The organism is Phocaeicola plebeius (assembly GCF_003437535.1).
In the GTDB taxonomy this organism is placed as follows: domain Bacteria; phylum Bacteroidota; class Bacteroidia; order Bacteroidales; family Bacteroidaceae; genus Phocaeicola; species Phocaeicola plebeius_A.
In genome coordinates this window covers 1-57,671 of sequence record NZ_QSQT01000001.1, presented here as the reverse complement: position 1 = coordinate 57,671, position 57,671 = coordinate 1, and the positions used below count along the sequence as shown (strand labels likewise).

Below are 57,671 nucleotides of genomic sequence, written 5' to 3'. Positions count from 1 at the left end.
ACGGAACGGAAGTTTTCAACAAACATCCTTTATGTAAGAATTACATCGATCTTTGGAACTATACAGAGCCCAATGGAGCAAATGAAAAAGTAAGTGAAGTAGTTTTGGCTGCGCAGTTCTCTAACGATGAATCCACATGGGGACGTTTTGGCAATCAGATGCACCTGTATTATCCATCTGTATATCAAGATATGGCTGGTACCAAAAGAGATATATCTGGAGGTCGCGAATTTTCCTATGTCAGTGCAACAGAATATACCATGCAAGTTTTTGACCGTATCAATGACTCCCGTTTCTGGAAATCGTTCATTACGTGCTATGGCGCAAATGATACTAATGGAGCTCCAGTATGGACAGCAAAAGATATTGCTAGCGGAAAAGCACCCGCAGGAGCCCAAAAAGATGGCAAACGCTTTAAAGCAGGCGATGTCGGAATTCGATATATTGTAAACAATCCCGGTGATACTCGTTTCAGCAATTATGAAGAAATAAATGAAGAAACAGGTGAACCCGTTACAGTTGAAGGTAAAGTATTAAAAAATGGACAGCTTTGCAACACTCATACTTTTGTTAGATACTTTGCAGGCGAAAGTCAAAACTGGAACACAGGAACCACACATACTGGTAACTATTATTCCATTATTCCTCACAAACGCTCTGTAGCACTATCAAAATTCCGTGACGGTTATCGTAATTCAATCGCTTCACAATTTGGAACCAGAGACGCAATTCTGGCTCGTTCAGCAGATGACGTATTAATGGTTGCAGAAGCTTATATTCGTAAGGGAGAAAGCCATTATGCCGATGCAATTGCCTGGATTAATATACTGCGTGATCGTGCAGCTTACAAAGTAAATGAGAATCGTGGAGTACATATCGATGGTGGACAAGCTTATAAAACCAATACTTACTGCGCTGGAAAAGGAGGAGGTTACTCTGCTGACGGAGCCATCTATTCTGAACAGAACACTTATTATGAATCTAATAACCTGGAAGGACAGGAAAGTGTTTACAATGCACAGTCATCTCTTTCAGGCATGCACCTGAACAGCGTAAACGATGTATATAATTCTCAAACAGATGCACCTATCTATCACGCTCTGAATTGCACTAGCAATGCAGAAAAAATGATGTGCTTCTTGTTGAACGAACGTACACGTGAACTTTGTGGCGAAGGATATAGATGGGAAGACCTAGCACGCACAAAAACTCTTGATGCACGTTGGCATGCATTTAACGATGGTGTAAGCCGTGGAATTGGAGAATTTGACCCTGCAATACATTATTATCGCCCAATACCTCAATCTTATCTGGATGGTGTTACCAATAATAGTGGAGCAGCTCTGACCAATGAAGAAAAACGAGCTTTGCAAAACCCTGGATATTAATTGTATTATCCATTAAATATCAAGAGGTGTTTCTCTCCAAAGAGGAACACCTCTTTTTTTGTACAAATTTACAGCAACATGTACAATCTTCCATCCCTGAAAAGAGCAGCTTTCCCGTACTTTGTAAAATAAATATTTTTCCAATAAGACTATGAAGAAACTGTGGTTAATAGGACTCTTGATATGTAGTCCTTTTACAATGAATGCACAATCCGGAACAACATCCGGACTGGACAAAAGCCATTTCAGCAAATACTGGAAGGTAGAATCCGAATCTCCTGACTATAAAGTTTCCTTTTCAGGAGATACCTGTGAAATTTTATCTCCTAAAGGACTGACTTTATGGAGAAAAGAAAAAATGTCGGGCAACGTAACCATTGAATACGATGCCTGTGTGGCAGTAGAAGGGAAACCAGGTGACAGACTAAGCGACTTAAACTGCTTCTGGATGGCTTCCGACCCGAAAGCTTCTGACATCTGGAAACGCATGAACTGGCGAAACGGAGTTTTCGTAAACTGCTACAGCCTTCAGCTGTATTATCTGGGATATGGAGGTAACTACAATTCTACCACTCGTTTCCGCCGTTATGACGGCAATGAAGCCGCGGTAACAGATGAAAAGGTACGTCCTGCCATTTTGAAAGAATATAAAGACCAAGATAATCTGTTGACAGCAAATAAATGGTATCACATTAAGATTCAAAATACAGACAACAGAGTACGCTATTACATCGATGGGAAATTACTTGTCGACTTTTATGACCCGTCACCGTTGACTTCCGGCTGGTTCGGTTTCCGTACCACATTGTCCCGAACCCGTATTACTAATTTCAAATACTCCATTGAAAAAGAAAAAGCTACTGAAGCTCCTTTACACTGGATTGGAAAGGTTCCAGAACAAGCACGCCCCATCAGTTTTGGAGTTCCGTTCAAACAAGGTAAAGTAAAATCAGGTACCCCCTTGTGTGTACAAACTGAAAACGGAGAATTAGTGGAGGCCGACACATGGACCACAGCATACTGGCCCGATGGATCTGTAAAATGGGCCGGTATGGCTGCTGTTATTCCGGGTAATACCCGCTCGGTAAAAATAATACCTTCTTCTAAAAAGAAAAAAACAACCCATACAGAAGAAATTCATGTTACAGAATCCGAAGACCAACTGACTATAGCCACTGGAAAAATTACTGCTTTTATTCCTAAATCTGGAACTTGTATTCTCGACAGTCTTCTGTATGGAAATGTGAAAGTGGGTGGAAAGGCGGATTTGATTGCCAGCACACAAGATTCTCCATCACGAGAAGATGCCACTGAGATTCATTATCAGTCATTCAATAGCCACATCAAAAAAGCCGTAATTGAACAGCAAGGAAAGATACGTACTACCATCAAACTGGAAGGTGTACAGCAGGGAAAAGACGGACGTGAATGGCTTCCATTCACTCTGCGAATGTATTTTTACGCAGGAAACGAACAAATCAAGGTGGTACACTCTTTCATCTACGATGGAGACCAAAACAAAGATTTTATCCGCTCATTAGGAGTACGATTCCAGGTTCCAATGAGAGAGGATTTATATAACCGTCATGTAGCCTTCGCCTGTGCCGACGGAGGTGTATGGAGCGAACCGGTTAAACCGCTGGTGGGAAGAAGAATTCTGACACTCGACAAAGACCAAAGCTGGCAAAAGCAACAGATGGAAGGCAAACGCATCCCTGAATACCAGCGTTTTGATGCAAAAAACAGAAGTTTAATTGACAATTGGGCTGCATGGGATAATTTCCGTCTCTCTCAACTTACAGACAATTCTTTCAGCATCCGCAAACGGGCTACAGAAGACAGTCCCTGGATTGGTACATTTACAGGCACACAAGCCGGAGGATATGCTTTTGCCGGTGATGTCAGCGGAGGAATGGGAGTTGCCTTACAGGATTTCTGGCAGGCCTATCCTTCTACCCTGGAAGTACAACATGCACGCAGTCAGGAGGCTTCACTGATTGTCTGGTTATGGAGTCCGGAGTCAGAAGCTATGGATTTAAGACACTATGACAAGGTAGCACACGACCTGATAGCCAGCTATGAAGACGTACAGGAAGGAATGAGTACCCCCTATGGTATTGCTCGCACACACACGCTGACCGTTGTTCCACAAGCTGCTTATCCGGGTAAAGCCGGCATTGCAGAAACGGCACAGATTCTATCAGAAGCAGCTTCGCTGATGTGTACACCGGAATATCTCCATGCCTGCCGGGCTTTTGGCATCTGGTCATTGCCTGATCGAAGTAATCCGCAGCGCAGCAAAGTAGAAGACCGTCTGAATGCTTATATCGATTTATATCAAAACGCCATTGCCCAACATAAATGGTATGGCTTTTGGAACTATGGTGACTTAATGCATGCTTACGATCCGATACGCCACTCTTGGAGATACGATGTAGGCGGATATGCGTGGGATAACACCGAACTAGCATCCAACATGTGGCTGTGGTATAATTTCCTGCGTACAGGAAGGCAGGACATCTGGAAAATGGCAGAAGCCATCACACGTCATACGGCAGAAGTGGATGTATATCACATCGGTCCCAATGCAGGTTTAGGAAGCCGTCACAACGTCAGCCACTGGGGATGCGGTGCAAAAGAAGCTCGTATCAGTCAGGCCGCCTGGAATCGTTTTTATTATTACCTGACTACAGACGAAAGAGCCGGCGACTTAATGAAAGAAGTAACCGATGCAGACCAGAAGCTGTATACACTCGACCCGATGCGTTTGGCTGAGCCAAAGAGCCAGTTCCCATGCAGCGCACCTGCCCGATTACGCATCGGCCCCGACTGGCTGGCCTATGCAGGCAACTGGATGACTGAATGGGAACGTACACAGAACACGAAGTACCGAGACAAGATCATCACAGGCATGAAGAGTATTGCAGCCCTGAAAAATGGATTGTTCACTGGAAATATGGCCTTAGGATATGACCCGGCAACCGGAGTAATCAGTTATGAGGGCGATCCCAATAGACAGAATACCAATCACCTGATGACTATCATGGGAGGCTTTGAAATAATGAATGAAATGCAGGAAATGATTCAGGTCCCGGAATTCAACAAAGTATGGCTGGAACATGCACGCGATTACAAACAGAAATCACTCGAAATAACACGTAACCGTTTCCGGGTTTGCAGACTGATGGCATACGCAGCGTCTCATCTATATGACCCGAAAACAGCCGCAGAGGCCTGGAAAGATTTATGGAGCAAACTGGAACATACTCCGGCACCGGAATTCAAGATAGAAAAAGTGCTTCCCCCGGAAGTCCCGGCAGCTATGGATGAATGTAAGACAATCAGCACCAACGATGCTGCATTATGGAGCCTGGATGCGATTTATATGCAGGAGGTAATTCCGCAGTAAACCACATCAATAGATAATAAAAACGGCTTTAAATGACAGGAGAACATCATTTAAAGCCGTTTTTTACATCCTATATTTTCTCTCTTCTAAAACTTGAAGACCAATACACCGGCTGTAGCAATATTAGGAGTACCAATCAACACTTTTGCTCCTTGAGGAAGTGCAAACTGATAAGGCTGGTCACTATAGTTTAGCACTATACCTAATCCGTTACGATATTCCATTGTTACGCCGTAAGGTAGATTCATTACTTCGATTTGCAAACGACTATACAACTTATCCAAAACCTGACGCTCCAAAGCCCCGTCTGAACTGTCTACTCCGATATAAGTCACAGACCCCTTTCCTAATTTACGGAAAGTAACCGCAGGTTTTCCTTCATAAAACTCATTCGTGTAAGTAGCCCAAACCTCATTGGAAGCACCGGGTTGCAGAATCTCTCCCCAAGTATTCCAGGTATAGACTTTTCCATCCATCTTTACTTGTCCTGGATCTTGAGGCAACAACAAGTCATAAAACTCCATGTGATTCCCAGTCAACTCATCAATCATTGAACCAAAAGGAGCCTCTGGCAAACGTCCGAAACGGTCTTTCTGTGCGGTACGGCAAGTCAGTACCAAGTTTCCTCCTTCTTCCACATATTTTTTCCACCTTGCTACCAGTTCTTTATCAGCCAACTGATATGCCGGAACTATCATCACCGGATATTGTGAGAAATCTTTCTCTTCAGAAATAAAATCTACAGGAGCTGCATACGACTTAAGTGTACGATAATATTTATCTACATGAGCAAAGGTATTCCATGTTGCATTCTGTTTCTGACGGTCAATACTCCAATAGTTTTCCGGATTCCACAAAATAGCAGTCTTCCGTTTCAGATAGGTTTCCGGTTTATCTTCCTTCGGACGATAATCTTTTCTCAAAGAACGGATTTCTTTCATGAACTGTTCATACTCTCGTCCACCAGGTGTCACTGTCACACCATCTGTACCCACAATACCATAATGATACTGCTCAGTTCCATACAAAGGCTGACGATAGCGATACGTACAGATAAAATCAGAACCTCCGGCAAATACACTCCATAGCCACAAACGGACAGCACCCGGCAAGGGTTGAGGATTGATACTTCCCCAGTTTACCTGTCCCGGCTGCAACTCCATTACCCCGTAAGTACCATTTACCGGACGGAAAAAGTCATTTGCCATGGCAATACGTAAAGGATTTCCCACACGATACCCTCTACGACCGATACCTTCATTGTCACCATATACCATATAACGGGTATAGCTGACAAAATCCAGGTCCTTGCTACCTCCAATATGTCCTTTGTCATAATCTGGAATATAATTGGTAGTCACCCACTGATTCTTGGCATATTTCTTGATTAATCTGCATTGCTCATTCAAAAAATCATTAGTCTGCTTAGCTGCAAACCGACGATAATCCAGAATCTGATGATGATTCATAAACATTTGGGCAGTTTTAGGCAAGGTGATTTCCTCAAACTGAGAATAGACTTCACTCCAGAAAGCTGTTCCCCAGGCTGCGTTTAGTTCCTGAATATTGTGATGATATTTCTCTTTCAAGAATTCCCGGAAAGCTTCTTCTGCTGCCTGATTATAGTCAAATTGTACAGCAGGCTCATTATCCAGCTGCCAGCCAATGATACGCGAGTCATTTCCATAATGGCGGGCCAGTTCTTCAATCATACGATAGGCCAATTTCCGGTAAACAGGAGACGCAAAAGAAGCATGCTGACGTGCCCCGTGATCTTGCACAGTGCCATCTTCAGACTTCAGCAAAATCTCCGGATATTTACGGCTTAACCACACAGGAGGAGTAGCGGTGGAAGTACACATCACGACCTTCAAATCATATTTGGCCGCCAACGCAACCGCCCGGTCCAGCCAAGAAAAATCATACACTCCTTCCTGAGGCTCCAGCTGTGCCCAGGCAAACTCTGCAAAATGGGTAAATTCAAATCCTAGTTCATGCATTTGTTTTAAATCGCGTTCCCATTGACTTTCCTCCCAGTGCTCCGGATAATAATAAGCTCCTGTCAATGTCAAGTCTTTGTCATTAAACCAGGTATGCTGGGCAAAAATCCCCCCACAGAACAGACAGCCGCATACCATTGCAAGCAAACGTTTTTTCATTGTATTCAAGTATTAGTTTTGAAATGTATTACCCTTGCAAAGGTAGAAGGAAATCGCAATCAACTTGTATGATAGTTCATTTTTTTCAGGAAAGTGTATGATAATCGAGGAACATGTATAATAATCCATGCTCCTTTCAATTCAAGATGCGTAACTTTGCTGAAACAAGGACAACATTTTATCAAGAACTATGAATTCACTGAAATCATTTGTGACTGGATTTTTTTTATGGGGCATTTTAGAAGGTATTTCTGCACAAAATAAAGTACTTTCTTTCTCTATGCCCGATGGAGTAGGCACACTCCGATTAGGCATTATTGAAAACGACTCAAGCCGATGGCTGGATGAGAAACAGACACAGCTGCATATCGATTGCCATCCACTCAGTGATACAAAAGGATTCATTCTGGAAATCGAAAATAAGAGAGAAGATATTACGTTGGGATGGGCTTTCGGAGGATGCGACGCAATCGCTCCCGAATCAGGTATTCAACCTCAATATTGCAAAGACAACGTTTTCAATATAGAAGGTACACAGGTTACAATCTACCACGGGAAAGTCATGCAATTAAAAGTGACCAATCTCATAGTTCCTTCAGCTTCTTCCATTCGTTTATCTGACGGACATAAACAAGATACTCCGCTGACACTTTTCACATCCGGGAAAAAAACGGATGCACCCGTATTAGCAGCAACCTGCCTGATTCGTAAAGGAGAGAAGGTGTACTTCTGCGCATACAAGCAAAATGCAAAGGCTGACTATACTGACTACATGTTACCTGAATTGTTTTACCAAGAAAAACAGCAACCATGAATAAGACAATCATCATCTGCCTGTGGATTTTGTTCCTCTGTACAAACATACTGCAAGCAAAAATATATAACGTAAAAGATTTTGGAGCCGTAGGCGACGGACAGCACATTGATTCTGAGGCTATCAACCAGGCTATCGTGCAAGCTGCCCGCGAAGGAGGTGGAACAATATATATTCCCGCTGGAGAGTATGCCTGTTATTCTATCCGGCTTGCCAACCAGATTCATCTGTATCTGGAACAAGGCGCTACAGTTGTGGCCGCTTTCCCTACAGCCGAAAAGGGATATGACAAGGCAGAGCCTAATCCTCATAACAGCTTCCAGGATTTCGGACACAGCCACTGGAAAAATTCCCTTATCTGGGGAATTAACCTGCAAGATATTACAATCAGTGGTCCAGGAAATATTGACGGAAAAGGATTGACACGCGAAGAAAGCCGACGCGACGGAGTAGGCAATAAAGCCATCAGTCTGAAAGAATGCAAGAATGTTACACTGAAAGATCTGTCCATGTTCCGCTGCGGTCACTTCACTCTACTGGCTACTGGAGTAGACAACTTGACCCTCAACAATCTGAAAGTAGATACCAACCGTGACGGATTTGACATAGACTGTTGCAAAAATGTACGTATCAGCCGATGCAGTGTCAACACTCCATGGGATGATGCTATTGTACTAAAATCATCTTATGCATTAGGATACTTTAAAGATACGGAAAATGTAACGATTTCTGACTGCTTTGTCAGCGGATACGACCGTGGAAGTATGCTCTGCGGTACTTGGGAACTGGATGAGCCTCAGGCACCGGACCATGGCTACCGTACAGGACGTATCAAACTGGGTACAGAATCTAGTGGAGGATTTAAGAATATCACCGTAACCAACTGCATTTTCGAACATTGCAGGGGACTGGCTTTGGAAACAGTAGACGGAGGACATCTGGAAGACATCGAAATCAGCCATATCACCATGCGACACATTGTCAATGCCAGCATCTTTCTCCGTCTGGGGGCCCGTATGCGAAGCCCCGAAGGAACTCCAGCCGGAAGTATGAAGCGCATCCGTATCAGTCACATTAATGCATACGATGTAGATTCCCGTTATTCTTCCATTATCAGCGGTATCCCTAATGGGATTATAGAAGATGTTACCTTCGACCATATTCACTTGTATTATAAAGGAGGATATACAAAAGAGGATGGAAAAAGAGAGCTTCCAGAACAAGAAAAGGTATATCCTGAACCATGGATGTTCGGTACTATCCCAGCAAAAGGATTCTACATTTCACATGCTAAGAATATTTCGTTTCATCATATCAATTTCTATTATGAGAAACCGGATGGACGTCCTTTATTCGTAACCAAAGATGTAGAAAACATTCGCTTTACAGATATTCGGGAGAATGGAGAAGATGTTTCAATCACAATAAATCAATAATCAAATATCACATAAAATGAAGACACAAAGGAAATGGCTCATGGCATTAGCTGCCTGCAGCCTAGGAGTACTCAGCTCCGCACAAACGAATTATGATTTCAGTAAACTACAGCGAGAAAAACTCGGAAGAGGAGTTGTCGCCGTCAGAGAGAACGCACAAAAAGTAGCCGTTTCATGGAGATATTTTTCTTCCGACCCGATGGAAACCGCATTCAATGTTTACCGGAACGGAAAAAAGATTGCACAAGTTCCAGCTGGAACAGGAACTTTTTATACAGACAATTATTCAGGAAACCAGAAAGTGGTCTATACGGTAAAACCTGTGGTCAATGGAAAAGAAACTTCAAATGAAGGGAGCTATACCCTTCCGGGAAATGCTCCTTCAGGATACATTGACATTCCACTGGACAGACCTGCAGACGGTGTCACACCTGCTGGAGAAAAATACAGCTACAGCCCCAACGATGCTTCCATCGGTGATGTAGATGGAGATGGAAATTATGAAATTATCCTGAAATGGGACCCATCAAACGCACACGACAATGCACACGATGGCTACACAGGAAACGTATACTTCGACTGCTACCGCCTGACCGGAGAAAAACTATGGCGCATCGATATGGGAAAGAATATACGTGCCGGCGCTCACTACACTCAATTCATGGTATATGACCTGGATGGAGACGGAAAGGCTGAAATTGTAATGAAAACTTCCGACGGTACCATAGATGGAAAAGGAAAAGTAATTGGAGATGCCACAGCCGATTATCGCGAACCGGGAGATCCGAACCAGCCCAAAGGAGGAGATTTCTCTCCGAACGACCCACGAAGCAAAGGAAAGCCTACCGATCCTCTTCGCAACCAGGGACGTATATTGACAGGAAATGAATACCTGACTGTCTTCAATGGACTGACAGGCGAGGCCATGCAAACCATTGACTATATTCCATTACGTGGCGATTTGAAAGGCTGGGGAGACGAGCGTGCCAACCGTAGTGACCGTTTTCTGGCATGCGTTGCTTACCTGGACGGAGTTCATCCTAGCGTAGTCATGTGCCGTGGATATTATACACGTACCGTGCTGGCTGCATTCGACTGGAACGGAAAAGAACTGAAAAATCGCTGGGTATTCGATAGCAACAACCCGGGATGTGAGAAATATGCCGGACAAGGCAACCATAACCTCCGTGTAGGAGACGTCGATCAGGACGGATGCGATGAAATCGTATATGGTTCCTGCACATTCGACCACGACGGGAAAGGACTTTATTCCACAGGAATGGGACACGGAGACGCCATGCATCTCACACAATTTGATCCGGCTTCAGCCAGTCTGCAAGTATGGGCCTGCCATGAAAACCGGAAAGACGGTTCTTCATTCCGCGATGCAAAAACCGGAAAAGTATTACTTCAATATCCCGACAAGACCGATGTAGGACGTTGTATGGCTGCCGAAATTGACCCGACAAGTCCCGGTGTAGAAATGTGGTCACTAGCCTCAGGAGGTATTCGTAACATCAAAGGAGAAGTGGTGGCAGAAAAAGTTCCCGGATTGTCTTACAACATGGCAGTATGGTGGGATGGCGACCTGCTTCGTGAACTGCTTGACAAAGGAAAAGTAAGCAAATACGACTGGAAAAACAAACGCTGCGACACTATCTTCACATTAGAAGGATGCGCATTTAACAACGGCACGAAATCTAACCCTTCACTTCAGGGCGATCTTATCGGTGATTGGAGAGAAGAAGTGCTGGTTCGTACGGACGACAATAAGTCTCTCCGCTTGTATGTAACTACAATTCCTACCGAATACCGCTTCCATACTTTCCTGGAAGACCCTGTATATAGAATCAGCATTGCTACACAGAACGTGGCTTACAACCAACCCACCCAGCCTGGTTTCTATATCGGGCCGGAACTGAAAGGCACTTTCAGAGGATATACATTCAAATAACCCATTACGCTTACATTTAAAATTAGTTATATGAATAAACTCGTCTTAAACTTCGCACTGCTGGCGGCTCTTTCTGCCGGTCTTAGTGCCCATGCACAAAAGAAAAAGGAAGTCATCAATGACTCCAATACTCCACTTCATCTTTTGCAGCCTGATTATCAGGTAGGATATGGTATTGTATCAGCAGAAGACATCAAAAAAGACATGGACCGTGTCTTGAGATACCTGGAAAGTAACACACCGACCAGAGTGGTTGACAAACGCAACGGAAAAGTCATTACCGACTATGCGAACATGGATACCAATGCACAATTGGAAAGAGGAACTTTCCGTCTGGCCAGTTATGAATGGGGGGTTACTTATTCGGCCATGCTGGCTGCCGCAGAAGCTACGGGTGACGAAGCCTACAAAAAATATGTATACGACCGTTTCAAATTCTTATCGGAAGTAGCTCCTTACTTTAAGAAAGTATATGAAAAATACGGTACAACCGATGCACAGATGCTTCAGATTCTGACTCCTCACGCCTTGGATGATGCAGGAGCCGTATGTGCGGCAATGATGAAAGCACAGATGAAAGACAAAAGCCTGAAATTGCAGGACATGATTGACAATTACTTCCATTTCATCATGTACAAAGAGCATCGTCTGGCCGACGGCACATTTGCCCGTAACCGTCCTTACCACAACACATTGTGGCTGGACGACATGTTCATGGGCATCCCCTCTGTTGCTTTGATGGGACGCTATGCATCCGACCACAATGACAAATATTATCAGGAAGCCGTACGCCAAGTACTGCAGTTTGCAGAGCGCATGTTCGTGCCGGAAAAAGGCTTGTTCCGTCATGGATGGGTAGAAGGTATGAAAGATCATCCGGCTTTCCATTGGGGACGTGCCAACGGATGGGCTATTCTTACCATGTGTGAAGTGCTGGATGTACTTCCGGCCAACTATCCCGGACGCGATAAGATTATCAACCTGTTGCAGGCACACGTTCGCGGACTGGCTGCCTGTCAAAGCAAAGACGGTTTCTGGCACCAGTTACTCGACCGCAATGATTCTTACCTGGAATCTTCTGCTACCGCCCTCTACGTATACTGTATGGCACATGCCATCAATAAAGGATGGATTGACGCCATGGCATACGGTCCGGTAGTGCAACTGGGATGGCATGCCGTATCTTCTGCTATCAATGCCCAAGGACAGGTAGAAATGACCTGTGTAGGAACCGGTATGGGATATGATCCGGCATTCTATTACTACCGCCCGGTAAATGTATATGCAGCCCATGGATATGGTCCTGTCATCTGGGCCGGAGCCGAAATGCTCAATTTACTGAAGCACCAGCATCCACGTATGAACGACAGCGCCGTACATTTCTATCCTACAGAACAGCAGACGAAAGAACCTATCTTCTTCTATTCTGAGCCGGGAAATCCACGTGAATTTGTAGCAGGAGTAAGCCGTATCAACGAAAAGAGTCCTGTCGCTTTCCTGATTGGAGACTCTACCGTAAAATGTGGAGCCGGCAACGGAGAAGATAACAAATGGGGATGGGGAAGCTACCTACAAAACTATTTTGACACTACTCGCATCAGCATTGAAAACTGTGCATTAGGAGGAAGAAGCAGCCGTACTTATTTCACGGAAGGTCTTTGGAACCGTGTACTTCCTGCCATCAAACCGGGTGATTATGTATTGATTGATTTCGGACACAATGACGGTGGCCCGATGAATACCGGACGTGCACGCGCTTCTCTGCCTGGTACTGGAGATGACTCTAAAAAAGTAGTCATGGAAAAAGACGGAAGCACAGAAGAAGTATACAGTTTCGGCCACTACATCCGTATGTATATCCGCCAGGCAAAAGTTAAAGGCGCCAAAGTCATCGTAATGTCACACACTCCGGGTAATCGCTGGACTGACAACCGCATGAACCGTTGTGACAAGACTTACGGCAAATGGTCAAAAGAAGTGGCAGAACAGGAAGGTGTAAGCTTTATCGACTTGAACGACCTGACTGCCAAGAAATTTGAGGCCATGGGAAAAGAAAAGACTGCCGCTTACTATGCCGACTCTGTACACAATACGCAGGAAGGTGCTGTATTGAATGCAGAATCAGTGGTAGAAGGTATCCGTTCACTCCAGAACTGCGACCTGAAAGACTATCTGAAATAAGCATTTACAGATAAAATCAATGCCCCGCGCTGAATTGGTAGTGCGGGGCATTTTTATAAGATACTATTTTTACTTCTTTACTTCTGAAACTCAGCCCAGTCTGTCAGACGCATGTCACCTTTATTGATAAACACCTGATGCATACCCAATGCAGCAGATAAGCTGTGGCAAGTCTGTCCTTTCGTAGAAATCTTCAGATAATCCCAAAGCAGTTGCTTGTAATCAGGATGTGCACAGTTTTCAATAACCGCTTCCGCACGTTCCATCGGGCTCTTTCCACGCAAGTCGGCTATACCCTGTTCAGTGATAATGACATTGACTGAATGCTCGCTGTGGTCCAGATGAGATACCATCGGTACGATAGAGCTGATGCAACCTCCTTTGGCCGTCGAAGGGCAAGAGAAAATAGAAATATAGGCACTGCGGGTAAAGTCGCCAGAACCTCCGATACCGTTCATCATCTTGGTTCCGCAAATATGAGTGGAATTGACATTACCATAAATATCTGCTTCAATAGCGGTATTCATTGAAATCACTCCAATACGGCGAACTACTTCCGGACAGTTGGAAATTTCAGAAGGACGCAGCACCAGTTTATGACGGAAAAAGTCCATATTGTCATAAATATCTTGCAGACAGTCATTCGTCACACTCAAAGAACAGGTACTACCAAACTTGATTCTGCCTTCTTTCACCAGTTTTATTACCGAATTCTGAATTACTTCAGTATACATTTCAAAAGGAGGAATGCTGGGGTCCTTGCCCAACGCACTCAGCACGGCATTGGCAATATTTCCTACTCCCGACTGCAAGGGAAGGAAGGTAGAAGGAATAATTCCCCTGCGCATGTCCGAAGCCAAGAACTCAGCCACATTCTGACCGATTTTATCTGTCACGGGGTCAGATTCATGGAAACCACGCGCCTCATCCGGCATATTGGTTTCTACCACGCCAGCAATCTTGGAAGGGTCTACCTGAATATAAGGAAGGCCAATGCGGTCGCTCGGACGCACGATAGGAATCGGACGACGATAAGGAGGACGTTCCATTTCATACAAATCGTGCATGCCTATCAGGCTTTTACTGTGTGCGGCATTCAATTCCACAATGACTTTATCAGCCAGTCGTGCAATGGTCGGCGTAATACCCACTCCCGCAGTCAGGTAAATACGTCCGTCTTCCGTAATTTCACAAGCTTCTATGATAGCCACACTTACATGTCCCAAGAAGCCGGAACGCAAACGCTGAGCTACCTGTGACAGATGAATGTCTGTATAATTGATTTCGCCGTTATTCACAGCCTTCCGGAAGTCCGCATTGGTAGTATAAGGAGCACGGAACTTAATGGCATGTGCACGTGTCAGCATCCCGTCACAAGAATCTCCCGTCGAAGCTCCTGTAATCAAGCCAATCTGAAAAGATTCTCCCCTTGCGTGTTTTTCTTCTGCTATTTTCGCTAACTCTGCAGTCACAGCCTTCGGACTTCCGGCAGGGGTGAAGCCACTCAGTCCAACAATGTCTCCATCCTTAATATAGCTGGCAGCTTCGGCTGCCGTAATAAAGTTAAAGCTCATAGTATCAAGTGTTTTTTATGTTAGTATTAAAAAAGTTAGTCAATCAGTCATATTTACGGCGAAAAATCTCGGAATAGATAAAAGCCCTCCTTGCATCTGCTGCATTACGAAAAGCTATATCAGGCTTCTGCTCCTCTTTTTTCGGTACATTCAATGCTTGTTCTTTCGGAGTGGAAGGTTGGGCAGAAGTATATCTCCGTTTCTTCCTTGCTTCGGGTACAGGAGCCAGAATCACCTCTTCAGGAACCTCCTCTTCCACAGAAAAAGATGCTGCCGGAGGTGCCTGTCTTACGGTCTTTACACGCTTCGGCTTCTTCTGTTTCTGGGTCCTGGCCTGAAAAAGTCCCCAGCCAATTATACCTAAAAAAACAAGAATTTGAATTACATCCATAAATATTAAGTGTTAAGGTTTTCTTCAAAGATACGAATAAAATCTATATCTCCCATCCTTTTTATGGAAGTTAACCAAGAAACAGATATCTTTGCAAGCAAATTTTTAATATAGAAAACCTTATGACAAAAGAAGCTACAGGAGCAGACTTTAAATCTGCAACTGAAAACGAAAGCAAGAAATTATTTATCGAGACCTACGGATGCCAGATGAATGTGGCAGACAGTGAAGTAATTGCATCTATCATGCAAATGGCCGGATATTCTCCTTGTGACACTTTAGAGGAGGCCGATGCCGTGTTCATGAACACCTGCTCCATCCGCGACAATGCGGAACAGAAAATTCTGAACCGACTGGAGTTTTTCCATTCTTTGCGCAAAAAGCGGAAACACCTGATTGTGGGCGTATTGGGATGTATGGCCGAACGAGTGAAAAACGAACTGATTGAAAAACATCATGTAGACTTAGTAGCCGGTCCGGATGCCTACCTGACCTTACCCGACCTGATTGCAGCCGTAGAAGCAGGAGAAAAAGCCATCAATGTGGAACTTTCTACTACGGAAACTTACCGTGACGTAATTCCTTCACGTATTTGCGGAAACCATATTTCAGGATTCGTTTCCATCATGCGAGGATGTAACAATTTCTGCCATTACTGTATTGTGCCTTATACACGCGGACGTGAACGCAGCCGTGACGTGGAAAGTATCCTGAACGAAGTACGCGACCTGCAACGAAAAGGCTATAAGGAAGTAACCCTGTTGGGACAGAACGTCAACTCATACCGTTTTGAAAAAGACGGCCAAACAGTAACCTTTCCTATGCTGCTCCGTATCGTGGCCGAAGCGGTGCCCGACATGCGCGTACGTTTCACCACTTCACACCCCAAAGACATGAGTGACGAAACGCTTCATGTCATTGCAGAAGTGCCCAATGTATGCAAGCACATCCACCTGCCCGTACAGAGCGGAAGCTCACGCATCCTGAAACTGATGAACCGTAAATATACCCGCGAATGGTATCTGGAAAGAGTAGCCGCTATCCGGAGAATCATCCCCGACTGCGGACTCAGTACCGATATTTTCTCGGGCTTCCATTCTGAAACAGAAGAAGACCATCAGATGTCTTTGTCGCTGATGCGCGAATGTGCGTACGACTCGGCTTTCATGTTCAAATATTCTGAACGTCCGGGTACATACGCTTCCAAACACCTTCCAGACGACGTGCCCGAAGAAATCAAAATCCGCCGACTGAATGAAATGATTGAACTGCAGAACCAGCTTTCTGCCGAAAGCAATGCCAAAGATGTAGGAAAAACTTTCGAAGTATTGGCAGAAGGCGTATCCAAACGCTCTAAAGAACAGCTGTTCGGTCGTACGGAACAAAACAAAGTAGTAGTCTTTGACCGTGGCAACCACCGCATCGGTGATTTTGTAAAAGTAAAAATCACGGAATCAAGCTCTGCTACTCTGAAAGGCACAGAAGTAACCGAATAACTCTCCCAGAAATAGCTCTGAGAAGACAATATAAAAAACCTGCAGACATCTTTTTCAGGATGCTTGCAGGTTTTTTACGTTTCACAAGGCAGAAACCTACGTTTCCGGCGTGCGAAACATAGGTTTCCGCTCCGCAAAACGTATGTTTCGCGCGAGGAAAACCTAAATACTTACAGCCCGTATGCCTATTGATACAAGCCTGTTTTTTAATTATTCTCTCCTGGCTTCCGGCATGATCAGCCAAAGAATCAGATAAACCAGTCCACCGGAAAAAGCTGTAAAAAATGTAGCCAGTACGTAAATAATACGCACCAAAGTAATATCCCATTCAAAATAATCGGCTATCCCAGCACAAACCCCACCTATCATACGATTGTTTGACCGTGTCAATCTTTTTTTCTCCATAATCTATTGGCAAATATTCATTATTCGGGGCTAAGTTACAAAAAACATACATAAAGCATTCTATACTCTTAAAAACTTTTAAAGAAAATCATGCCATAGGCTTTTTATTTGTTATTTTGCAGCAAATTAGGGAATAAAGTGAATATACTGAAAATAGATAAATGTCCACTTTGTGGAGGAAACCACTTTGAAGAGGTAATGACATGTACAGACCACTATGCTTCCGGTGAGTCCTTTCAGATTTGTCGTTGCAAAGACTGCGGTTTCCAGTTCACTCATCCTGTTCCGGTTGAAGCAGAAATAGGACGCTACTACGAAACTCCAGATTATATTTCACACAGCGATACGCACAAAGGGTTGATGAACCGTGTATATCACTGGGTGCGTCGCGTGATGCTTGCCCGTAAAGCACGCCTTGTCAAGCATAACTCCCGATTAAGCCAGGGCAGCCTGCTGGACATCGGTACCGGCACAGGCTACTTTCCGCATTTCATGCAGGAAAGAGGATGGCACGTTTCTGCCATCGAAAAAAGCCCTCAGGCCCGCCAGTTTGCCAAAGAGCATTTTGAACTGGACGTGGCAGCTCCGGAAGCTCTCAATGAGTTTGCCGACAAGTCGTTCGATGTCATCACGTTGTGGCATGTCATGGAACATCTGGAACATTTGAATGAAACCTGGGAGACACTGAAACGTATTCTGAAAGACCAGGGCATACTCATTATAGCTGTGCCCAACCCTACTTCATTCGATGCCGAAAAATACAAAGAAATGTGGGGTGCCTACGATGTTCCCCGACACTTGTGGCATTTCAGTCCCTCTGTCATGCAGCAGTTTGGAGCCAAACACGACTTTATTCTCTGCGAACGGCATCCGATGCCTTTTGATGCGTTTTACGTATCTATGCTGAGCGAGAAGTACCGGAAAAGTGCTTTCCCGTTCATAAAAGGCCTGATTACCGGAGCGGAAGCATGGATTGTTTCACTGGCCAAGAAAGACCGGAGCAGTTCCATGATTTATGTATTCAGAAAAAAATAAGAAATTATGAGTCAGAAGTCGGGCAGCCTTTTCGATATGCAATTCATTACCTCCTGCATCAGTACAATGCTGGTACTGCTGTTGTTGGGTATGGTGGTCTTTTTTGTCATGACCGCCAACAATCTTTCTGTATACGTACGCGAGAATATCAACTTTTCCGTTCTTCTCAACGACGACATGAAAGAAGCAGAAGCCATCCGCTTCCAAAAGCAGCTGGAAGAAGAGCCTTTTGTGAAGCAGGCCACCTACATATCGAAAGCACAGGCTCTGAAAGAACAGACAGAAGCCATGGGAACAGATCCGGCTGAATTCTTAGGCTATAATCCGTTTACGGCTTCCATCGAAATCAAGCTCAATGCAGCATACGCCAATTCTGACAGCCTGAGCTGGATTCAGGAAAAACTGCTGGACAATAAAAAAGTCATTGAAGTAAATTATCCGCAGGACCTGATTGATACCATCAACCAGAACATACGCAAAATCAGCATGTTCCTGTTAGGGCTGGCTGCTTTGCTCACCCTCATTTCATTTGCATTGATCAACAATACCATACGACTGACCATTTACTCCAAACGTTTTCTGATTCACACCATGAAGCTGGTAGGTGCAAGCTGGTCATTCATCCGGCGACCGTTCATTGTCAGAAATGTCTGGATAGGCATTCTTGCGGCGGCCATGGCCAATGCCCTGCTCATCAGCCTGTCTTACATGCTTGTCAACTATGAGCCGGGACTGCTGGAACTCATTACTCCCGAAGTAATGCTTTGTGTAATGGGGGCTGTTTTCATCTCGGGCATCCTCATTGCCACCTTGTGTGCCTACATCTCCATCAACAAATATTTGAAGATGAAAGCCGGAGATTTATATCGCCTTTAATGTTCAAACTAAATAGACAAAATTCATTATGGACAAAAAAAGTTTTGCTTTTGATAAAACCAACTTCATACTGCTTGCCATAGGTATGATAGTCATTATCATCGGATTCCTGTTAATGAGCGGACCCGGCTCTACTGAAACAGCCTTTGAACCGGATATTTTCAGTGTACGCCGCATCAAAGTGGCTCCCGTTGTTTGCTTTTTGGGATTCATTTTCATGATTTATGGTATCCTGAGAAAACCGAAAGATAAAGAAATAACTACAAAAGAAGAGGAAAGACTGTAATGGAAGGAGATTTAAGCTTATTTCAAACGATTGTAATTGCCATTGTAGAAGGACTTACCGAGTTTCTTCCTGTGTCATCTACAGGCCACATGATTATTACCCAGCATATTTTAGGGGTAGAAAGTACGGATTTTGTCAAGGCTTTTACATTTATTATCCAGTTTGGTGCAATCCTGTCGGTGGTATGTTTATACTGGAAAAACTTTTTCCATCTCAACCATACCCCCATGCCAGAAAATTGTACTCCAGTGAAGCGTTTCCTTCACAAATATGACTTTTACTGGAAGCTATTAGTTGCTTTTATCCCTGCCGCTGTATTGGGACTTCTTTTCAGTGACATGATAGATGCGATGCTGGAAAGCGTAACTGTAGTAGCTGTCATGTTAATAGCAGGAGGTATATTTATGCTATTCTGTGACAAAATTTTCGGCAACGGAAGCGAAAAAACTGTTTTGACAGAAAAAAGATCCTTTTTTATAGGATTATTCCAATGTATTTCTATGATACCGGGAGTATCACGCTCCATGGCGACAATTGTAGGAGGTATGGCACAAAAACTTACCCGAAAGAAAGCAGCAGAATTCTCTTTTTTTCTGGCTGTGCCCACCATGTTTGCAGCTACAGTGTATAAAATGGCCAAATTATTCATGGATGGAGGAACGGAAATCATATCGACGAATCTGACAACTTTAATTGTGGGTAATGTCGTAGCCTTCATCGTAGCATTGCTGGCTATCAAATTTTTCATCAGCTTTGTGACAAAATATGGATTTGTAGCTTTTGGCTGGTACCGTATCATTGTAGGAAGCATCATACTAATCATGTCTTTTTTAGGATATAATTTAGAATTGGCTTAATGAATTTCAAAGAAGGAGAAGTATTATATTTTGACAAGCCACTGCGATGGACCTCTTTTGCCGTAGTGAATAAGATACGATACCACATCAGTCGCAAATTAGGAGTAAAGAAAATAAAAGTAGGACATGCTGGCACGCTCGATCCGCTGGCCACTGGAGTGATGATTATCTGTACCGGAAAGGCTACAAAGCGTATTGAGGAGTTCCAGTATCATACGAAAGAGTACATTGCCACTCTCCAGCTGGGAGCAACCACTCCCTCTTTCGACCTGGAAAAGGAGATTGACGCAACTTACCCTACCGACCATATCACCAAAGAAATGGTCGAGGAGACATTAAAAAAGTTTGTCGGCACCATTGAACAGGTACCACCGGCATTTTCCGCATGCAAAGTTGACGGTAAGCGTGCATACGACCTGGCAAGAAAAGGAGATGAAGTAGAACTGAAACCCAAGATTCTGGTCATCGATGAAATCGAGTTGCTGGAATACAACCTGCCGGAAATTAAAATACGGGTAGTCTGCAGCAAGGGTACTTACATACGGGCATTGGCCAGAGACATTGGCCAGGCACTGCAAAGTGGTGCCCACCTGACCGGTCTGATACGTACACGGGTAGGAGAAGTAAAGTTGGAAGACTGCATGAAAGTGGAAGATTTTGAAGCCTGGCTCGACCAGCAAGAAATAGAAGTTATAAACGATTAAGGAAAGAAAGGAAGAAGATGAAACTGTCACAATTCAAATTCAAATTGCCGGAAGAAAAAATCGCTCTTTATCCGGCTAAATACAGAGATGAATCCCGCCTGATGGTAATTCACAAGTCAACCGGAGAAATTGAACATGTCAATTTCAAGGATATACTGAACTATTTCGACGACAAAGACGTGTTTATCTTTAACGATACCAAAGTCTTTCCTGCTCGTTTGTATGGTAACAAGGAAAAAACGGGTGCCCGCATTGAAGTATTCCTGCTCCGTGAGTTGAACGAAGAACTGCGCTTGTGGGATGTGCTGGTAGACCCTGCCCGTAAAATCCGTATCGGTAACAAGTTGTATTTCGGCGACGATGACTCCATGGTGGCCGAAGTAATTGACAATACGACTTCTCGCGGACGTACACTCCGCTTTTTGTACGACGGTCCTCATGATGAATTCAAGAAGGCTTTGTATGCCTTGGGAGAACCTCCATTGCCTCCTTTCATCCATCGTCCGGCAGAACCGGAAGACGAAGAACGTTTCCAGACTATCTACGCCAAAAATGAAGGAGCCGTTACCGTGCCGGCAGCCGGTCTCCACTTCAGCCGTGAGCTTATGAAACGTATGGAAATCAAAGGTATTGATTTCTCCTTCATTACCATGCACGCCGGATTGGGCAACTTCCGCGACATCGACGTGGAAGATTTGACCAAGCATAAAATGGATTCGGAACAGATGTTCGTCAACGCAGAAGCCTGCCGCATCGTCAACGAAGCCAAAGACAGAGGCAACAAGGTATGTGCCATTGGTACTACCGTGATGCGTGCCATTGAAACAGCTGTGGGTACAGACGGCCATTTGAAAGAGTTCGAAGGATGGACCAATAAATTTATTTTCCCTCCTTACGACTTTTCAGTAGCCAACGCTATGGTAAGCAATTTCCACATGCCGCTTTCTACCATGCTGATGCTTGTATGTGCTTACGGAGGATATGAACTGATCATGGATGCTTACAACATCGCACTGAAAGAAGATTACCGTTTTGGTACTTACGGTGATGCCATGCTGATTCTGGATAAATAAACCATCACTCTATGGCAACAGTTTATCTGGGATTAGGTACAAACCTTGGCGATAAAGAAGCTAATTTACGTACCGCCATCTATAAACTACAGGAAAGGATAGGGAAGCAAGTTTCCCTATCCTCTTTTTATGAAACAGCCCCTTGGGGATTTGAATCAGACCACAGTTTCCTCAATGCAGCAATAGGACTGGAAACCAACCTCCCTCCTATTGAGATACTGCACATCACGCAGGAAATAGAGAAAGAGCTGGGAAGGACAAAGAAATCAGTCAACGGGAGCTACAGCGACCGACTCATTGATATTGATATTCTTTTATACGACACTCTCGTGCTCCAGACACCTGAGCTTACAATTCCTCATCCATTGATGACGGAAAGAGATTTTGTGATGAACCCCCTAATCGAAATTGCAGGAAACGTAATCCACCCCACCCGGCAAAAAACATTGTCCGAACTATATCAGGAATAATTTGGCAACAGGCAAGTAGCATAAAGCTATGTTAAAAAGAAACTGAAATTGTAATTATTCCAATTTATATCACTATCTTTGCAGCGAAAATAAAAAGTGGAAAGATTTGAGTAGCTTGCAACCACGGAAAAAAATGCTAAAACACATTGTTATTTCCCCGAAGATTACTTCTCTACTCTGTCCGTACACGGATAAAAACAAACCATTAACAATTTTAATTTACCACAACAATGGGATACTTATTCACATCCGAATCGGTGTCTGAAGGACACCCCGACAAAGTGGCCGATCAAATTTCGGACGCTGTGCTTGACAAACTGTTGGCTTACGACCCCAGTTCAAAAGTAGCTTGCGAAACTCTGGTAACTACCGGACAGGTGGTACTGGCAGGAGAAGTGAAAACCAAAGCGTATATTGATTTGCAGCGCGTAGCACGCGAGGTAATTAATAAGATAGGCTATACCAAGAGCGAATACATGTTCGAAGGTAATTCATGCGGTGTATTCTCTGCCATTCACGAACAGAGTCCTGACATCAACCGTGGAGTAGAACGCGAAGACCCGATGAATCAGGGAGCAGGCGACCAGGGTATGATGTTCGGTTATGCTACCAACGAAACAGAAAACTACATGCCGCTGTCGCTCGACCTAGCACACAAGCTGCTGATGGTATTGGCTGACATCCGTCGTGAAGGAAAGGTGATGACTTACCTTCGTCCGGACTCTAAGAGCCAGGTAACTATTGAATATGATGACAACCGTCGTCCGGTACGTATTGATACCATCGTAGTATCTACCCAGCACGATGAATTTATCCAGCCGGAAAATGACTCAAAAGAAGCTCAATTAAAGGCTGACGAGGAAATGCTGGCACAGATTCGCAAGGACGTAATTGAAATCTTGATGCCGCGTGTCATTGCAGAAATCCACAACCCGCAGGTACTGGCTTTGTTCAACGACCAGATTAAATACCACGTAAACCCGACAGGTAAGTTCGTGATTGGTGGTCCTCACGGTGATACCGGACTGACTGGCCGTAAGATTATTGTAGACACTTACGGTGGTGCCGGAGCTCACGGAGGAGGTGCTTTCTCAGGAAAAGACCCCAGCAAGGTAGACCGTAGTGCTGCATACGCTGCACGCCACATTGCCAAGAACCTGGTAGCTGCCGGAGTAGCAGACGAAGTATTGGTACAGGTTTCATACGCCATCGGAGTGGCACGTCCAATCAATATCTACGTAAATACTTACGGACGTAGCAATGTAGCTCTGACCGACGGAAAAATCGCTAAGAAAGTGGATGAAATCTTCGATATGCGTCCGCGTGCCATTGAAGAACGCTTGAAACTGCGCAATCCGATTTATAGTGAAACTGCTGCTTACGGACACATGGGCCGCGAACCGCAAATCGTTACCAAACATTTCGAATCGGCTTACGAAGGCAACAAAGACGTGGAAGTAGAACTCTTCACCTGGGAGAAACTGGATTATGTAGACAAAGTGAAAGAAGCTTTCGGACTGAAATAAGCCGAAACCTTCCACTAACCATACAGAGGGCTTGATACATCAGAAGATGGTCAGGCCCTTTTTGTTGGCATAACGTTTTGGCTATGCACTTACCTTTACCTATCTTTGAATCCTCGAAGATAGGATGCGGTTCGGCAATACTTACGCTCAAAAGCAAGCTTTTGGCTTGACATTGCACTCACCTTTACCTATCTTTGCAAAAACTAAAAAAGACCATGAACGATATCAAAAATATATGCGTATACAGTGCTTCCAGCACCAAAATAGATCCTATTTATTTCGAAGCAGCCGAAGAACTTGGAAAAATTCTTGCACAAAAACATATCAACCTTATTAACGGAGCCGGATGCCTGGGACTGATGTGCCGCATCAGTGACGCAGCTCTTGCTGCCGGAGGAACCGTAACCGGTGTCATTCCCCGGTTCATGGTGGAACAAGGCTGGCACCACAAAGGACTGACCCGACTGATAGAGACGGAAAGCATGCACGAACGCAAACAACTTATGGCCGATTTGTCCGACGGAGTGATTGCCCTGCCCGGGGGATGCGGTACACTGGAAGAGCTACTGGAAATCATTACCTGGAAACAGCTTGGACTATACCTGAAACCCATCGTCATACTGAATACCAACGGATTTTATAACCCGCTGTTAGAAATGCTTCAACAAGCTATTTCCCAGAACTTCATGCGAAAAGAACACGGAAATATCTGGCACGTGGCACAAACTCCCGAAGAAGCTGTAAATTTATTATATACCATCCCTCACTGGAGCAAAGAAATTCGTAAATTTGCCGCAATATGAACAAGTTTTGCCATACCGGTTTCTCACAGATTCAAGAACTCTACAACCAGCACGTAGAGCAGATAGACAGTGCACTGCAGCATTGTAAGGAAACACCGTGTACAAACGGTATGGCAGGAGAACCCATTCCTTATCAGTTACGAAATGACTTTGCGGTTACCGGAATTGTATTTCTTTGCTTTTTCCTGGCCGTATACGCCCTGAAAAACGGGAAAAAATACCTCTATCAACATATCAAAAGTTTTTTCCGCCACAAAGAAAGAGCGGGGCTTTTTGACGACACTTCTAATTTCAACATCCGCTACACCCTGAGCTTAGGAAGTATAAGCTGCATATCCGCCGGATTATTTGTATATGATTTTTTCTCTAAAACCGACCCATTTCTGTTCCAAATAGTTTCGCACTATGCCATTCTATTTATCTACATATTCTGCGTACTATTGACAGTGACAGGAAAAGCCCTTTTATATCAATTTATCAACTGGATTTTCTTTGACAAAGAAAAAAATAAAGCCTGGATTTCTGCCTATTTTGATCTGCTCTCCGGTATTTCCCTTGTCTTATTTCCTTTGTCACTGCTCGTCGTTTATTTCAATTTAGACTTTCACTTTTCTAAAACCTTCGTACTCACAGCAGTAATATCTTTCAAAATATTGTTATTTTATAAGTGTATTAGGAACTTTTTTAATCATTTTCATGGCATTTTACATTTAATTCTGTACTTTTGCACCCTCGAAATCATACCCTTACTTTTCCTCTGGAAAGGATTGATATATATAAATAACATTTTTATTTTAAAATTCTAGTAACGTTGAAAATAAAGAAAGTCCTCGTTTCTCAGCCTAAACCAACGACTGAAAAGTCCCCTTATTTTGACATTGCTGAGAAGTACGGAGTGAAGATAGATTTTCGCCCGTTTATTAAAGTAGAAAGTTTGTCAGCTAAAGAATTCAGACAGCAGAAGGTTTCTATCTTAGATCATACAGCCGTTGTGTTTACTTCACGCCATGCTATCGATCACTTCTTTAGCCTGTGTGCAGAGTTGCGCGTAACAATTCCGGAAACAATGAAATATTTCTGTACTTCGGAAACTATCGCTCTGTATATTCAGAAATACGTTCAATACCGTAAGCGTAAAGTATTCTTCGGTGCTACTGGAAAGTTTGCTGACCTGCTTCCGCAAATTATCAAGCATAATACGGAAAAATACTTTATTCCGATGTCGGATGTACACAATGACGAAGTAAAAGACTTGCTCGACAAGAACCACATCCAGCACACGGAAGCTGTAATGTACCGTACTGTCAGCAACGATTTCACTCCAGAAGAAGAATTCAACTACGACATGCTGATATTCTTCAGTCCGGCAGGTATTCAGTCGCTGATGAAGAACTTCCCGAATTTCGAACAGAAAGACATTGCTATCGGAAGCTTCGGACCGACTACTGCTAAAGCCGTAAAAGATGCAGGCTTGCGTCTTGATTTGGAAGCTCCTTCAAGTGCAGCTCCTTCCATGCCGGCAGCGTTGGATATGTTTATCCGCGAACACAACAAATAAAAAATAATTCTGACAAACAAAGCGAAGCAATCCATTTTCTCATTACTTCGCTTTGTTTCATTATATACCCCTCTATGACCGATTCTCTAAAATTAACCCTACCGAAAGTAGAACGACTGAACAGCCGGATTCTGATTGAAAGACTGTTTACAGGAGGCAGCAAATCACTACCTGCTTTTCCGTTGCGTATCGTATACATGCCGGTAGAGGGAGAGAATCTACCTGCAGCCACTATCCTGATTAGCGTACCCAAAAAAAGATTCAAGCGGGCCGTCAAACGCAATCGTGTAAAACGTCAGGTACGTGAGGCCTACCGTAAAAACAAACACATCCTGCTGGATGCGTTAAAAGACTCAGGACGGAAAATTGCCATTGCCTTTATCTGGCTCGACAATGAGTTGCATGAATCGGCCGATGTGGAAGCTAAGGTGGTTAAACTGTTGCAACTTACCGCAGAACGTCTGGCATGAAAAAGCTACTTTCTTTTCTGCTCCTGCTTCCCATTTATTTTTACCGGAACTGCATTTCACCCTTTACGCCTCCCTCCTGTCGATTCACTCCGACTTGCTCTCAATATGCCATAGAAGCGATACAAAAGCACGGACCTTTCAAAGGGCTTTACTTAGCCATACGACGCATTCTTCGTTGCCACCCTTGGGGAGGTTCGGGATATGATCCGGTTCCTTAAAAGCCTGTTTTCACATGATTGACACTCTCTTTTTCGACGCACACACACATCATTTGCCCCAACCACAGACCACTGCCATCGTGAGCTGCCGCATGGACGAGAAAACGGCTTCTTCTTACCTGCAAGCTCCATTTATCTCCGTCAGCCTGCATCCGTGGTATCTCACGGAAGAAAACATTCAGTCACAAATAGATTGGCTGGTACAGACTATCCAAAGTGATTCGCGAATAGTCGCACTGGGAGAAGCCGGGCTGGACAAAGTATGCGATACCCCTTTCGACTTGCAAATACAAGCTTTCAGGAAAGCGATAGAGTTATCAGAGACATATCATCTCCCCTTAGTGATACATTCCGTAAAAGCCACTGAAGAGCTGTTTGCCTTGCACAAGAAATATCACCCCGCACAAGCCTGGATTATCCATGGTTTCCGAGGTAAAAAAGAACTTGCCACCGACCTGATACGACACGGATTTTATCTCTCTTTCGGAAAAAAATACCAGGAAAAAGCATTGTCCATCGTCCCTGCAGACAGATTATTATTGGAAAGCGATGAAGCAGACACAGACTTTCCGAGCTTCTATCGTCAAGTAGCCTCACTACGCGGAACCTCTTTTGACAGCTTGGTTGAAAATATCAAAGAAAATGCTAACCGTCTCTTTTTTAATCGCTAAAAATTGGTTATTCAGATAAAGTGTCGTACTTTTGCTTCTGTATTATTAAATAAATATGTTAAACTAAGAATTTCATTCGATGAATTTTGTAGATGAACTAAGATGGCGTGGAATGGTACATACCATGATGCCGGGCACAGAAGAATTGCTGGAGAAGGAAATGGTGACAGCTTACCTGGGTATTGACCCTACAGCTGACTCGTTGCATATCGGCCACTTGTGTGGCGTGATGATGTTGCGTCATTTCCAGCGTTGCGGCCACAAACCGCTGGCTCTGGTAGGAGGTGCAACCGGTATGATTGGAGACCCTTCAGGTAAGTCACAGGAACGTAACTTGCTGGATGAGGAAACACTGCGCCACAATCAGGAGTGTATCAAGAAGCAGTTGGGCAAATTCCTCGATTTCGAATCGGATGCCCCTAACCGTGCAGAACTGGTAAACAACTACGACTGGATGAAAGACTTCTCTTTCCTGGATTTTGCCCGCACCGTAGGAAAACACATCACCGTGAACTACATGATGGCAAAGGAATCAGTTCAGAAACGTCTGAACGGAGAAGCACGCGACGGTCTTTCATTCACTGAATTTACTTATCAGCTGTTACAAGGATACGATTTCCTGCATCTGTATGAAACCAAAAACTGTAAGCTTCAGCTGGGTGGTTCTGACCAGTGGGGAAACATCACCACGGGAGCAGAATTAATCCGCCGTACCAACGGAGGTGAAGTATTTGCCCTGACTTGTCCGCTGATTACAAAGGCCGACGGTGGTAAATTTGGTAAGACAGAATCAGGAAATATCTGGCTGGACGCACGATATACCTCTCCTTACAAGTTCTATCAATTCTGGCTGAATGTAAGCGACGAAGACGCTAAGCGTTATATCAAGATATTCACTTCACTGAGCAAAGAAGAAATAGAAGGCCTGATTGCAGAACACGAACAGGCTCCTCACTTGCGTGTACTCCAGAAACGTCTGGCTAAGGAAGTAACTATCATGGTTCACTCTGAAGCTGACTACAACGCTGCTGTAGAAGCTTCTGGCATCCTGTTTGGAAACGCTACTTCTGAAGCATTGAAGAAACTGGATGAAGATACCCTGCTTTCTGTATTCGAAGGCGTTCCTCAGTTTGAAGTAGCCAAATCGGATATTGAAGCCGGTATCAAAGCGGTAGATTTATTCACTGAAAAGGCTGCTATCTTCCCATCAAAAGGTGAGATGCGTAAGCTGGTTCAGGGCGGCGGCGTTTCTTTGAACAAAGAAAAACTGGCTGCATTTGACCAGGAAATTACCACAGCCGACTTGCTGGATGAAAAATACCTGCTCGTACAGCGCGGAAAGAAAAACTATTATCTGGTAATTGCCAAGTAAATTCTTTTAGAAAAAATACCGGAAGGCTGTCTCAATTCAATTTGGGGCAGCCTTTCTTATGTCTTACAGTTCCGTCCATAACCCTTTATCCAACAGCAAGGGTCAAGTTGCCAGTACTTTCAGGCCAGTACTGCAGTACTCCCTAAGCAGTACTTTAGTACTTTCAAGGAAGTACTGGAGTACTGCCAAAGAAGTACTGGCAGGAGATGGAAATCACCTCAGAAAATAAAGCCTGAGAGCAAAAAAATACCGGCTGACTCCTTGTGAATCAACCGGTACTTTAGGATATGTCCGGAAAGCAATCCTTCCGGATATTTCAGCACTTATTTCTTTGCATCCAGCTCTTTAAGCAGTTCATCTACCGCAGCCTTCAACTGTGTATCCTCTCCTTTCACTACTGTTTCAGGCGCGTTCAACACATATACATCCGGCTCCAGCTCTTTGTTTTCCAGGTAGCTTCCGTCCGGCAGACGATAACCAATCACAGGAATACCGTAAATCAAATCCGGGTCTTGCATCCGTACCCAGTTTACGCTGGTCATGGTTCCAGGTACCGGAGCACCTACCAGCTTACCCATCTGGCGATGTTTATACACCCACGGTGTGCCGTGTGCATTGGAATAATTGGCTTCGCACTGTACCATGATAGAAGGCTTGTTCCAGCGACGGCTCGGCATGTCGCATGCTTCACGACCACGAATCACCTGTGTCAAATACTTCTGACCACTGAACAGCACTTCAATATCTTCATGCAAACGACCTCCTCCGTTGAAACGGGTATCAATCACAATACCTTCGCGGTTGTTGTATTTACCCAAAATATCGGAATATACCGTACGGAAGCTGCCGTCGTCCATTGATTCGATATGTACATAGCCCAAACGGCCATTTGACCATTTATCCACATCTGCCGCACGCTGTTTTACCCAACGTTCATACAGCAGACTGCTCAGCGTTCCCCCGCTGATAGGCTTCACCACCTCATCCCAGCGTTCTTTTGATTGTGCATCGTAGAATGAAACCAATATCTTCTTGCCTGCCTTTCCGTTCAGCAAAGCAGAGAAATCGGCATCTACCGGCTGACCGTCAATCTTTTCAATCACCACACCCGGTTTTACCCGTGTCGTTTTCCGGTCGAACGGACCTTTTTCCACCACTTCGTCCACTTTCATGCCTTTTCCGGTATAATTCCAGTCATAAAGCAATCCCAAGCTGGCAGTTGCTTCTTTTGCTCCCGGACGATAACGGCCACCTGTATGCGATACGTTCAGTTCACCCAGCAATTCACTCAGCATTTCCGCATAATCATACTTATTATTGATATGCGGCAGGAAACGACGATAATTAGCGGTCATAGCCTTCCAGTCTACCCCGTGCATATTCACCTCATAAAAACGCTTCTGTTCCTCACGGCACATATTATCATACATATAAGCACGTTCGGCAGCCAAATCCATCTTCATTTCTGCACGATAAGAAATAGGCTTCAACTTCTCACCGCCCAAATCCATTTTCTGCATGGAGCCTGAACCTAATACGAAAAGATTTTTTCCTTCCTTATCCATTTCCATATCGGCCCAGCCGGAACCCATCTTGTGTAACAATTTGATTTCCCGTTTGCGCAAATCCATCTTCCACATATCAAATCCACGCTCAAAAGCCGACAGATAATACAAACTTTCTCCATCCTTTGAAAGAATGGCCGAAGCGATGCTCGATGAATTCGGAGTCAGACGTACGATGCGGTCCTGAATGCCCTCCAGTTCCACCACGATGTCTTTCACTTTGTCGGCTTCCTCTTTCTTATCTTCTTTTTTATCTTCTTTCTTTCCGTCTTTCTTGTCCGCAGCTTTTTCCTGTTCTTTTTCCAGTTCCTTCTGGAGTTCATAATCCTCCTTGCTCATGCGGAACTTGTCGTAGGCATCCTGATTGACAAAAACCATCATCACATCGTCCAGTGAACCCCATGAAGCGTGATTTCGCATACCGTAACGCTCTGTAGTAAACAAAATGGCATTACCGTCCATTGTCCACTTCGGAGAACTGCTTGTATAACCACTGTTCGTCAGGTTGACTAACTCTCCCTTTCCGTCTGCACTGACCAAGGCAATGTCCGTGTAAGGATCATGCTTGTTTCCAATAAATTCTAGTGTAAACCATTTGCCGTCGGGCGACCAGGCATAATTAAACCCTCCACTCAATTCATACCATGTGCTTCCATCGGTAATCTGACGTACCTTATTTGTTTCCAAATTCAGCACTTTCAGGCGGATACGGTCCTCAATAAAAGCCACTTCCTTGCCATCGGGTGAGAACTTAGGATACATCCGTTCCACAGTCTTCGAAGGCAACAGTACTTCTTCTTTTATCAATGTCGCATTCGGGAAATTCAAATCCTCTTTCCGTTCAATTTCCGCCTTATAAAGCTGCCAGTTCCCATCGCGTTCGCTGGCATATACCAGTGTACGGTTGTCTGCCCCGAAAGAAAGTCCTTCTTCTGCTTCAGGTGTGTGCGTAATCTGTTTGGTAGTACCATATTCCACAGAAGTCACGAACACCTCTCCACGTACAATGAAAGCCACCTGCTTACCGTCGGGCGAAGCTACCGCTTCCGATGCCCCCCGAGTATAGCTCAATGTAACCGGAATTTCCTGGTCATCCCGTGTCAGTGACACATTCACCTTACTTGGCTTTCCGCCTTGTTTCTGCGTATAAATTTCTCCATTATAGGTATAGCACAGCGTACCGTCACCTCCCAAAGAAAGGAAGCGCACCGGATGTGTAGAGAATGAAGTCAGCGGTTTTACCTGTTCCGGATTATCCAGCGGGAAAGAATAGACGTTAAACGAGCCTTTGTTGCGTTCACTCAAGAAGAAAACCTCCTTGCCATCCGACGAAAGCACCGGATTACGGTCCTCTCCTGCCCGCTTGGTCAGATTGGTATGCTTGCCCGATGCCCTGTCGTACATCCATACATCACGTGTGATAGAAGAAGTATGATGTTTACGCCATTCATCTTCAAATCCTTTCCGGTCCTGATACAGGAACTTATCGCCTGCCGCATTGAAACAAACCATTTCGGCAGGAGTACCCAGAATTTGTTCCGTTTTTCCACCCTCGGCAGGAACCTTATACAGTTCTGTCATGGCAGAAGTCGGGAACAATGCACTGCTGGCAGGGTCCTGAATGCTTGCAGAAAATACAATAAACTTTCCGTCCGGTGTAAACGCAGAAGGAATTTCCGAAGCAGAATTCGTAGTCAGTCTGCGGGCAGAACCTCCATTAGCCGGCATAACAAACACATCTGTATTTCCAAAACGATCGCTGGCAAAAGCAATCTGTTTACCGTCAGGCGACCACACCGGTGACGACTCATACGAATCTTGTGTAGTCAGCTGTACTGCTTCTCCACCCTTGGCAGACACTTTGTAAATGTCGCCCTTATAACAAAATACAATTTCTTTTCCGTCTGGAGAAATACGTACATCACGCATCCATAGCGGAGTAACCGCCATAGCATGTGCAAAAGTAGTCCCCAGCAACAATGTGCACAATGTTTTTTTCATCATAAGCTAAGTTGTTTTGCAAACAAAGGTAAGGATTCCCGTCAGAAACAGAAAAAAAGTCAGAAATTATTTGGAAGGTATTCATAAAAACGCTTATCTTTGCAGCGTTTTCTGAGGAAAACACCAAGAAGTTTGGACTATGGTGTAATGGTAGCACAACAGGTTTTGGTTCTGTTTGTCCAGGTTCGAATCCTGGTAGTCCAACAACCAATCAAAGAAAAGCCCTAAGAGAATCTCTTAGGGCTTTTCTTTTTCTATCTAAATATTTATCAATTTTCAATTTCAGCTTCCTTTTCAACCTCCATTCCTAAAAGGATAAGATTCCAGCCTTTAAATACAAGCCAAAGTGCTACCAATGAAATAAGTCCCACTATAAGTCCTGTTAAAGGAAACAGGTCAATAAAAGCTCCCACCAATAAAACAATCATACTGTTACGCAAATAACCAGCTCCTTTCTGACCATCTGCTCCTAATGAAGCCGACTGTTTCATTGAGCCGTATCCTAAGAACTCGAAAATGAAACCAATTATCAGCAAAATGCCGGCAATAATGCCTCCCAATAATGGAATCCAACCAAATACCACAGCTACAATTCCTAAGATTACAGCAATTTTCAAACGAGAAGCTCCCTTAGCTCCATCTGCATCAAGATTTGCTTTTAACTTACCCAGTCCTACCAGATAAAGAATCAATCCTAACAAAGCAGCTATAGCTGTCAATGTATTATCTCCAATACTGTCATACACGTGCAGCAAAATAGCTAACAAGATAAAATAAGCCCCTTGACTTCCCTGATTATTCCATTGAATACCAAGACTTCCTTTAGCCATAAATACAGCTATCAATAAAGCTATCAGACTCACATAATCCAGCCACATAGGTGTATTAGGAATCAAAGTCAGTAAAGCAATAAAAAGTCCACCACCTGCAAGCCCCAGGAAAGGTACAGGTAATTCTTTCCCCAATGTCTTATAAAACGAATAAAGTGCTAATCCACCTCCCACAATTCCAATAATTTGGCAACAGAACACCGGAATGTCAAAGTCTGGCATACCAATTAATGACCCCACTAATGACCCCAAATCGGGCAATAACGTACACACTACAAGCAGCGTACAAAATTGTAACTGCAAAAATTTCTGCTTTGTTTCCATCTGTAATACGATTTAAAATAATAGATAAGAAAATGAAAATCACTAAAAACAAATTTAGTTATTTAATATAAAAAAACAAACAAAATCCATCTTAATATCCTGATTTTATTATAATTTGATACAAACAAGATCTTCGCATACATCTGAAATAATACAGCAGATAAAAGATGTAAGTGATTTTCATATAATATCTATCACCTTCATGTTTTCAACTCAGGAACATAGATTTCACACAAAAGCACTTTATATCCTACTTTCCTTAGTTTGGTTTCAATTTAACAGAAGAAGAAACGACTTTAATAGTAAAATAGAGATTTTTCTAGGTTCTCAATCAGAATAAGGCATATATAATTATACTTTCATTCTTATTTCTACCAATTTAAAACCATACAAAAAGCAATAATTTAAAACAATAACACGTATAATATTAGCTATTTATCATACATAAAGTTTTTTATTGCATAAAATTTCTGACTTTCAGGGAAAAGTCGTACCTTCGCGCACGATTTCACCCACACAAAAACTTATAATTTGAAAGTATAGTATGAAAATTATCTGGTCTATCCGGTCATTTAACTTTACAAACGTGCCTTAGAAAGGGTTCCTGGCGAGAGAAAAACTTTCTATGTTTCATTTTATAATCAACAATTTTTCATGTTCACTTTTATTTCTATAATGGCTGTAGGAGTCCTTATAGGCTATCCTTTGCGCCGTAAACAAAGCATTCATAAGATACCCGTACTTATACAAATCGTAGTTTGTCTGTTACTTTTTATTTTGGGACTGTCTATCGGAACAAATAAACTTATCATTGGCAACCTGAGTTATTTCTGCCAACAGGCAGCCATCATCTCCATGCTGAGTCTGTTGGGAAGCTCTGTAGCCGCTCTACTTGTGTCTCACTTTTTCTTTAAGAAAGGAGCAAACCGTGAAGGGTAGTCTTTTGATTCTGATATTTTTCCTGATGGGATGCCTCATCGGCTATTTTTATACCATCGGATTCGACATTCATGAAATGTCAGTAAAAGTACTTTATGTATTGATGCTCCTGTTAGGAATGAACTTAGGAGGTAATCAAGATTTAAAAGGATTTGTCGCGCAATTTAATTTCAAGATGCTGCTCGTCCCCATTGCCACAGTATCAGGTACGTTTCTTTTCTCTGCCATCGCCGGCTTTATTCTGAGCCAGTGGAGTGTATTCGACTGCATGGCTGTAGGCAGCGGATTTGCGTATTATTCCATTTCATCAGTCCTCATCACACAGCTCAAGACACCGAGCATGGGACTGCAAGTAGCCACGGAATTAGGAACAATTGCCTTGCTGGCCAATATCTTCCGTGAAATGACCGCACTGGTCGGTGCACCTTTCATCCGGAAACATTTCGGACGTCTGGCTCCCATCTCGGCGGCAGGCATCGGCTCTTCCGACATTCTGCTGGCCGCCATCACCAAATACTCCGGAAAAGATGCCATTCCGCTGGCCATCCTGCATGGTATTCTGATTAACCTCAGCGTACCTTTCTTCGTTTCATTATTTTGTAACTTGTAATACAGACACGTAACTTCATGTAAACGTAACTACATAGCAACTTTTCTGTAATAAAAAACACGGACCTTTGGGCAGACTTTAAAAAAGGAGATTATTATGGAAACAGTTGCAGACAAATATGTAGTAGAATGTACGCCCGACGGTGAATATTACGCTTACCTGTGCAATCATGAACAATGCTTTGCATACGGTGAAACCGAAGAAGAAGCGCTGGAAAACCTGGAAACCGCGGCAGAAGAATTCTACAATGAATTCAATTCTATTTTCTACATGGAGGATATAGCCTGATACTATATTGAAAAAACGCACATTGTAAGTAAATTGCCGATATTTAGTCATTTCTCAAAAGCCATTTCTGTGGGACGCAGGAATGGCTTTCTTCTTGCTCCGTCTCCTCGCCTGTTGAAACAAGTTATTCATTTGACAGTCATACCCTTGTAATATACATTCCCTTCTTTTGTACAGCGTTAAGAAAAACATGAAGCATGAAAGAAAGACCTTATTACCGGACCATTGTGGTGTCGGACATTCATTTGGGAACTACCCATTCGAAAGTAAACCAAATCAGTGATTTTCTTAGTAGAGTAGACTGCGGACGACTGATTCTGAACGGTGACATCATAGACGGATGGCATCTGCAGAAATCCGGCATCAGCAAATGGAAAGCGGAACACACGCACTTTTTTAAAATCATCATGAAAATGATGGAAAAACACGGTACGGAAATCATTTATGTACGTGGCAATCATGACGATTTTCTTGACAATCTTGCTCCCCTTCAATTCGCCAACCTGACCATTACAAAAGATTACATACTGGAAAGCAATGGAAAGCATTATTTCGTAACACATGGCGACGTGTTCGATAAGGTAACTACCAGCATGAAATGGCTGGCCAAACTGGGAGATATAGGCTATACGCTCCTGCTGTGGCTCAACAGCCAGTACAACCGCTATCGCGTAAGAAAAGGAAAACCTTATTATTCACTTTCACAGGCCATCAAGCAGAAAGTAAAATCTGCCGTATCCTATATTTCTGATTTTGAAAACGTATTGGTAGACTTCGCCAGAAACCGCCAGTGCGAAGGAGTTATCTGCGGCCATATCCATCACCCGGAGAACCGAATGATGGACGAAATACACTACCTGAACTCAGGCGACTGGGTAGAAACCATGTCGGCACTTACTGAAGATGAAAATGGGGAATGGAAAGTAATCTATTACACCGAATTGGAACAGCAGACTCCGAAGCCTGAAGAAAACAATGTCATACCGCTAATACCTATCGCATCATGAAAATCTTATTTATCGTTCAGGGAGAAGGAAGAGGACACCTCACGCAAGCCATCTCGATGGAGAAACTGCTTAGAAGCAACGGACACGAAGTGGTAGAAGTACTCGTCGGAAAAAGTGAATCCAGACGACTTCCAGGATTTTTTATCCGGAACATTCAGGCGCCTGTCAAACAGTTTATCAGCCCGAATTTCCTGCCTACCCATGCCAACAAACGGGTAAACCTGACACGAAGCATCTTATATAACTTGTTAAAAGTGCCGGAATATGCAGAAAGTATATGCTATATTAACCGACATATCAAAGAAACCGGTGCCGAACTGGTCATCAACTTCTATGAATTATTAACAGGATTGACTTATTTCTTTTTCCGTCCGGCAGTACCTCAAATCTGTATCGGCCATCAGTACCTGTTCCTTCACAACCAATTCAAATTACCCAAAAAGAACAAATGCAGCCTGTTTTTCCTGAATTTCTTTACGCGACTGACTGCATTAGGTTCCTCACAAAAACTGGCCCTCTCCTTCCGCTCCATGCCGGAAGACAATCATCAGCACATCAGTGTGGTTCCTCCTTTATTGCGACAAGATGTACTGCTTCAGGAAAGCAAACCAGGTGATTACATCCATGGATATATGCTGAATGCGGGATTCTCTGAAAATATTCTGAACTGGCATAAAAAACATCCGGATACTCCTCTCCGCTTTTTCTGGGACCACTGGGAAGAAGAACCTGTGAAAAAAATAGATTCCACGCTTTCTTTCTACCAGCTTGACGATATAGAGTTTCTTCGCCAGATGGCAGGTTGCAAAGCATACGCCAGCACGGCAGGATTCGAATCGGTATGCGAAGCCATGTATTTAGGAAAACCCATCCTGATGGTACCGGCACATATTGAACAAGAGTGTAATGCTTTCGATGCCATGCAGAACGGAGCAGGCATCATCGATCACAATTTTAACTTGAGTAACTTACTGCGTTTCTCTCAAAACTACAAACCCAACCGTCTGTTTGTGGAATGGGTGAAATCGGCAGAATACATCATATTGAATGAAATAGAGCGATTTGCTCCGCAAAATACCCTGCAAGGAATGTATCTGGTAGAGGAGTTTGTGTAAAAAAATCTAAATAATCGTTCTGAAATCATATTGTAACATAAAATCATTTTCTTTGCAAAAAAAGTGATTTTATGGTAACAAGAAATAGAAAAAAAGAAAAGCCTTATTTGGAAAGAGACATCAGTTGGATGTACTTTAACCGCAGAATCCTGCAGGAAGCAACCCGAAGTCATGTGCCATTGCTGGAACGAATGGCCTTTCTTGGCATCTATTCCAACAACTTGGATGAGTTTTTCCGTGTCAGAGTAGCTTCTCAAAGCCGCATTGCGGAATGCATGGATAAATCGGCTGCCAAGGAAAGAGAAAAAGCCAAAAAACTGCTTAAGCAAATCGGAAAACTGAACGCACGTTACGTAAAGGATTACGAAGAAGCTGTAAGCACTGTGACAGAGGATCTGAAAAAAGAAAATATCTATCTTGTATCCAATTCGGAAGTTACTCCCGAACAGCTACAGTTCATCCAGTCTTTCTATAAAGAAAAGCTGAATGGACTTATTGTGCCCGTATGGTTCTCAGCCGTTAAGTTATTGGATTACGAAAACGATGAAAATATCTACCTGGCCGTAAAGGTAAGCAAGAACGGCAACAAGCCGATGGCGGACTATGCTTTTCTGGAACTTCCGGTAAATATTTGCGGACGTTTTGTGCAACTACCGGATCATGAAAACAAAAGTTACCTGATGTATCTGGACGACGTCATCCGCTGCTGTCTTCCACTGGTATTCGAAGGACTGGGATATGACAAATACGAAGCCTATGCCTTTAAGTTTACCCGCGACGCAGAAATGGAAATTGACAACGACTTGCGCACCGGTACACTTCAAAAGATTTCAAAAGGGGTAAAGAGCCGTAAAAAAGGAGAACCTCTCCGTGTAATCTATGATAACAACATGCCGAAAGACCTGTTGAAAAGGGTGTTGAAAAAACTTGAACTCGACAGCCTGGACACGGTAATTGAAAGTGGACGTTACCAGAACCACAAGGACTTAATGAAATTTCCGGACTGTGGACACAGCAACTTGAAATATCCGAAATGGCCTCCTATCCTGAAAAAAGAACTTGACGGACCAGAGAGTCTGTTGAAAAAGATTCAGGAAAAAGACCGCTTTATCCATGTGCCTTATCATAATTTCGACTCCTTCATCCGTGTGCTTCAGGAAGCAGCTGTCAGCAAACAGGTAACCAGCATTAAAATTACGCTCTACCGTTTGGCAAAGGAATCAAAGGTTGTAAAGGCCCTTATCGGAGCAGCCCGTAACGGAAAGAAGGTAACCGTAGTCATTGAATTGCTGGCTCGTTTTGATGAAGCATCCAACATCAACTGGTCAAAGAAAATGCAGGATGCCGGCATCAAGGTGATTTTCGGTGTAGAAGGCTTGAAAGTTCACTCCAAGATTACACACATTGAGATGAAAAGTGGACCGGATATTGCTTGTATCAGTACCGGAAACTTCCACGAAGGAAACGCCAAGATGTACACAGACTGCATGTTGATGACAGCTTATCCCAAAATCGTGAAGGATGTAAATCAGGTGTTCGAATTCATTGAGCGTCCTTACACTCAGATACGATTCAAAGAACTGCTTGTTTCACCTAATGAGATGAAAAACAAGTTTGTGACACTAATCAACAACGAAATAAAGAACAAGAAAGCCGGAAAACCTGCTTACATCAAGATAAAGATCAATCACATCACCGACCCGATTATGGTGGAAAAACTGTATGAAGCTTCGGAAGCAGGCGTAGATATTGACCTGGTAGTACGTGGCAACTGTTCGCTGATTACCAATGTACCCGATGTCAGCACACACATCCGGATTCATGGCATCATCGACCGCTATCTGGAACATTCACGCATTTTCATCTTCGCCAACGGAGGAGAAGAAAAGATATACTTAGGTTCTGCCGACTGGATGCCTCGCAACCTGGATCACCGCATTGAAGTGATTACTCCGGTCTACGATTCAGCCATCAAGGGAGAAATGAAACGCATTGTAGAATACGGCCTGAAGGATACCCTGCAGGGACGTATAGTAGACGGTGCAGGCGACAATCTGTTCTGGAGTGAAGAAACGGAAGAAGCTCCTTTCCGCTCGCAGGAAGCACTCTACAATTATTACCTGGCCGAAAATGAACAATAACTTAAATGTGATATTATGGACAATATGCTAAAAGACTGCAAGACGTACTATGGAGCCATTGATATTGGTTCGAATGCAGTGAGATTGCTCATCAAATGTGTAGAAGAAGACGAACAAGGAAAGGTTTTCTTTTCAAAAGTGCTTCTTTTGCGTGTCCCTCTGCGTCTGGGATTTGACGTATTTGCGATAGGAAAAATTTCCGAAACCAAGGAAAAGAACATGCTCCGTCTGATGAAAGTGTTCCATCACCTGATGAAAATCTACGATGTGGAAGACTACCGTGCATGTGCCACCTCTGCCATGCGTGATGCAAAGAACGGAAAAGATATTATCAAACGCATCAAAAAGAAAACGGGAATCCGCATTGAAATCATTGACGGACAGGAAGAAGCCAAGATGATATACAACAACCACATTGAATGCATGGAAGACCGTAACGGAAACTATATGTATGTGGATGTAGGTGGAGGTAGTACCGAAATCAACTTGCTTTCACAAGGAGAACTCGTATGCAGCCGTTCGTACAACATCGGTACAGTACGTATTCTGAACAATGCCGTAAAGGAAACTGAATGGGAACGGTTGAAAAAGGATATGCAGGAACTGGCTATTTCTTACCCCGGTACGAACATCATCGGTTCGGGTGGAAACATCAACAAACTTTATCGTCTGGCCGAAAAGAAAGACAAGAAAAAGCAGCGAATTACGGTGGAAGTGCTGCACAAACTGCATGAAAGCCTGAACAAGCTATCTGTAGAAGAACGAATGGAAAAATACCAGCTCAAACCCGACCGGGCTGACGTAATCGTTCCGGCTGGCAATATATTCCTGACCATTGCAGACATTATTCATGCTACGCATATTTATGTACCTGTAATCGGACTTGCCGACGGTATCATCGACGGACTGTACGCCAGTCACCTGGAAGAGAAACAGAAGATTTTAGGCATTCTTCCAAGTAAAAAAGATGCTTCGGACACACCTGAAGATACGGAAGAGTAAGTCTTATTTTTCTAATAATAAAAACCGCTTTATGAGTAAATTTCTCATAAAGCGGTTTTTTATTATTCACAACCTGTTTATAAACTATTATTTCACATAAACATGTTGTATTTCAAGAATATACATCTTATGTAAATTACCATGCCCTTCACCATACCAACGGTTTATTAACAGCTTATCCACAAACTTATCCTCCTGAATCATGTCTGCATATAATTTCTTGCACACCAAAACCAGACGTGCCTGTTCGTACGAAATGGTTCCATCTTCCATTACATAAGGTTTCAAGCCTGAAGCAGCTACTTTATCCATATCCCGGCCTGATTTGGAACCACAGATTTTATGTACCTCTTTATGCTCTTCTCCTAAAAAAGACAAGGTCAGCTTATCTCCTTCTTCAATAAACTCGTATGTATAACGTTCCGGACGAATAAAGATGAAAGCAACTGGTTTTCCCCATAAAATACCGGTTCCTCCCCAGCTGGCGGTCATCATGTTAAACTTTTCCTGCGTACCGGCCGTCACCAGCATCCACTCTTTGCCAATGGCATCAAACATATTGTCCTGCAATTCAGACACACTAATTTCCTTCATATTCCATTCATATTTAGTTTCTGCAAAGCTAAATATTTTTCCTCTTCCCACCTTTCCCCTTTTTTTATTTTTTAAACCGAATTAAAATCCTATCCTCTCAAAATATCTTTTCCTATCTCGGCCTTTTAAAGTATCTTTGCAAGGAATATCATTAACTAAAAAAGAAAGGACTGAACCGTGGCAAAAGACAATGAGGTTGTACTGACCCCGATGATGAAGCAATATTTCGACTTGAAAGCAAAACACCCGGATGCCATCATGCTATTCAGGTGTGGCGACTTTTATGAAACTTACTCGGAAGATGCTGTAGCAGCTGCTGAGATTTTAGGAATCACCTTGACAAAACGTGCCAACGGTCAAAGCAAAACGGTGGAGATGGCGGGGTTCCCCCATCATGCACTCGATACTTACCTGCCTAAACTGATTCGTGCAGGACGAAGAGTCGCTATCTGCGACCAGCTGGAAGATCCGAAGACAACTAAAAAGCTTGTCAAACGCGGAATTACGGAACTGGTCACACCGGGAGTAGCTATCAACGACAATGTGCTTTCTTACAAGGAAAACAACTTCCTGGCTGCCGTGTATTTCGGAAAAACAGCTTGTGGTATATCTTTCCTGGATATTTCTACCGGTGAATTTCTTACCGCCGAAGGACCTACTGACTATATCGACAAACTATTGAATAATTTTGCGCCCAAAGAAGTGCTTTTTGAACGCGGAAAGAAACCCATGTTCGAAGGAAACTTCGGCAGCAAATTCTTTACGTTCGAACTGGAAGACTGGGTATTCAATGAAACGTCTGCAAAGGAAAAGTTACTGAAGCATTTCGAAACCAAAAACCTCAAAGGTTTCGGAGTGGAAAATCTTCATAACGGCATCATTGCTTCCGGAGCCATCCTGCAGTATCTTGACATGACCCAGCACTACCAGATTGGACACATCACTTCTTTGTCACGCATTGAAGAGGACCGCTTCGTACGCCTGGATAAATTTACGGTACGCAGTCTGGAACTTGTAGGCAGCATGAATGAAGGCGGTACCTGCCTGCTGGATATTATCGACCACACCATCAGCCCGATGGGAGCCAGAATGCTGAAACGCTGGATTGTATTCCCGTTGAAAGAAATCAAACCTATCAACGAACGTCTGGATGTGGTGGAATTCTTTTTCCGGGAGCCGGAATTCAAGGAATTCGTCGAAGAGAAACTTCATCTGATTGGCGATTTGGAGCGTATTTGTTCCAAAGCTGCCGTGGGACGTATTTCTCCTCGAGAAGTCGTACAGCTGAAAACGGCCTTACAAGCTATTGAGCCCATCAAAAATGCCTGCCTGAATGCAGATAACGAGAGCTTGCGCCGTATCGGTGAGCAACTCAATCTTTGCGCATCCATTCGTGATAAAATAGCCAAAGAAATTCAGAATGACCCTCCTCTGCTGGTCAACAAAGGAGGTGTGATTGCCGACGGAGTAAATGCCGAACTGGATGAGCTTCGTAAAATTGCGTATTCCGGAAAAGATTACCTGTTGCAAATACAGCAGAGAGAAAGCGAACTGACCGGCATTCCCAGCCTGAAGATTGCCTATAACAACGTATTCGGATATTATATCGAAGTACGTAACACCCACAAGGATAAAGTTCCTGCAGAATGGATTCGTAAGCAGACACTGGTCAATGCGGAACGTTATATTACCCAGGAACTGAAAGAATACGAAGAAAAGATTCTGGGAGCAGAAGACAAGATTCTGATTCTGGAAACCAAGTTATACAACGAACTGGTTTGTGAACTGGCCGAATTTATACCTGCCATCCAGATCAATGCCACACAGATAGCACGTCTGGACTGCCTGCTGTCGTTTGCCAACGTGGCTCGCGCCAATAAATACATCCGTCCGAATGTGGTGGATGATGATGTGCTTGACATTCGTCAGGGACGTCATCCGGTTATTGAGAAACAATTGCCGCCAGGAGAAAAGTACATCGCCAACGATGTGTATCTCGACACGGAAGAGCAGCAAATCATTATTATCACCGGACCGAACATGGCCGGTAAGTCGGCTTTGCTCCGACAGACTGCCCTCATCACCCTGATGGCGCAGATTGGGTGCTTTGTCCCTGCCGAAAGTGCACACATTGGCCTTGTAGATAAAATCTTTACCCGTGTAGGTGCCAGCGACAACATTTCAGTAGGAGAATCTACGTTCATGGTCGAAATGAACGAGGCAGCCAATATCCTCAACAACATTTCTCCGAGAAGCCTGGTACTTTTTGATGAATTGGGAAGAGGAACTTCCACCTACGACGGTATTTCCATTGCATGGGCTATCGTGGAACATATTCATGAACATAAGAAAGCCCGCGCACGTACCCTTTTTGCAACGCACTACCATGAACTGAACGACATGGAAGCTCAGTTCAAACGCATAAAAAATTACAACGTATCAGTCAAAGAAGTGGACAACAAAGTCATTTTCCTTCGCAAGCTGGAAAGAGGCGGAAGTGCACACTCCTTTGGTATCCACGTAGCCAAGATGGCCGGTATGCCGAAGTCTATTGTCAAACGTGCCGACGAAATATTGCACCAGCTGGAAGCGGAAAACCGACAGGAAGGTATTTCAGCCAAAGGACAGCCCAGCAAACAGGCTGCATCCGACGGAATACAGCTCAGTTTCTTCCAGTTGGATGACCCCGTACTCTGCCAGATAAGGGATGAGATTCTAAACTTGGATGTAAACAACCTGACACCGCTGGAAGCCCTGAACAAACTGAATGACATCAAAAAAATTGTAAGAGGAAGATAATTTGTAACGCTTATGTCAACCATTATTTATCCGGCCCCTATATTCGGCCCCGTCCATAGCCGCCGACTTGGCGTATCCCTCGGAATCAACCTGCTTCCGGGAGACGGTAAATTCTGTACATTCGACTGCATCTATTGCGAGTGTGGATACAACAAAGATTTCCGCCCCAAACAAAAGGTACAGACACGTGAAGCCGTACGTGAAGCACTCGAAAAGCGTCTGGCTGAGATGAAAGAAAACGGTCCTTTTCCAGACGTACTGACTTTTGCCGGCAACGGAGAGCCGACCGCCAACCCTTATTTTCCAGAGATTATTGAGGATACACTGGCCCTGCGCGACAAATATTTCCCCAATGCCAAAGTCAGCGTACTAAGCAACGCTACCCTTATCCACAACCCGAAAGTATTTGCCGCACTCAACAAAGTGGACAACAATATTCTGAAACTGGATACCGTGGACATGGACTACATCCGGACAGTAGACCGCCCTACCGGACACTATGAGGTGGAAAACATCATTGAAGGCCTGAAAGCATTCAAAGGGAACCTGATTATTCAGACTATTTTCATGAAAGGTACCACGGAAGACGGAAAAGATGTGGATAACACCTCCGATAAATACGTACTTCCCTGGCTGGAAGTAGTCAAGCAAATAAATCCCCGCCAGGTAATGATTTATACCATCGACCGGGAAACTCCCGACCAAAAGCTTAAAAAAGCGACAAAGGAAGAATTAGACCGCATAGCAAGACTCGTAGAAGAAGCAGGTATCAAAGCCAGTGCTTCGTATTAAAAAACAACAGCGTGTACGAATTTCCTGGTGAGTTCGTACACGCTGTAATTTTTTTAATATGACTTATTCAGGACTTTTCTTCTATCTTGGAATGATAGCTCTCATAAGAGTCCCATTTCGCTTTATAGGCCTCCGATTTACCTGAAGGAACCATTATTTTCAGTATACTCTCCTTAAATGGAAATGGATTACCTGTAAGTTCCGGAGCTTCTTCTCCCTCAAAAGTAATTGTTTCTACAGTAGAGTTTGTTCTTAACGCCTGGTCTCCCACTTTCTTCACCGATTTAGGAAGGGTTATTTCTTTCAACTTTCTGCAACCTACAAAAGTCCATCCTTGAACTTCAGAAAGACTTTGAGGAAATGCAAAGGAAGTCAAAGACGTACAATTCTGAAACGCTCCTATTTCTACCATACAATCAGCTGTTTTCATTTCCCCCACATAGGCAACTTTAGTTAATTGTTCACAGTCACTGAAGGCCTGATAACCTATTCGCTACATATTATTCGAAAGAGTTACAGACGTTAATTCCACTACTCCTCTGAAAGCTTCGTCATCTATCTCCTGCAATTCTGCTGAAAATACAACCTCTTCCAAATGTGTACCTAAAAAGGCCTGCAAACCTATTTTTTTCAATGAAGCAGGCAGAGTAACTTTTTTCAATCCTGTTTCACGAAAAGCATCGGAACTGATTTCCTGCAGAGCCGTTTTGGACAGGTCAACTTCTGTCAAAGCCACACAATCTTCAAACGCATGTCCACCTATCTCCTTTAAAGAAGCGGGAAACGCGACAGAAGCCAATTTCTGGCTTCCTGAGAAAGCTTGAAGCTCTATAACAATCCCTCATTAAGCACTAAAGATTCGATATGAGAGTCTCTGAAAGCCCCAGAAGCGATGGTTTTCACTTCTGCCGGGAGTACAACCTGAGTTAAAGAAGGATCTTTTATACCGGTTAATATTCCATTTTCTATCACAAAAGGAGATTCTACATTCTCACCGGCATCTTCACCGGGTTTTTCTTCCATTGTTTCATCTCCCTCTGCACCATCTTGATGAACGACTTCTATTTTAAAGGAATGCGCTTTCCCAAGCGTAACTGTTCCTCCTCTACTCCACCATCTATAATTTGAGGCATCCTGCAATTCCTGCACCACAAACATCAGCTCAGCAGATGTTCCTTTCACAAACCATGGACGACTTTCCAACACAAAATGAGCTATTCCTTTTTGATTGGTAATGACCTCGGCCAATGGCTTTACGGTATGATCTTTCTGAAAATCTTTATAACGATTCTCATCGTATAAACCAACTGTTTTATTTTCCAAAGGCTTCCCTTTTGAATTGCATACGAAAATTTCTACAGTTGCGGGAGTTTCATTCAAAGATGGATTCTCCTTCTTGCAGCTTAGAAAAAGCATACACATGCTCCACAAAGCTACGGACACAAATTTGATTATGTTCATAGATTATTAATTAAAAAAGATAGTGATTTTTTTCTGTATATTTATAACAAATAAAAGAGAAAAAAGTTTTCAGGCAATATCTTATTTAACTAAAATAATCTGATTGATTTTATATATACCTCTTTTTATATAGAAATCATAAACATTTATTTATCAACCATTTACGTTTGTTTTAACTTTGTAGAATTGTACAAAATCTCCACATTACGATGAGGATTAATTACCCATTTAGCAGATTACGGAATTTCAGCTATTTTTTATCCTCGTCTGATTACCAGGTCATTAAGCCTTACACTGTATTTTGGCATTCTATTTGATTTACTGTTAGCGTAGAAACTTACTTAACTAACTATTAAAATTGAAGCAATATGAAAAAGTTATTTGTAGCAGTAGCATTGGTAATGGGATTAGGAACTTCAGTTGCGTTTGCAGAAAACTTCCACGCAAGTGTAGACAGTGTGAACATTGTAAATGAGTTCAAACCCATCGAAGTAAAAGATCTTCCACAGGCAGTTCTGGATGCAGTGACAAAAGATTATGCTGAATTTACCATCAAAGAAGCATACGTAGAAGAAGTGGAAGGAACAAAAACCTACAAAGTAGTTCTGACGGACGCAGAAGACAACACAACCGCCGTGTTATACACTGAAAAGGGTGAAGTATTGGAATAAGCATTCACACGATTGACGGGAATGTGCCAAGTACGGCATGTTCCCGTTTTTTTTATTTTTCCACTTATATGAAATAAAAAATCCTGATTCAAAATGAACCAGGATTTTTTCGCGGTGCGTACGGGACTCGAACCCGTGACCCCATGCGTGACAGGCATGTATTCTAACCAACTGAACTAACGCACCATTAAGTTTTTCTTTCGTTGCTTTCTCTCTCGATTGCGGTTGCAAAGGTAGGCGTTTTTTTTAAACCTACAAACTTTTTGGATGTTTTTTTTCTAACTTTTTTCGATAAAAATCATAACATACTGATTTTCAACACAGATTAAAATCATTTTTTTTCGCTTAAAAGAAGAGTCATAAAGCTACATCAAGCCGTTTCCTCCAAAATATTTACAGAACGTATCTACGAAAATAAGTAAATTATCCCGGTTTCTTTATGTTTCACTTATGAGAAACGTATGTTTTCGGATGCAGAAACATACGTTTTTCTTACCGGAAACGTAAGGTTCAGCTCCGGAAAACATAAAAAACGATGATTCATTTTTGATTTATCGCATTTGCATCAGCACATTTATCACACGATATGGAAGAAAAGAAGAAACGTATGGGCATAAAAAAAGGAGTTCCGCTGAACTCCAACCTTTGTTAACCTTAAATCTAATACTATGAAAAACACGATGCAAAGGTACGGACTTTCTGGAATTATGCAAGTTTTGTGTGCGTTTACATGTGTTTTATAACATACATTAAGAAGTAGTATTCTTGCTTTAAAGGCCATTAACAAGCAAGCTGAGACTTTTTAAAGTCCCAGCTTGGCAGATATTTCCAGCATTTTCTGAATAGGCTTAATGGCTTCCTGTGCGATGGCTTCATCCACATTGACTTCCGGCCATTCGTATTTCAGCGTATTGTACAACTTTTCAAGCGTATTCAGGCGCATAAAGTTGCACTCGTTGCAAGCGCAGGTGCTGTCTTCAGGAGGCGCAGGAATAAAGTTCTTTTCCGAACATTTTTTCCGCATCTCATACAGAATACCGCTTTCTGTAGCTACGATGAAGTCTTTCTTGTCGCTGGCCATAGCATATTTCAGCAATCCGGCTGTAGACCCAATCTTGTCAGCCAGTTTAGCTACGGCACCCTTGCATTCCGGATGAACCAATACCTGTGCATCGGGATACTGCTTTTTCAACTCGATAATCTTTTCCACAGAGAATTTCTCGTGCACATGGCAAGCACCGTCCCATAACAACATCTGACGTCCGGTGATAGAGTTGATATAATTTCCCAGGTTCTTATCAGGACCGAAAATCAGTTTTTCATCTTCCGGGAAACTTTCCACAATCTGGCGGGCATTGGTCGATGTCACTACCACGTCAGTCACCGCCTTGACGGCAGCGCTTGTATTGACATACGAGATAACCTTGTAACCGGGATGGTCTTTTACGAAAGCAGCAAACTTATCAGCCGGACAGCTGTCGGCCAAAGAGCATCCGGCATTCAAGTCGGGAATCAACACTTTTTTGTCCGGACAAAGTATTTTTGCAGTTTCACCCATAAAGTGTACCCCGCACATCACAATGATCTTTGCATCCGTTTTGGCAGCCCACTGAGCCAGTGCCAGACTGTCTCCAATGAAGTCTGCTATTTCCTGTATTTCGTCTGCCTGATAGTAGTGGCCCAGGATTACGGCATCTTTTTCACGACACAGTCTTTTGATCTCCGCTTTCAGGTCAAGCGCTTTTTCTACGGGTTCATCCACATAACCCTTTTTCAACCATTCTTCTTTCTTCATTATTAGATTATATTTTTTCTTCTTTTTAAAAGAAACAATGATACTGATAATATCCCGTTAATAATGTTAGTAAAAATAACACCCTTTTTTTTGTTTTTCCGTTATCAGCATCTGGGTGGAGGATATGAATAACTGATAAACAAGCTTACGTATTGATAATTTTGATTTTATCTATACTATTAACAATTTGTTGATACGTTGCAAAGTTAAAAACTTTTCGTGTATTCATTCCTGAAAATTCGGGAAGAATGTGTTTAAACTGTCAGTGAAAATTATCTCTAACTTTTTTGGATTGTTGGTTTTGAGCGTGCTATAATCTATTTGTGGAATAATGCAAGAAATAATTTTCATTTTCTATGCGCGCGTTTTTTACACCTTTTCCACCGTTTTCAACAAGGTTATGAATATAGTTTTTATCTTTGCAGGCAAACGCATACCAAATATACGAAAAATGTCTGAATTAAGAAAACTGAAGATCACGGAGATGAACCGCCTGACGGTGGAGGAGTTTAAGGAAGTAGATAAGTTGCCGTTGGTTGTGGTGCTGGATGAAGTTCGCAGCTTGCATAACATAGGTGCGGTGTTTCGTACCTCTGATGCATTTCTGGTGAACTGCATTTATCTTTGTGGTATTACGGCTACGCCTCCTCATCCGGAAATGCACAAAACGGCCTTGGGAGCGGAGTATACAGTGGACTGGAAGTATTTCAAACGTACGCAAGATGCTGTAAATGAACTTCATAATGACGGATATACAGTGCTGGCTATCGAACAGTGTGCCGGAAGTACACTACTGGATGAACTGGTATTGGAGAAAGGCCGGAAATATGCCATTGTATTGGGAAATGAAGTGAAAGGTGTGCAGCAGGAAGTGGTAGACATGTGCGACGGTTGTATTGAGATACCTCAGTTCGGTACAAAGCATTCACTGAATGTGTCTGTAACGGCAGGCATTATGATATGGGAATTTGCACATAAACTGTTCAAATTGCGTTGAACACTACCTGTGAATATCTTATTAATATGTTGTTAATTTATTGATTTACATAGTTATAATTGTCCGTTCTCAACAAGTGTAACTACTCTTTCTACCATCTTGTCGTCATCTTCAGGATGGTATTCTTTTTTTAGGCTGGCCCCGAATAAGGCTGCAAATGCCTGATAAAATCCCGCTTTAAAAGGTCCCATGAAAGCTTTCACCAGCTGATAAGACGATTGGTTGCATTCGCGGTTCACCAGTTTGATAAGCAGCTTTCCTTGTGAAAAAGTCAGTTTCTTCATGCGGGCGGTGTATTGTTCCTTCAATCCTTTTTCTACCATTTTCATGTGTTGCTCCTTGGCTTTCTGGTTAGGGAGCGTTTCCATGTATTCGTATGTCTCGATGACTGCCCGCTTGATTTCTTTGGCCAAAGGAAGTGTTTTTTTCACATCCCGTACTAATTTGTAGTAATATCTTTCTTGTCTTTTGTTTTTAAACTTGAGTTTGGGGTAAACGTAAATGTTTTTCAGCGTTATACAAGGTATAGTGTCTCCTTCATAAACGCATACGGGAACTCTGTATCCTTTACCGGATGTAACAGGAGATACTTGTTGGGCATGAATTTCTGAAAGGAAGCTTAGCCCAAAGAAGATGAGTATGTAAAAACATGTCTTCATGCCCGCAAAAATAGAAATAATATTCAGATTACGTGATATAATTAACGTATTTATAGTATGTGTATAACCTGGTGAATAACATGTGGAAAAAGTATATTTCTCTTTGTGTATCAGTATTTTTTACCTGTTTAAATGTATGTGCCCAGTCTTCCTGGATGGAATGGGAGGAACAGATTGGAGAAAAGGCAAATTTGTCTTCCTGGGAAGAACTATATGAAAACTTGAGTGAACTGGCTGAACATCCGTTTAATATTAATACGGTAACGAAGGAAGAGTTGGAACAGTTGCCTTTTTTATCTGATAAAATGGTGGAAAATATTCTTTACTATGTGTATAAATACGGACCGTTGGTCAGTTTGAATGAATTATGGGGAGTGGAAGGAATGGATAAGCAGACTCAAACTTTCTTGAAGGATTTTGTATATGTGGGTAACTCAGTGGAAAAACGGGCGTTTTCCTGGAAAAACTTGTGGAAATACAATAAGCAGGAAGTATGGATGCGGACAGATATTCCTTTAAATGAAAAGGCGGGCTATGCGAATATTCCCTTGGGTGAAGAGGAGAAATTTGCTTCGAAACGGTATTATGGAGATCCGTATTATTTGAACCTGAGATATAAATTTCAGTTTCAGCAGAAAGTTTATGTAAGTTTGGCCGCAGAAAAGGATGCGGGAGAACCGTTCTTCAGTCTTTATAACCGGAAAGGATTCGATTTTTACAATGCCTCTGTTCAGTTAAATGATTTCGGTAAGTTGCATACGCTGGTATTAGGAAACTACAAAGCCAGTTTTGGATATGGACTGGTAATGAACATGGGGTTTAGTATGGGAAAATACACCTCCTTTTCCACATTAAATCGTGCAGGGAAAGGGTTGAGCAAATATACTTCTATGAATGAAACGAATTATCTGCAGGGAGCAGGTGCTTCCTGGAAATGGAAGAATCGCTGGTTATTGACAGGTTTTGTTTCTTTCCGTAATCAGGATGCTACGGTGGATAATGAGTGTATAACTACGTTGAAAACCGATGGCTATCATCGTTTGAAGAAAGACATGGAAAAGAAGAATACGGTATTTAATACCTTAGTTGGTAGTAATTTAACTTATGATGGTAAATACTTTGAAGGTGGATTTACGGCTGTTTATAATGTTTTCAACAAGGTGTTAAATCCGACGGAGCGGTTGTACAATCGTTATTATCCTCGTGGAAGATATTTCTATAACGTAGGAGTGAATTATAAATGGTATAAAGGGAAATTTGTATTCTCTGGTGAAACGGCAGTAGATAAGCAGGGAAAGATTGCCACGTTGAATCAGCTGACTTATTCACCGGTTGTGAATACTTCTTTGATAGTTATCAACAGGTACTATGACAAGAAATACCAGAGTTTATATGCAAATGGATTTGGAGAGAATTCCAGATTGCAAAATGAAACTGGACTTTTTATTGGTTTGGAAACAAGCCTGTTAAGTAAGATTAAATTGTTATGTTACGGTGATTTCTTTTATTTTCCATGGTATCGTTACTTGGTAGATAAGAAAAAGACCATAGGAATGGAAGGCGTGTTTCAAGCATCTTATTCACCGTTAAATTCACTGGATATGTTAATAAAGTATAGTTATAAAAACAAGGCTAAAAATTATCAGGATACGGAAGAAAGTAAACTAGTATTACCCAATATCCGACAAAGATTACATTATCAGCTGACTTATTCACCATTGAGCTTTTTGCGGTGGAAAACGGTTGTGGAATATGTGCGTTCGGATGTGTGGAAACGGGAGGCTTCTAACGGTTGGGCATTGGGTAGTAGTATGAAGGTGGATATTCCTCGTCTTTCGTTGCGGACTTCTCTAAGCGGTATCTGGTTTCATACGCAGGATTATGCATCGCGGGTATATATGTACGAGCAAGGGCTGTTGTATGCGTTTTCTATGATGTCCTTGTATGGAAGAGGAGAGCGATGGGCTTGGACTATGGATTATAACTGGAAAAAGCGTCTGACTTTTCAGGTTAAATGGGGATGGACGCACTATAGAGATCGGTCAACTATCAGTTCGGGAGCAGAAGAAATACAGGGAAACAATAAGTATGATTTACAGTTTCAAGTTCGACTGAAGTGGTGATTTTCTGAAGTAAGGATATAAAAAAAGGAGTACCGCTGTACTCCAACCTTTGTTAACCTTAAATCTAATACTATGAAAAACACAGTGCAAAGGTACGGAATTCTGGGAATAATCCAAGTAACTAACCTAAAATATACTGTTTTATAACATGATTTAAAGAAAACTCCTGTTTTGTTAAACCCTATTTGGATTTTAACAGAACAGGAGTTTTTCTTTTAACCTTTTATTTCGCGTTTATTTCTGCGATTTCTCGAGTGGCTACTTCCAGAGCTTCGTTGATATTGCTACAGATATTTTCTTCTCCCAGCAATTCGTAGAATCCTGATTTTTCCAGTACCTTATGTACTTTTTCGTTGACTCCCGACAAAATGATGTGGATGTTTTCCTTTTGTGACATTTCACACAGGGTGGTAAGGTTGTGTATACCTGTAGAGTCAATAAAAGGAACTTTTCGCATACGGATGATACGGATTTTCGGACGATCGCCCAAACGAGACATGATTTCTTCAAATTTGGTGGCAATACCGAAGAAATACGGACCGTTGATTTCATACACTTCTACACCTTGTGGAATCATTAGGTGTTCTTCGTGTACTTCCAAGTCAGATTCGTTGTTTGGATCGATTTCGTCGGTAATTACAGAAATCTTGGTGGTTTCCATTACACGTTTCATGAACAATACGCAGGCAATTACCAATCCTACTTCAATGGCTACAGTCAAGTCGAAGATAACGGTCAGGAAGAAAGTAATAAGCAGGACAGCCACATCCGATTTGGGATTTTTCAACAATCCTTTGAACACTCTCCATCCACTCATGTTATAAGAAACGATAACCAGTACACCAGCCAGACAAGCCATCGGAATATATTGTGCCAACGGCATCAGGAAAAGTAAGATAAGCAATAACACCACTGCATGTACAATACCGGCTACGGGCGATTTTCCACCGTTGTTAATATTTGTCATAGTACGGGCGATAGCTCCGGTAGCAGGAATACCTCCGAATATAGGTGATACGAAGTTGGCAATACCTTGTGCGATAAGTTCCATATTTGAGTCATGGCGGTCACCTATAACACCGTCGGCTACTGCAGCAGAGAGCAAAGATTCAATGGCTCCCAATACGGCAATAGTAATGGCTACAGGGAACAGATTTTTGATAGCTTCCCAGTCAAGTGCCGGAACGGCTGCTTCCGGAAGTTGTGCTTTGATGCTGAAACGATCGCCTATGGTATCGATACAAGTAATTCCTCCATACATTTTCAGGCAGTAAACTCCTACAGTTACCAGAATGATGGCAACTAAAGAGCCTGGAACTTTTTTAGAGAACTTGGGAGTAATGGCAATGATGAATACACTGACTACACTGACAATGACATTCCACCAGTTTACCGTATCGAAGTGATGGAAGTAAAGAATCCATTTTCCGATAAAATCGCCCGGTACTTTTTCACCTTTAAAATCAAGTCCGAAAATATCGGCAATCTGGGTAGTAAAAATGGTGACGGCAATACCACTGGTAAAACCAATGATAATAGGATAAGGAATAAATTTGATAACGGTTCCCAGTTTGAATATACCTAATAATATAAGGAGCACACCGGCCATCATGGTAGCAACCATCAGTCCGTCGATACCGTATTCCTGAATGATACCGTAGATAATTACGATAAACGCTCCGGTCGGCCCACCTATCTGTACCTTACTTCCACCTAAAAAAGAAATAATAAAGCCGGCTACAATAGCGGTAATGATACCTTTTTCCGGACTTACTCCAGAGGCTATACCAAAGGCAATGGCCAGAGGCAAAGCTACAATTCCCACAATGATACCTGCCATCAGGTCGGTCATAAAGTCGGCCTTGGTGTAAGTTTTCATCATTGTGAAAAGTTTTGGTCTAAATTCTAATCCTTTCATCTATCTTAAAAATGTTACTAATTTAAAAAGAAGCACAAAAGTATATATTTTCTCGAATTCAGACGATTTTTCTATTGATTATATTTTAAAATATTTTCTGAAATAGAAATTTGAATTATTATTTGTTTCTTATTCAGTGTATATGAGATTGGATGAGGGATGTTTTAGGACTTGTTTTCAAGAACTTTTTCTCCTTCAAATTTGTTTTATTAGTGAATTCATGTTTTATTAAAGCGTTAATAAAATAGAAAATAAAATTGTAATAATTTCAAATTTGAATAAAATTACTATCTTTGCAATGTGAACTTAAAAACGTAATTCATTCATCAACTTAATAACTAATAGATATGGGAAAAAGCATTAAAGGAACAAGAACTGAGAAAAATTTGGCAATCTCTTTTGCTGGTGAATCACAGGCAAGAATGCGTTACACTTATTTTGCCAGTGTAGCAAAGAAAGAAGGCTTCGAGCAGATTTCTGCTATTTTTATGGAAACTGCTGATCAGGAAAAGGAACATGCCAAGAGAATGTTCAAGTGGTTGGAAGGCGGAATGGTAGAAATTACTGCCAGCTATCCTGCCGGCGTAATCGGTACTACATTGGAAAACCTGAAAGCAGCTGCAGCAGGTGAAAATGAAGAATGGAGCTTGGATTATCCGAAATTTGCTGACATTGCAGATGAAGAAGGTTTCCCGGCTATCGCTAAGATGTATCGTGAAATTGCCGTTGCTGAAAAAGGACATGAAGAAAGATACCTGGCTTTCGTGAAGAATATAGAAGATGATAAAGTATTCAAGAAAGATGTAGAAGTGGTATGGCAGTGCCGTAACTGTGGATACATTTATGTAGGTACAGAAGCACCTGAAACATGTCCGGCTTGCTTGCATCCACAAGCTTATTTCGAAGTAAAGAAAAATAATTACTAATCCATTTTGATTGCATAAATGACAGAAGAGGGCTGTGGCTGTTTTTCAGTTACAGTCCTTTTTTGTTTCAGAGAGTCAGGTTTACAAAATACCTATTTCAAGGTATTGTATGCCTTGCAGGAACTTCTCATTTTTGTATATCAGAATTTTAAAATGATAGGAATATGAAAATTAAATCAATTACAGGTCGTGAAATACTCGATTCAAGAGGCAATCCTACTGTAGAAGTAGAAGTGAGACTGGAGTCTGGAATCATGGGGCGTGCGTCTGTACCCTCAGGAGCTTCTACTGGTGAACATGAAGCACTCGAGCTTCGTGATAAAGATGCCAAGCGTTATGGTGGTAAAGGTGTGTTGAAAGCTGTATATAATGTAAATAATGTAATTGCTCCGGCCCTGGAAGGATGGTCTGTGCTGAATCAGCGTGGAATTGACAAGAAAATGTGCGAACTCGATGGCACGTCTACTAAATCCAATCTCGGAGCCAATGCCATTTTGGGAGTTTCTTTGGCAGTGGCAAAAGCGGCAGCTGCTTACTTGAACATTTCTTTATATCGTTACATTGGAGGAGTAAATACTTTTGTGATGCCGGTACCGATGATGAATATTATTAATGGAGGTTCACATAGTGATGCACCCATTGCTTTCCAGGAATTCATGATTCGTCCGGTAGGCGCACCTTCTTTCCGTGAAGGTCTGCGTATGGGAGCAGAAGTTTTCCATGCCTTGAAGAAAGTGTTGCATGACCGTGGATTAAGTACGGCTGTAGGAGATGAAGGTGGCTTTGCTCCGGCATTGAACGGAACGGAAGATGCGTTGGAGTCTATTTTGTCGGCCATTCAACTGGCAGGATATGTACCAGGAAAGGACGTGATGATTGGAATGGACTGTGCTTCTTCTGAGTTTTATAAGGATGGAGTGTACGACTATACGATTTTTGAAGGAACCAGTGGTCAGAAACGTACTTCAGATGAACAGGTGGCTTATTTGGAAGAACTGATTAATAAGTATCCGATTGACTCTATTGAAGACGGTATGAGTGAAAACGACTGGCAGGGATGGAAGAAACTGACGGAGCGGATTGGAGATCGTTGTCAGCTTGTAGGAGATGACTTGTTTGTGACCAATGTGGAATTCTTATCGAAAGGTATAGAACTGGGATGTGCTAATTCCATTCTTATCAAAGTAAATCAGATTGGTTCTTTGAGTGAGACACTCGATGCCATTGAAATGGCTCACCGCCATGGGTATACTACGGTTACTTCTCATCGTTCCGGTGAAACAGAAGATGCTACCATTGCGGATATAGCAGTAGCTACCAATAGTGGTCAGATAAAGACTGGTTCATTAAGTCGTTCCGATCGTATGGCGAAATACAACCAGTTGCTTCGTATTGAAGAGGAATTGGGGGAATTAGCCGTATATGGATATAAGCGTATAAAGTGAATTAGGTGTAATATTAGGTGAATGTAAAATGCAGAAGCGGAATCGTTTCTGCATTTTTTGTATTTAATATGTAATTTGTTAACCACATTGAATATTTCGCCTTGGTGGTTAATGTATGTTGTAAAGCATCCTTTTTTAGTCTTAGGTTTTGTTGTTTCAAATAAAATAAATACTTTTGTACTGTGTTTTTCATAGTATTAGATTTAAGGTTAACAAAGGTTGGAGTTCAGCGGAACTCCTTTTTTTATGCCCATTTCCGTGTAATATTTCCTTTTGTTTTTGTTCGTAAAAAAACGCCCTTGCGTTCCATCCAAAACGCACTTGCGTTTGAACTGAAACGTCCTTGCGTTTGAACTGAAACGTCCTTGCGTTTGAAGTGAAACGCACTTGCGTTTTATATCAAACGCACTTGCGTTTTTTTGATGGGTAAATGTGCCGGAAAATCCCTTCATTTCCGTTAGAACCATCCCTTTTTTCCTTACGCGCGTACACGTACGCGCCCGCACGAATTATATAATGTAGGGGATTTCACACGGATTTCTG

At 42.7% G+C, this 57,671-nt stretch carries 49 protein-coding genes, 2 tRNA genes and 1 pseudogene (1 of these 52 running past the window's edge); 38 read left to right on the top strand and 14 right to left on the bottom strand.

What is annotated here, in order from left to right:
• Both DXD04_RS00255 and DXD04_RS00250 read left to right on the top strand, forming a co-directional pair.
• Nucleotides 1–1,388, top strand: the 3' portion of a protein-coding gene (locus DXD04_RS00255; protein WP_117669961.1) for a RagB/SusD family nutrient uptake outer membrane protein. 739 nt of this gene lie to the left of the window's left edge; only the last 1,388 of its 2,127 coding nucleotides appear in the window; the start codon falls outside the window, past its left edge; it ends in the stop codon at nucleotides 1,386–1,388.
• Nucleotides 1,389–1,539: 151 nt separating this feature from the next.
• Nucleotides 1,540–4,797 (top strand): exo-rhamnogalacturonan lyase family protein, encoded by a 3,258-nt coding sequence (locus DXD04_RS00250; RefSeq protein WP_117669959.1) that lies wholly within the window; start codon nucleotides 1,540–1,542, stop codon nucleotides 4,795–4,797.
• A gap of 86 nt (nucleotides 4,798–4,883) precedes the next feature.
• Here DXD04_RS00250 and DXD04_RS00245 read toward each other — a convergent pair whose 3' ends face one another.
• A complete protein-coding gene (locus DXD04_RS00245) occupies nucleotides 4,884–6,935 on the bottom strand; it encodes a beta-galactosidase (protein ID WP_409034788.1) in 2,052 nt (683 codons plus the stop codon).
• Between the two features lie 211 nt (nucleotides 6,936–7,146).
• Here DXD04_RS00245 and DXD04_RS00240 point away from each other — a divergent pair, with 211 nt between their 5' ends.
• From DXD04_RS00240 to DXD04_RS16805, 5 genes and pseudogenes are all read left to right on the top strand, one after another.
• Complete coding sequence (locus DXD04_RS00240) at nucleotides 7,147–7,770, top strand: DUF4450 domain-containing protein (RefSeq protein WP_117669957.1); 624 nt, start codon at nucleotides 7,147–7,149, stop codon at nucleotides 7,768–7,770.
• Nucleotides 7,767–9,206 (top strand): rhamnogalacturonidase, encoded by a 1,440-nt coding sequence (locus DXD04_RS00235; protein ID WP_117669955.1) that lies wholly within the window; start codon nucleotides 7,767–7,769, stop codon nucleotides 9,204–9,206. The genes DXD04_RS00240 and DXD04_RS00235 overlap by 4 nt, the downstream gene beginning before the upstream one ends.
• A 16-nt stretch (nucleotides 9,207–9,222) precedes the next feature.
• Entirely contained in the window at nucleotides 9,223–11,160 is a 1,938-nt protein-coding gene (locus DXD04_RS00230; RefSeq protein ID WP_117669953.1) for a rhamnogalacturonan lyase, read from the top strand.
• 30 nt (nucleotides 11,161–11,190) lie between these two features.
• A pseudogene (locus tag DXD04_RS16810) lies at nucleotides 11,191–12,579 on the top strand (glycoside hydrolase family 88/105 protein); the annotation flags it as partial.
• Nucleotides 12,574–13,341 carry a rhamnogalacturonan acetylesterase gene (locus DXD04_RS16805; protein ID WP_259299488.1) on the top strand — a complete coding sequence of 256 codons (768 nt, stop codon included), beginning with the start codon at nucleotides 12,574–12,576 and terminating at the stop codon, nucleotides 13,339–13,341. The pseudogene DXD04_RS16810 and the gene DXD04_RS16805, both read left to right, overlap by 6 nt.
• Before the next feature lie 77 nt (nucleotides 13,342–13,418).
• Here DXD04_RS16805 and DXD04_RS00220 read toward each other — a convergent pair whose 3' ends face one another.
• Together DXD04_RS00220 and DXD04_RS00215 are read right to left on the bottom strand one after the other, a co-directional pair.
• A complete protein-coding gene (locus tag DXD04_RS00220) occupies nucleotides 13,419–14,915 on the bottom strand; it encodes a butyryl-CoA:acetate CoA transferase (protein ID WP_117669949.1) in 1,497 nt (498 codons plus the stop codon).
• Nucleotides 14,916–14,958: 43 nt separating this feature from the next.
• Nucleotides 14,959–15,306: a hypothetical protein gene (locus DXD04_RS00215; protein WP_117669947.1), complete on the bottom strand. Its 348-nt coding sequence runs from the start codon at nucleotides 15,304–15,306 to the stop codon at nucleotides 14,959–14,961.
• A 122-nt stretch (nucleotides 15,307–15,428) separates the two neighbouring features.
• Here DXD04_RS00215 and miaB point away from each other — a divergent pair, with 122 nt between their 5' ends.
• Nucleotides 15,429–16,802 (top strand): tRNA (N6-isopentenyl adenosine(37)-C2)-methylthiotransferase MiaB, encoded by a 1,374-nt coding sequence (miaB, locus tag DXD04_RS00210; RefSeq protein WP_117669945.1) that lies wholly within the window; start codon nucleotides 15,429–15,431, stop codon nucleotides 16,800–16,802.
• Nucleotides 16,803–17,012: 210 nt separating this feature from the next.
• Here miaB and DXD04_RS00205 read toward each other — a convergent pair whose 3' ends face one another.
• Entirely contained in the window at nucleotides 17,013–17,207 is a 195-nt protein-coding gene (locus DXD04_RS00205) for a PspC domain-containing protein (protein WP_117669943.1), read from the bottom strand.
• 138 nt (nucleotides 17,208–17,345) lie between these two features.
• On the opposite strand from DXD04_RS00205, the gene DXD04_RS00200 reads away from it, so the two are divergent.
• From DXD04_RS00200 to tyrS, 15 genes are all read left to right on the top strand, one after another.
• Complete coding sequence (locus tag DXD04_RS00200) at nucleotides 17,346–18,242, top strand: class I SAM-dependent methyltransferase (RefSeq protein WP_117669941.1); 897 nt, start codon at nucleotides 17,346–17,348, stop codon at nucleotides 18,240–18,242.
• Nucleotides 18,243–18,248: 6 nt separating this feature from the next.
• Complete coding sequence (locus DXD04_RS00195; RefSeq protein WP_022052918.1) at nucleotides 18,249–19,118, top strand: cell division protein FtsX; 870 nt, start codon at nucleotides 18,249–18,251, stop codon at nucleotides 19,116–19,118.
• 28 nt (nucleotides 19,119–19,146) lie between these two features.
• Nucleotides 19,147–19,404: a DUF3098 domain-containing protein gene (locus DXD04_RS00190; RefSeq protein WP_178269771.1), complete on the top strand. Its 258-nt coding sequence runs from the start codon at nucleotides 19,147–19,149 to the stop codon at nucleotides 19,402–19,404.
• Nucleotides 19,404–20,261, top strand: a complete 858-nt coding sequence (locus DXD04_RS00185; protein ID WP_117669937.1) for an undecaprenyl-diphosphate phosphatase — start codon at nucleotides 19,404–19,406, stop codon at nucleotides 20,259–20,261. Before DXD04_RS00190 ends, DXD04_RS00185 begins: the two co-directional genes overlap by 1 nt.
• Nucleotides 20,261–20,965, top strand: coding sequence for a tRNA pseudouridine(55) synthase TruB (truB, locus tag DXD04_RS00180; RefSeq protein ID WP_117669935.1), 705 nt, complete (start codon nucleotides 20,261–20,263; stop codon nucleotides 20,963–20,965). The genes DXD04_RS00185 and truB overlap by 1 nt, the downstream gene beginning before the upstream one ends.
• A 17-nt stretch (nucleotides 20,966–20,982) precedes the next feature.
• Entirely contained in the window at nucleotides 20,983–22,038 is a 1,056-nt protein-coding gene (gene queA / locus DXD04_RS00175) for a tRNA preQ1(34) S-adenosylmethionine ribosyltransferase-isomerase QueA (protein ID WP_007559583.1), read from the top strand.
• 11 nt (nucleotides 22,039–22,049) lie between these two features.
• Nucleotides 22,050–22,508 (top strand): 2-amino-4-hydroxy-6-hydroxymethyldihydropteridine diphosphokinase, encoded by a 459-nt coding sequence (folK, locus tag DXD04_RS00170; RefSeq protein WP_117669933.1) that lies wholly within the window; start codon nucleotides 22,050–22,052, stop codon nucleotides 22,506–22,508.
• Between the two features lie 230 nt (nucleotides 22,509–22,738).
• A complete protein-coding gene (gene metK, locus DXD04_RS00165; RefSeq protein ID WP_117669931.1) occupies nucleotides 22,739–24,034 on the top strand; it encodes a methionine adenosyltransferase in 1,296 nt (431 codons plus the stop codon).
• Between the two features lie 215 nt (nucleotides 24,035–24,249).
• On the top strand, nucleotides 24,250–24,837 hold the full coding sequence (locus DXD04_RS00160; protein ID WP_117669929.1) for an LOG family protein: 588 nt from the start codon (nucleotides 24,250–24,252) through the stop codon (nucleotides 24,835–24,837).
• Between the two features lie 110 nt (nucleotides 24,838–24,947).
• Complete coding sequence (locus tag DXD04_RS00155; protein ID WP_259295948.1) at nucleotides 24,948–25,643, top strand: DUF4271 domain-containing protein; 696 nt, start codon at nucleotides 24,948–24,950, stop codon at nucleotides 25,641–25,643.
• Nucleotides 25,644–25,648: 5 nt separating this feature from the next.
• Nucleotides 25,649–26,395, top strand: coding sequence for a uroporphyrinogen-III synthase (locus DXD04_RS00150; protein WP_117669925.1), 747 nt, complete (start codon nucleotides 25,649–25,651; stop codon nucleotides 26,393–26,395).
• Nucleotides 26,396–26,469: 74 nt separating this feature from the next.
• Nucleotides 26,470–26,865, top strand: a complete 396-nt coding sequence (rnpA, locus tag DXD04_RS00145) for a ribonuclease P protein component (protein WP_117669923.1) — start codon at nucleotides 26,470–26,472, stop codon at nucleotides 26,863–26,865.
• Entirely contained in the window at nucleotides 26,862–27,083 is a 222-nt protein-coding gene (gene yidD / locus DXD04_RS00140; protein WP_117669921.1) for a membrane protein insertion efficiency factor YidD, read from the top strand. Before rnpA ends, yidD begins: the two co-directional genes overlap by 4 nt.
• Before the next feature lie 14 nt (nucleotides 27,084–27,097).
• Nucleotides 27,098–27,754 (top strand): TatD family hydrolase, encoded by a 657-nt coding sequence (locus DXD04_RS00135; RefSeq protein WP_117669919.1) that lies wholly within the window; start codon nucleotides 27,098–27,100, stop codon nucleotides 27,752–27,754.
• A gap of 79 nt (nucleotides 27,755–27,833) precedes the next feature.
• Entirely contained in the window at nucleotides 27,834–29,126 is a 1,293-nt protein-coding gene (gene tyrS / locus DXD04_RS00130) for a tyrosine--tRNA ligase (protein WP_007559600.1), read from the top strand.
• 323 nt (nucleotides 29,127–29,449) lie between these two features.
• On the opposite strand, the gene DXD04_RS00125 is transcribed toward tyrS, so the two are convergent.
• Nucleotides 29,450–32,692 (bottom strand): S41 family peptidase, encoded by a 3,243-nt coding sequence (locus tag DXD04_RS00125; protein ID WP_117670189.1) that lies wholly within the window; start codon nucleotides 32,690–32,692, stop codon nucleotides 29,450–29,452.
• Between the two features lie 133 nt (nucleotides 32,693–32,825).
• Here DXD04_RS00125 and DXD04_RS00120 point away from each other — a divergent pair.
• Nucleotides 32,826–32,896: transfer RNA gene (locus tag DXD04_RS00120), tRNA-Gln, on the top strand.
• A gap of 65 nt (nucleotides 32,897–32,961) precedes the next feature.
• Here DXD04_RS00120 and DXD04_RS00115 read toward each other — a convergent pair.
• A complete protein-coding gene (locus DXD04_RS00115) occupies nucleotides 32,962–33,825 on the bottom strand; it encodes a hypothetical protein (RefSeq protein ID WP_259299486.1) in 864 nt (287 codons plus the stop codon).
• A gap of 675 nt (nucleotides 33,826–34,500) precedes the next feature.
• Here DXD04_RS00115 and DXD04_RS00110 point away from each other — a divergent pair.
• The 7 genes from DXD04_RS00110 (at nucleotide 34,501) to DXD04_RS00080 (ending at nucleotide 40,948) form a co-directional block, all read left to right on the top strand.
• Nucleotides 34,501–34,785 carry a LysO family transporter gene (locus DXD04_RS00110; protein WP_007559604.1) on the top strand — a complete coding sequence of 95 codons (285 nt, stop codon included), beginning with the start codon at nucleotides 34,501–34,503 and terminating at the stop codon, nucleotides 34,783–34,785.
• Complete coding sequence (locus tag DXD04_RS00105) at nucleotides 34,775–35,395, top strand: LysO family transporter (protein ID WP_117669915.1); 621 nt, start codon at nucleotides 34,775–34,777, stop codon at nucleotides 35,393–35,395. Before DXD04_RS00110 ends, DXD04_RS00105 begins: the two co-directional genes overlap by 11 nt.
• A 96-nt stretch (nucleotides 35,396–35,491) precedes the next feature.
• Nucleotides 35,492–35,683 carry a type II toxin-antitoxin system HicB family antitoxin gene (locus DXD04_RS00100; protein ID WP_007559609.1) on the top strand — a complete coding sequence of 64 codons (192 nt, stop codon included), beginning with the start codon at nucleotides 35,492–35,494 and terminating at the stop codon, nucleotides 35,681–35,683.
• Nucleotides 35,684–35,880: 197 nt separating this feature from the next.
• On the top strand, nucleotides 35,881–36,690 hold the full coding sequence (locus tag DXD04_RS00095; protein ID WP_117669913.1) for a UDP-2,3-diacylglucosamine diphosphatase: 810 nt from the start codon (nucleotides 35,881–35,883) through the stop codon (nucleotides 36,688–36,690).
• The gene (locus DXD04_RS00090) at nucleotides 36,687–37,805 is read left to right on the top strand and encodes a glycosyltransferase family protein (protein WP_117669911.1); all 1,119 of its coding nucleotides are present in this window, start codon (nucleotides 36,687–36,689) and stop codon (nucleotides 37,803–37,805) included. Before DXD04_RS00095 ends, DXD04_RS00090 begins: the two co-directional genes overlap by 4 nt.
• Before the next feature lie 71 nt (nucleotides 37,806–37,876).
• A complete protein-coding gene (locus DXD04_RS00085; protein WP_117669909.1) occupies nucleotides 37,877–39,946 on the top strand; it encodes an RNA degradosome polyphosphate kinase in 2,070 nt (689 codons plus the stop codon).
• A 15-nt stretch (nucleotides 39,947–39,961) separates the two neighbouring features.
• Nucleotides 39,962–40,948, top strand: a complete 987-nt coding sequence (locus tag DXD04_RS00080) for a Ppx/GppA phosphatase family protein (RefSeq protein ID WP_117669907.1) — start codon at nucleotides 39,962–39,964, stop codon at nucleotides 40,946–40,948.
• 87 nt (nucleotides 40,949–41,035) lie between these two features.
• Here the strand turns inward: DXD04_RS00080 and DXD04_RS00075 are convergent, their stop codons facing one another.
• Complete coding sequence (locus DXD04_RS00075) at nucleotides 41,036–41,542, bottom strand: flavin reductase family protein (protein ID WP_117669905.1); 507 nt, start codon at nucleotides 41,540–41,542, stop codon at nucleotides 41,036–41,038.
• A gap of 210 nt (nucleotides 41,543–41,752) precedes the next feature.
• Between DXD04_RS00075 and mutS the strand changes: the two genes are divergently transcribed.
• Both mutS and DXD04_RS00065 read left to right on the top strand, forming a co-directional pair.
• Nucleotides 41,753–44,341 (top strand): DNA mismatch repair protein MutS, encoded by a 2,589-nt coding sequence (mutS, locus tag DXD04_RS00070; RefSeq protein ID WP_117670187.1) that lies wholly within the window; start codon nucleotides 41,753–41,755, stop codon nucleotides 44,339–44,341.
• A gap of 12 nt (nucleotides 44,342–44,353) precedes the next feature.
• Nucleotides 44,354–45,133 (top strand): radical SAM protein, encoded by a 780-nt coding sequence (locus tag DXD04_RS00065; protein WP_007559624.1) that lies wholly within the window; start codon nucleotides 44,354–44,356, stop codon nucleotides 45,131–45,133.
• Nucleotides 45,134–45,200: 67 nt separating this feature from the next.
• Here DXD04_RS00065 and DXD04_RS00060 read toward each other — a convergent pair whose 3' ends face one another.
• The 3 genes from DXD04_RS00060 to DXD04_RS00050 are packed head-to-tail and all read right to left on the bottom strand — an operon-like array spanning nucleotide 45,201 to nucleotide 46,594.
• Nucleotides 45,201–45,623 carry a leucine-rich repeat protein gene (locus DXD04_RS00060; protein WP_117669903.1) on the bottom strand — a complete coding sequence of 141 codons (423 nt, stop codon included), beginning with the start codon at nucleotides 45,621–45,623 and terminating at the stop codon, nucleotides 45,201–45,203.
• A 3-nt stretch (nucleotides 45,624–45,626) separates the two neighbouring features.
• The gene (locus tag DXD04_RS00055) at nucleotides 45,627–45,932 is read right to left on the bottom strand and encodes a leucine-rich repeat domain-containing protein (protein ID WP_181977436.1); all 306 of its coding nucleotides are present in this window, start codon (nucleotides 45,930–45,932) and stop codon (nucleotides 45,627–45,629) included.
• 29 nt (nucleotides 45,933–45,961) lie between these two features.
• On the bottom strand, nucleotides 45,962–46,594 hold the full coding sequence (locus DXD04_RS00050; protein WP_117669899.1) for a hypothetical protein: 633 nt from the start codon (nucleotides 46,592–46,594) through the stop codon (nucleotides 45,962–45,964).
• A gap of 368 nt (nucleotides 46,595–46,962) precedes the next feature.
• On the opposite strand from DXD04_RS00050, the gene DXD04_RS00045 reads away from it, so the two are divergent.
• Complete coding sequence (locus DXD04_RS00045; RefSeq protein WP_117669897.1) at nucleotides 46,963–47,265, top strand: hypothetical protein; 303 nt, start codon at nucleotides 46,963–46,965, stop codon at nucleotides 47,263–47,265.
• 112 nt (nucleotides 47,266–47,377) lie between these two features.
• Here the strand turns inward: DXD04_RS00045 and DXD04_RS00040 are convergent.
• A tRNA-Asp gene (locus DXD04_RS00040) sits at nucleotides 47,378–47,451 on the bottom strand.
• A gap of 616 nt (nucleotides 47,452–48,067) precedes the next feature.
• The gene (gene nadA / locus DXD04_RS00035) at nucleotides 48,068–49,060 is read right to left on the bottom strand and encodes a quinolinate synthase NadA (protein ID WP_117669895.1); all 993 of its coding nucleotides are present in this window, start codon (nucleotides 49,058–49,060) and stop codon (nucleotides 48,068–48,070) included.
• Nucleotides 49,061–49,511: 451 nt separating this feature from the next.
• On the opposite strand from nadA, the gene DXD04_RS00030 reads away from it, so the two are divergent.
• Complete coding sequence (locus DXD04_RS00030) at nucleotides 49,512–50,057, top strand: RNA methyltransferase (protein WP_117669893.1); 546 nt, start codon at nucleotides 49,512–49,514, stop codon at nucleotides 50,055–50,057.
• Nucleotides 50,058–50,110: 53 nt separating this feature from the next.
• Here the strand turns inward: DXD04_RS00030 and DXD04_RS00025 are convergent, their stop codons facing one another.
• Complete coding sequence (locus DXD04_RS00025; RefSeq protein WP_181977170.1) at nucleotides 50,111–50,716, bottom strand: DUF4294 domain-containing protein; 606 nt, start codon at nucleotides 50,714–50,716, stop codon at nucleotides 50,111–50,113.
• 80 nt (nucleotides 50,717–50,796) lie between these two features.
• Between DXD04_RS00025 and DXD04_RS00020 the strand changes: the two genes are divergently transcribed.
• The gene (locus DXD04_RS00020; protein ID WP_310591221.1) at nucleotides 50,797–52,839 is read left to right on the top strand and encodes a helix-hairpin-helix domain-containing protein; all 2,043 of its coding nucleotides are present in this window, start codon (nucleotides 50,797–50,799) and stop codon (nucleotides 52,837–52,839) included.
• A gap of 223 nt (nucleotides 52,840–53,062) precedes the next feature.
• Here DXD04_RS00020 and DXD04_RS00015 read toward each other — a convergent pair whose 3' ends face one another.
• On the bottom strand, nucleotides 53,063–54,757 hold the full coding sequence (locus tag DXD04_RS00015) for a SulP family inorganic anion transporter (protein WP_117669891.1): 1,695 nt from the start codon (nucleotides 54,755–54,757) through the stop codon (nucleotides 53,063–53,065).
• Nucleotides 54,758–55,104: 347 nt separating this feature from the next.
• Between DXD04_RS00015 and rbr the strand changes: the two genes are divergently transcribed.
• Nucleotides 55,105–55,683, top strand: coding sequence for a rubrerythrin (gene rbr, locus DXD04_RS00010; protein WP_007559642.1), 579 nt, complete (start codon nucleotides 55,105–55,107; stop codon nucleotides 55,681–55,683).
• A 164-nt stretch (nucleotides 55,684–55,847) separates the two neighbouring features.
• Entirely contained in the window at nucleotides 55,848–57,128 is a 1,281-nt protein-coding gene (gene eno, locus DXD04_RS00005; RefSeq protein ID WP_117669889.1) for a phosphopyruvate hydratase, read from the top strand.
• The last annotated feature ends 543 nt before the right edge of the window (nucleotides 57,129–57,671 follow it).

Bases quoted from the DNA above. Each gene is read 5' to 3' on its own strand.
- DXD04_RS00250 (WP_117669959.1), top strand. From the start codon at position 1,540: ATGAAGAAACTGTGGTTAATAGGACTCTTGATATGTAGTCCTTTTACA.
- DXD04_RS00245 (WP_409034788.1), bottom strand. From the start codon at position 6,935: ATGGTATGCGGCTGTCTGTTCTGTGGGGGGATTTTTGCCCAGCATACC.
- DXD04_RS00240 (WP_117669957.1), top strand. From the start codon at position 7,147: ATGAATTCACTGAAATCATTTGTGACTGGATTTTTTTTATGGGGCATT.
- DXD04_RS00235 (WP_117669955.1), top strand. From the start codon at position 7,767: ATGAATAAGACAATCATCATCTGCCTGTGGATTTTGTTCCTCTGTACA.
- DXD04_RS00230 (WP_117669953.1), top strand. From the start codon at position 9,223: ATGAAGACACAAAGGAAATGGCTCATGGCATTAGCTGCCTGCAGCCTA.
- DXD04_RS00220 (WP_117669949.1), bottom strand. From the start codon at position 14,915: ATGAGCTTTAACTTTATTACGGCAGCCGAAGCTGCCAGCTATATTAAG.
- DXD04_RS00215 (WP_117669947.1), bottom strand. From the start codon at position 15,306: ATGGATGTAATTCAAATTCTTGTTTTTTTAGGTATAATTGGCTGGGGA.
- miaB (WP_117669945.1), top strand. From the start codon at position 15,429: ATGACAAAAGAAGCTACAGGAGCAGACTTTAAATCTGCAACTGAAAAC.
- DXD04_RS00205 (WP_117669943.1), bottom strand. From the start codon at position 17,207: ATGGAGAAAAAAAGATTGACACGGTCAAACAATCGTATGATAGGTGGG.
- DXD04_RS00195 (WP_022052918.1), top strand. From the start codon at position 18,249: ATGAGTCAGAAGTCGGGCAGCCTTTTCGATATGCAATTCATTACCTCC.
- DXD04_RS00190 (WP_178269771.1), top strand. From the start codon at position 19,147: ATGGACAAAAAAAGTTTTGCTTTTGATAAAACCAACTTCATACTGCTT.
- DXD04_RS00185 (WP_117669937.1), top strand. From the start codon at position 19,404: ATGGAAGGAGATTTAAGCTTATTTCAAACGATTGTAATTGCCATTGTA.
- truB (WP_117669935.1), top strand. From the start codon at position 20,261: ATGAATTTCAAAGAAGGAGAAGTATTATATTTTGACAAGCCACTGCGA.
- queA (WP_007559583.1), top strand. From the start codon at position 20,983: ATGAAACTGTCACAATTCAAATTCAAATTGCCGGAAGAAAAAATCGCT.
- folK (WP_117669933.1), top strand. From the start codon at position 22,050: ATGGCAACAGTTTATCTGGGATTAGGTACAAACCTTGGCGATAAAGAA.
- metK (WP_117669931.1), top strand. From the start codon at position 22,739: ATGGGATACTTATTCACATCCGAATCGGTGTCTGAAGGACACCCCGAC.
- DXD04_RS00160 (WP_117669929.1), top strand. From the start codon at position 24,250: ATGAACGATATCAAAAATATATGCGTATACAGTGCTTCCAGCACCAAA.
- DXD04_RS00155 (WP_259295948.1), top strand. From the start codon at position 24,948: ATGGCAGGAGAACCCATTCCTTATCAGTTACGAAATGACTTTGCGGTT.
- rnpA (WP_117669923.1), top strand. From the start codon at position 26,470: ATGACCGATTCTCTAAAATTAACCCTACCGAAAGTAGAACGACTGAAC.
- yidD (WP_117669921.1), top strand. From the start codon at position 26,862: ATGAAAAAGCTACTTTCTTTTCTGCTCCTGCTTCCCATTTATTTTTAC.
- DXD04_RS00135 (WP_117669919.1), top strand. From the start codon at position 27,098: ATGATTGACACTCTCTTTTTCGACGCACACACACATCATTTGCCCCAA.
- tyrS (WP_007559600.1), top strand. From the start codon at position 27,834: ATGAATTTTGTAGATGAACTAAGATGGCGTGGAATGGTACATACCATG.
- DXD04_RS00125 (WP_117670189.1), bottom strand. From the start codon at position 32,692: ATGAAAAAAACATTGTGCACATTGTTGCTGGGGACTACTTTTGCACAT.
- DXD04_RS00110 (WP_007559604.1), top strand. From the start codon at position 34,501: ATGTTCACTTTTATTTCTATAATGGCTGTAGGAGTCCTTATAGGCTAT.
- DXD04_RS00100 (WP_007559609.1), top strand. From the start codon at position 35,492: ATGGAAACAGTTGCAGACAAATATGTAGTAGAATGTACGCCCGACGGT.
- DXD04_RS00095 (WP_117669913.1), top strand. From the start codon at position 35,881: ATGAAAGAAAGACCTTATTACCGGACCATTGTGGTGTCGGACATTCAT.
- DXD04_RS00090 (WP_117669911.1), top strand. From the start codon at position 36,687: ATGAAAATCTTATTTATCGTTCAGGGAGAAGGAAGAGGACACCTCACG.
- DXD04_RS00085 (WP_117669909.1), top strand. From the start codon at position 37,877: ATGGTAACAAGAAATAGAAAAAAAGAAAAGCCTTATTTGGAAAGAGAC.
- DXD04_RS00080 (WP_117669907.1), top strand. From the start codon at position 39,962: ATGGACAATATGCTAAAAGACTGCAAGACGTACTATGGAGCCATTGAT.
- DXD04_RS00075 (WP_117669905.1), bottom strand. From the start codon at position 41,542: ATGAAGGAAATTAGTGTGTCTGAATTGCAGGACAATATGTTTGATGCC.
- mutS (WP_117670187.1), top strand. From the start codon at position 41,753: ATGATGAAGCAATATTTCGACTTGAAAGCAAAACACCCGGATGCCATC.
- DXD04_RS00065 (WP_007559624.1), top strand. From the start codon at position 44,354: ATGTCAACCATTATTTATCCGGCCCCTATATTCGGCCCCGTCCATAGC.
- DXD04_RS00050 (WP_117669899.1), bottom strand. From the start codon at position 46,594: ATGAACATAATCAAATTTGTGTCCGTAGCTTTGTGGAGCATGTGTATG.
- DXD04_RS00045 (WP_117669897.1), top strand. From the start codon at position 46,963: ATGAAAAAGTTATTTGTAGCAGTAGCATTGGTAATGGGATTAGGAACT.
- nadA (WP_117669895.1), bottom strand. From the start codon at position 49,060: ATGAAGAAAGAAGAATGGTTGAAAAAGGGTTATGTGGATGAACCCGTA.
- DXD04_RS00030 (WP_117669893.1), top strand. From the start codon at position 49,512: ATGTCTGAATTAAGAAAACTGAAGATCACGGAGATGAACCGCCTGACG.
- DXD04_RS00025 (WP_181977170.1), bottom strand. From the start codon at position 50,716: ATGAAGACATGTTTTTACATACTCATCTTCTTTGGGCTAAGCTTCCTT.
- DXD04_RS00020 (WP_310591221.1), top strand. From the start codon at position 50,797: ATGTGGAAAAAGTATATTTCTCTTTGTGTATCAGTATTTTTTACCTGT.
- DXD04_RS00015 (WP_117669891.1), bottom strand. From the start codon at position 54,757: ATGAAAGGATTAGAATTTAGACCAAAACTTTTCACAATGATGAAAACT.
- rbr (WP_007559642.1), top strand. From the start codon at position 55,105: ATGGGAAAAAGCATTAAAGGAACAAGAACTGAGAAAAATTTGGCAATC.
- eno (WP_117669889.1), top strand. From the start codon at position 55,848: ATGAAAATTAAATCAATTACAGGTCGTGAAATACTCGATTCAAGAGGC.